58 protein-coding genes, 1 tRNA gene and 2 pseudogenes (1 of these 61 cut by a window edge) are annotated in these 55,936 nt (G+C 57.6%); 30 read left to right on the top strand and 31 right to left on the bottom strand.

Translation table 11 applies throughout. From position 1 onward, the window contains the following. The 6 genes from ACR0AO_RS19770 to ACR0AO_RS19745 form a co-directional block, all read left to right on the top strand. On the top strand, positions 1-378 hold the 3' portion of the coding sequence (locus ACR0AO_RS19770; RefSeq protein WP_480607466.1) for a thiamine phosphate synthase. 216 nt of this gene lie to the left of the window's left edge; only the last 378 of its 594 coding nucleotides appear in the window; the start codon falls outside the window, past its left edge; it ends in the stop codon at positions 376-378. Next, positions 375-1,343, top strand: coding sequence for a ThiF family adenylyltransferase (locus tag ACR0AO_RS19765; RefSeq protein WP_480607463.1), 969 nt, complete (start codon positions 375-377; stop codon positions 1,341-1,343). The genes ACR0AO_RS19770 and ACR0AO_RS19765 overlap by 4 nt, the downstream gene beginning before the upstream one ends. Then, complete coding sequence (gene thiD, locus ACR0AO_RS19760; protein ID WP_480607461.1) at positions 1,340-2,107, top strand: bifunctional hydroxymethylpyrimidine kinase/phosphomethylpyrimidine kinase; 768 nt, start codon at positions 1,340-1,342, stop codon at positions 2,105-2,107. Before ACR0AO_RS19765 ends, thiD begins: the two co-directional genes overlap by 4 nt. Positions 2,108-2,229: 122 nt before the next feature. Continuing rightward, positions 2,230-2,655: a hypothetical protein gene (locus tag ACR0AO_RS19755; RefSeq protein WP_480607458.1), complete on the top strand. Its 426-nt coding sequence runs from the start codon at positions 2,230-2,232 to the stop codon at positions 2,653-2,655. Between the two features lie 48 nt (positions 2,656-2,703). Then, positions 2,704-5,787 carry a response regulator gene (locus tag ACR0AO_RS19750; protein ID WP_480607455.1) on the top strand — a complete coding sequence of 1,028 codons (3,084 nt, stop codon included), beginning with the start codon at positions 2,704-2,706 and terminating at the stop codon, positions 5,785-5,787. Positions 5,788-5,790: 3 nt separating this feature from the next. Then, positions 5,791-7,404: an adenylate/guanylate cyclase domain-containing protein gene (locus ACR0AO_RS19745; RefSeq protein ID WP_480607451.1), complete on the top strand. Its 1,614-nt coding sequence runs from the start codon at positions 5,791-5,793 to the stop codon at positions 7,402-7,404. A gap of 11 nt (positions 7,405-7,415) precedes the next feature. Here ACR0AO_RS19745 and ACR0AO_RS19740 read toward each other — a convergent pair whose 3' ends face one another. The 5 genes from ACR0AO_RS19740 to ACR0AO_RS19720 form a co-directional block, all read right to left on the bottom strand. Continuing rightward, positions 7,416-7,751, bottom strand: coding sequence for a response regulator (locus ACR0AO_RS19740; protein WP_480607448.1), 336 nt, complete (start codon positions 7,749-7,751; stop codon positions 7,416-7,418). Between the two features lie 518 nt (positions 7,752-8,269). Next, positions 8,270-9,544 carry an adenylate/guanylate cyclase domain-containing protein gene (locus ACR0AO_RS19735; protein WP_480607446.1) on the bottom strand — a complete coding sequence of 425 codons (1,275 nt, stop codon included), beginning with the start codon at positions 9,542-9,544 and terminating at the stop codon, positions 8,270-8,272. Beyond that, entirely contained in the window at positions 9,541-10,356 is an 816-nt protein-coding gene (locus ACR0AO_RS19730) for an SDR family oxidoreductase (RefSeq protein ID WP_480607444.1), read from the bottom strand. Before ACR0AO_RS19730 ends, ACR0AO_RS19735 begins: the two co-directional genes overlap by 4 nt. A 240-nt stretch (positions 10,357-10,596) precedes the next feature. Next, positions 10,597-12,783 (bottom strand): xanthine dehydrogenase family protein molybdopterin-binding subunit, encoded by a 2,187-nt coding sequence (locus tag ACR0AO_RS19725; protein ID WP_480607441.1) that lies wholly within the window; start codon positions 12,781-12,783, stop codon positions 10,597-10,599. 3 nt (positions 12,784-12,786) lie between these two features. After that, positions 12,787-13,251: a (2Fe-2S)-binding protein gene (locus tag ACR0AO_RS19720; protein WP_480607438.1), complete on the bottom strand. Its 465-nt coding sequence runs from the start codon at positions 13,249-13,251 to the stop codon at positions 12,787-12,789. 127 nt (positions 13,252-13,378) lie between these two features. Here ACR0AO_RS19720 and ACR0AO_RS19715 point away from each other — a divergent pair, with 127 nt between their 5' ends. Together ACR0AO_RS19715 and ACR0AO_RS19710 are read left to right on the top strand one after the other, a co-directional pair. Then, positions 13,379-13,951 (top strand): TetR/AcrR family transcriptional regulator, encoded by a 573-nt coding sequence (locus ACR0AO_RS19715; protein WP_480607435.1) that lies wholly within the window; start codon positions 13,379-13,381, stop codon positions 13,949-13,951. A 662-nt stretch (positions 13,952-14,613) separates the two neighbouring features. After that, on the top strand, positions 14,614-14,745 hold the full coding sequence (locus ACR0AO_RS19710) for a peptide-methionine (R)-S-oxide reductase (RefSeq protein WP_480607432.1): 132 nt from the start codon (positions 14,614-14,616) through the stop codon (positions 14,743-14,745). Between the two features lie 4 nt (positions 14,746-14,749). Here the strand turns inward: ACR0AO_RS19710 and ACR0AO_RS19705 are convergent, their stop codons facing one another. The 4 genes and pseudogenes from ACR0AO_RS19705 to ACR0AO_RS19690 form a co-directional block, all read right to left on the bottom strand. Next, positions 14,750-14,950 (bottom strand): hypothetical protein, encoded by a 201-nt coding sequence (locus tag ACR0AO_RS19705; RefSeq protein WP_480607430.1) that lies wholly within the window; start codon positions 14,948-14,950, stop codon positions 14,750-14,752. A gap of 5 nt (positions 14,951-14,955) precedes the next feature. Further along, positions 14,956-15,225: a hypothetical protein gene (locus tag ACR0AO_RS19700; protein WP_480607427.1), complete on the bottom strand. Its 270-nt coding sequence runs from the start codon at positions 15,223-15,225 to the stop codon at positions 14,956-14,958. Between the two features lie 16 nt (positions 15,226-15,241). Continuing rightward, on the bottom strand, positions 15,242-15,874 hold the full coding sequence (locus ACR0AO_RS19695; RefSeq protein WP_480607425.1) for a M12 family metallopeptidase: 633 nt from the start codon (positions 15,872-15,874) through the stop codon (positions 15,242-15,244). A 493-nt stretch (positions 15,875-16,367) separates the two neighbouring features. Then, positions 16,368-17,212: pseudogene (locus ACR0AO_RS19690) on the bottom strand (IS110 family RNA-guided transposase). A gap of 340 nt (positions 17,213-17,552) precedes the next feature. Here ACR0AO_RS19690 and ACR0AO_RS19685 point away from each other — a divergent pair. From ACR0AO_RS19685 to ACR0AO_RS19670, 4 genes are all read left to right on the top strand, one after another. Next, on the top strand, positions 17,553-17,720 hold the full coding sequence (locus ACR0AO_RS19685; protein ID WP_480607422.1) for a hypothetical protein: 168 nt from the start codon (positions 17,553-17,555) through the stop codon (positions 17,718-17,720). A gap of 110 nt (positions 17,721-17,830) precedes the next feature. After that, entirely contained in the window at positions 17,831-17,956 is a 126-nt protein-coding gene (locus ACR0AO_RS19680; RefSeq protein ID WP_480607420.1) for a hypothetical protein, read from the top strand. 544 nt (positions 17,957-18,500) lie between these two features. Beyond that, on the top strand, positions 18,501-19,205 hold the full coding sequence (locus ACR0AO_RS19675; RefSeq protein ID WP_480607418.1) for a recombination protein NinG: 705 nt from the start codon (positions 18,501-18,503) through the stop codon (positions 19,203-19,205). 298 nt (positions 19,206-19,503) lie between these two features. Continuing rightward, entirely contained in the window at positions 19,504-21,489 is a 1,986-nt protein-coding gene (locus tag ACR0AO_RS19670) for a DUF262 domain-containing protein (protein ID WP_480607415.1), read from the top strand. A gap of 149 nt (positions 21,490-21,638) precedes the next feature. On the opposite strand, the gene ACR0AO_RS19665 is transcribed toward ACR0AO_RS19670, so the two are convergent. Both ACR0AO_RS19665 and ACR0AO_RS19660 read right to left on the bottom strand, forming a co-directional pair. Next, on the bottom strand, positions 21,639-21,857 hold the full coding sequence (locus ACR0AO_RS19665; protein WP_480607412.1) for a GDCCVxC domain-containing (seleno)protein: 219 nt from the start codon (positions 21,855-21,857) through the stop codon (positions 21,639-21,641). A 4-nt stretch (positions 21,858-21,861) separates the two neighbouring features. Next, positions 21,862-22,185 (bottom strand): hypothetical protein, encoded by a 324-nt coding sequence (locus ACR0AO_RS19660; RefSeq protein ID WP_480607410.1) that lies wholly within the window; start codon positions 22,183-22,185, stop codon positions 21,862-21,864. 96 nt (positions 22,186-22,281) lie between these two features. On the opposite strand from ACR0AO_RS19660, the gene ACR0AO_RS19655 reads away from it, so the two are divergent. Continuing rightward, positions 22,282-22,671, top strand: a complete 390-nt coding sequence (locus ACR0AO_RS19655) for a MerR family transcriptional regulator (RefSeq protein WP_480607407.1) — start codon at positions 22,282-22,284, stop codon at positions 22,669-22,671. 430 nt (positions 22,672-23,101) lie between these two features. On the opposite strand, the gene ACR0AO_RS19650 is transcribed toward ACR0AO_RS19655, so the two are convergent. Next, positions 23,102-23,884 carry a hypothetical protein gene (locus tag ACR0AO_RS19650; RefSeq protein ID WP_480607405.1) on the bottom strand — a complete coding sequence of 261 codons (783 nt, stop codon included), beginning with the start codon at positions 23,882-23,884 and terminating at the stop codon, positions 23,102-23,104. 486 nt (positions 23,885-24,370) lie between these two features. Between ACR0AO_RS19650 and ACR0AO_RS19645 the strand changes: the two genes are divergently transcribed. The 3 genes from ACR0AO_RS19645 to ACR0AO_RS19635 all read left to right on the top strand — a co-directional run bounded on the left by ACR0AO_RS19645 (position 24,371) and on the right by ACR0AO_RS19635 (position 26,731). Next, a complete protein-coding gene (locus ACR0AO_RS19645) occupies positions 24,371-24,964 on the top strand; it encodes a recombinase family protein (protein ID WP_480607403.1) in 594 nt (197 codons plus the stop codon). Positions 24,965-25,113: 149 nt separating this feature from the next. Next, a complete protein-coding gene (locus tag ACR0AO_RS19640) occupies positions 25,114-25,464 on the top strand; it encodes a helix-turn-helix domain-containing protein (RefSeq protein WP_480607401.1) in 351 nt (116 codons plus the stop codon). A gap of 199 nt (positions 25,465-25,663) precedes the next feature. Further along, positions 25,664-26,731, top strand: a complete 1,068-nt coding sequence (locus ACR0AO_RS19635; protein ID WP_480607398.1) for a tyrosine-type recombinase/integrase — start codon at positions 25,664-25,666, stop codon at positions 26,729-26,731. Between the two features lie 99 nt (positions 26,732-26,830). On the opposite strand, the gene ACR0AO_RS19630 is transcribed toward ACR0AO_RS19635, so the two are convergent. The 4 genes from ACR0AO_RS19630 to ACR0AO_RS19615 all read right to left on the bottom strand — a co-directional run bounded on the left by ACR0AO_RS19630 (position 26,831) and on the right by ACR0AO_RS19615 (position 30,526). Continuing rightward, a tRNA-Arg gene (locus ACR0AO_RS19630) sits at positions 26,831-26,907 on the bottom strand. Between the two features lie 64 nt (positions 26,908-26,971). Beyond that, complete coding sequence (locus ACR0AO_RS19625) at positions 26,972-28,357, bottom strand: sensor histidine kinase (RefSeq protein WP_480607396.1); 1,386 nt, start codon at positions 28,355-28,357, stop codon at positions 26,972-26,974. A gap of 15 nt (positions 28,358-28,372) precedes the next feature. Beyond that, positions 28,373-29,791: a dihydrolipoyl dehydrogenase family protein gene (locus ACR0AO_RS19620; RefSeq protein ID WP_480607393.1), complete on the bottom strand. Its 1,419-nt coding sequence runs from the start codon at positions 29,789-29,791 to the stop codon at positions 28,373-28,375. Between the two features lie 3 nt (positions 29,792-29,794). Continuing rightward, positions 29,795-30,526: a TVP38/TMEM64 family protein gene (locus ACR0AO_RS19615; RefSeq protein ID WP_480607390.1), complete on the bottom strand. Its 732-nt coding sequence runs from the start codon at positions 30,524-30,526 to the stop codon at positions 29,795-29,797. 293 nt (positions 30,527-30,819) lie between these two features. On the opposite strand from ACR0AO_RS19615, the gene rpmH reads away from it, so the two are divergent. Further along, positions 30,820-30,954, top strand: a complete 135-nt coding sequence (rpmH, locus tag ACR0AO_RS19610; RefSeq protein ID WP_005980833.1) for a 50S ribosomal protein L34 — start codon at positions 30,820-30,822, stop codon at positions 30,952-30,954. Between the two features lie 28 nt (positions 30,955-30,982). After that, on the top strand, positions 30,983-31,432 hold the full coding sequence (rnpA, locus tag ACR0AO_RS19605; protein WP_480607387.1) for a ribonuclease P protein component: 450 nt from the start codon (positions 30,983-30,985) through the stop codon (positions 31,430-31,432). Between the two features lie 90 nt (positions 31,433-31,522). Here the strand turns inward: rnpA and ACR0AO_RS19600 are convergent, their stop codons facing one another. The 12 genes from ACR0AO_RS19600 to ACR0AO_RS19545 all read right to left on the bottom strand — a co-directional run bounded on the left by ACR0AO_RS19600 (position 31,523) and on the right by ACR0AO_RS19545 (position 40,841). After that, positions 31,523-32,368, bottom strand: a complete 846-nt coding sequence (locus ACR0AO_RS19600) for an urea carboxylase-associated family protein (RefSeq protein WP_480607384.1) — start codon at positions 32,366-32,368, stop codon at positions 31,523-31,525. A 475-nt stretch (positions 32,369-32,843) separates the two neighbouring features. After that, positions 32,844-32,990, bottom strand: a complete 147-nt coding sequence (locus ACR0AO_RS19595) for a hypothetical protein (RefSeq protein WP_480607381.1) — start codon at positions 32,988-32,990, stop codon at positions 32,844-32,846. 116 nt (positions 32,991-33,106) lie between these two features. Beyond that, positions 33,107-33,838 carry a ZIP family metal transporter gene (locus ACR0AO_RS19590; RefSeq protein WP_480607378.1) on the bottom strand — a complete coding sequence of 244 codons (732 nt, stop codon included), beginning with the start codon at positions 33,836-33,838 and terminating at the stop codon, positions 33,107-33,109. Position 33,839: 1 nt separating this feature from the next. Then, on the bottom strand, positions 33,840-34,619 hold the full coding sequence (locus ACR0AO_RS19585) for a succinate dehydrogenase iron-sulfur subunit (RefSeq protein ID WP_480607375.1): 780 nt from the start codon (positions 34,617-34,619) through the stop codon (positions 33,840-33,842). A gap of 12 nt (positions 34,620-34,631) precedes the next feature. Beyond that, complete coding sequence (gene sdhA / locus ACR0AO_RS19580; protein WP_480607373.1) at positions 34,632-36,437, bottom strand: succinate dehydrogenase flavoprotein subunit; 1,806 nt, start codon at positions 36,435-36,437, stop codon at positions 34,632-34,634. A gap of 18 nt (positions 36,438-36,455) precedes the next feature. After that, the gene (gene sdhD, locus ACR0AO_RS19575) at positions 36,456-36,827 is read right to left on the bottom strand and encodes a succinate dehydrogenase, hydrophobic membrane anchor protein (RefSeq protein ID WP_480607370.1); all 372 of its coding nucleotides are present in this window, start codon (positions 36,825-36,827) and stop codon (positions 36,456-36,458) included. 12 nt (positions 36,828-36,839) lie between these two features. Beyond that, positions 36,840-37,226, bottom strand: coding sequence for a succinate dehydrogenase, cytochrome b556 subunit (sdhC, locus tag ACR0AO_RS19570; protein WP_480607368.1), 387 nt, complete (start codon positions 37,224-37,226; stop codon positions 36,840-36,842). A gap of 214 nt (positions 37,227-37,440) precedes the next feature. After that, complete coding sequence (locus tag ACR0AO_RS19565; protein ID WP_480607365.1) at positions 37,441-38,100, bottom strand: DUF1194 domain-containing protein; 660 nt, start codon at positions 38,098-38,100, stop codon at positions 37,441-37,443. Positions 38,101-38,177: 77 nt separating this feature from the next. Continuing rightward, positions 38,178-39,206 carry a MaoC family dehydratase gene (locus tag ACR0AO_RS19560; protein ID WP_480607362.1) on the bottom strand — a complete coding sequence of 343 codons (1,029 nt, stop codon included), beginning with the start codon at positions 39,204-39,206 and terminating at the stop codon, positions 38,178-38,180. Continuing rightward, complete coding sequence (locus ACR0AO_RS19555; RefSeq protein WP_480607359.1) at positions 39,206-39,412, bottom strand: DUF1737 domain-containing protein; 207 nt, start codon at positions 39,410-39,412, stop codon at positions 39,206-39,208. The genes ACR0AO_RS19560 and ACR0AO_RS19555 overlap by 1 nt, the downstream gene beginning before the upstream one ends. A 9-nt stretch (positions 39,413-39,421) precedes the next feature. Next, positions 39,422-39,976: an NnrU family protein gene (locus ACR0AO_RS19550; RefSeq protein ID WP_480607356.1), complete on the bottom strand. Its 555-nt coding sequence runs from the start codon at positions 39,974-39,976 to the stop codon at positions 39,422-39,424. 7 nt (positions 39,977-39,983) lie between these two features. After that, complete coding sequence (locus ACR0AO_RS19545) at positions 39,984-40,841, bottom strand: HpcH/HpaI aldolase/citrate lyase family protein (protein WP_480607354.1); 858 nt, start codon at positions 40,839-40,841, stop codon at positions 39,984-39,986. 176 nt (positions 40,842-41,017) lie between these two features. On the opposite strand from ACR0AO_RS19545, the gene ACR0AO_RS19540 reads away from it, so the two are divergent. Further along, positions 41,018-41,326, top strand: a complete 309-nt coding sequence (locus ACR0AO_RS19540) for a hypothetical protein (RefSeq protein ID WP_480607351.1) — start codon at positions 41,018-41,020, stop codon at positions 41,324-41,326. Here ACR0AO_RS19540 and ACR0AO_RS19535 read toward each other — a convergent pair. Then, the gene (locus ACR0AO_RS19535) at positions 41,323-42,078 is read right to left on the bottom strand and encodes a sulfite exporter TauE/SafE family protein (protein ID WP_480607348.1); all 756 of its coding nucleotides are present in this window, start codon (positions 42,076-42,078) and stop codon (positions 41,323-41,325) included. The genes ACR0AO_RS19540 and ACR0AO_RS19535 overlap by 4 nt on opposite strands. 160 nt (positions 42,079-42,238) lie before the next feature. Here ACR0AO_RS19535 and mdh point away from each other — a divergent pair, with 160 nt between their 5' ends. Then, positions 42,239-43,201, top strand: coding sequence for a malate dehydrogenase (gene mdh, locus ACR0AO_RS19530; RefSeq protein WP_480607346.1), 963 nt, complete (start codon positions 42,239-42,241; stop codon positions 43,199-43,201). Positions 43,202-43,300: 99 nt separating this feature from the next. Here mdh and ACR0AO_RS19525 read toward each other — a convergent pair whose 3' ends face one another. After that, positions 43,301-43,906, bottom strand: coding sequence for a sulfotransferase family 2 domain-containing protein (locus ACR0AO_RS19525; RefSeq protein ID WP_480607343.1), 606 nt, complete (start codon positions 43,904-43,906; stop codon positions 43,301-43,303). Positions 43,907-44,200: 294 nt separating this feature from the next. Between ACR0AO_RS19525 and sucC the strand changes: the two genes are divergently transcribed. The 10 genes and pseudogenes from sucC to ACR0AO_RS19475 all read left to right on the top strand — a co-directional run. After that, a complete protein-coding gene (gene sucC, locus ACR0AO_RS19520; RefSeq protein ID WP_480607340.1) occupies positions 44,201-45,394 on the top strand; it encodes an ADP-forming succinate--CoA ligase subunit beta in 1,194 nt (397 codons plus the stop codon). A gap of 10 nt (positions 45,395-45,404) precedes the next feature. Next, complete coding sequence (locus ACR0AO_RS19515) at positions 45,405-45,713, top strand: hypothetical protein (protein ID WP_480607338.1); 309 nt, start codon at positions 45,405-45,407, stop codon at positions 45,711-45,713. Between the two features lie 21 nt (positions 45,714-45,734). Continuing rightward, positions 45,735-46,616 carry a succinate--CoA ligase subunit alpha gene (gene sucD / locus ACR0AO_RS19510; protein ID WP_480607335.1) on the top strand — a complete coding sequence of 294 codons (882 nt, stop codon included), beginning with the start codon at positions 45,735-45,737 and terminating at the stop codon, positions 46,614-46,616. 48 nt (positions 46,617-46,664) lie between these two features. Next, the gene (locus tag ACR0AO_RS19505) at positions 46,665-47,306 is read left to right on the top strand and encodes a hypothetical protein (RefSeq protein WP_480607333.1); all 642 of its coding nucleotides are present in this window, start codon (positions 46,665-46,667) and stop codon (positions 47,304-47,306) included. Continuing rightward, positions 47,303-47,842, top strand: coding sequence for a DUF805 domain-containing protein (locus tag ACR0AO_RS19500; protein WP_480607330.1), 540 nt, complete (start codon positions 47,303-47,305; stop codon positions 47,840-47,842). Before ACR0AO_RS19505 ends, ACR0AO_RS19500 begins: the two co-directional genes overlap by 4 nt. Next, positions 47,839-50,796: a 2-oxoglutarate dehydrogenase E1 component gene (locus ACR0AO_RS19495; protein ID WP_480607329.1), complete on the top strand. Its 2,958-nt coding sequence runs from the start codon at positions 47,839-47,841 to the stop codon at positions 50,794-50,796. The genes ACR0AO_RS19500 and ACR0AO_RS19495 overlap by 4 nt, the downstream gene beginning before the upstream one ends. 3 nt (positions 50,797-50,799) lie before the next feature. Beyond that, entirely contained in the window at positions 50,800-52,314 is a 1,515-nt protein-coding gene (odhB, locus tag ACR0AO_RS19490; RefSeq protein WP_480607327.1) for a 2-oxoglutarate dehydrogenase complex dihydrolipoyllysine-residue succinyltransferase, read from the top strand. Positions 52,315-52,316: 2 nt separating this feature from the next. Then, positions 52,317-52,586 carry a hypothetical protein gene (locus ACR0AO_RS19485; protein WP_480607325.1) on the top strand — a complete coding sequence of 90 codons (270 nt, stop codon included), beginning with the start codon at positions 52,317-52,319 and terminating at the stop codon, positions 52,584-52,586. 64 nt (positions 52,587-52,650) lie between these two features. Beyond that, positions 52,651-54,039, top strand: a complete 1,389-nt coding sequence (gene lpdA / locus ACR0AO_RS19480; RefSeq protein WP_480607322.1) for a dihydrolipoyl dehydrogenase — start codon at positions 52,651-52,653, stop codon at positions 54,037-54,039. A gap of 97 nt (positions 54,040-54,136) precedes the next feature. After that, positions 54,137-54,641 (top strand): annotated as a pseudogene (locus ACR0AO_RS19475) (transposase family protein); the annotation flags it as partial. A 477-nt stretch (positions 54,642-55,118) separates the two neighbouring features. On the opposite strand, the gene ACR0AO_RS19470 reads toward ACR0AO_RS19475, so the two are convergent. Continuing rightward, the gene (locus ACR0AO_RS19470; RefSeq protein WP_480607319.1) at positions 55,119-55,484 is read right to left on the bottom strand and encodes a hypothetical protein; all 366 of its coding nucleotides are present in this window, start codon (positions 55,482-55,484) and stop codon (positions 55,119-55,121) included. Between the last annotated feature and the right edge of the window lie 452 nt (positions 55,485-55,936).

Raw genomic sequence — 55,936 nt, 5'->3', positions numbered from 1 at the left:
CATCTGGGACAGGAAGACATGGACAGCACCGATTTCAAGGCCCTTCGCCGCGCCGGAATTCGTTTTGGCTTGTCCACCCATGATGAGACCGAGCTGGACCGCGCCCTTTCTCATGACCCGGCCTATGTGGCGCTTGGGCCGGTTTACCCGACGCTTCTGAAGAAGATGAAATGGGGACCGCAGGGGCTGGACCGGGTCACGCGTTGGAAGCAAACCGCCGGACAGACGCCGCTGGTCGCGATCGGCGGGCTCACACCCGAGCGTCTGCCCGGCGTGTTCTCCGCCGGGGCCGACAGCGCGGCCGTGGTCACTGACATCCAGCAGGCGGAAGACCCCGAGGCCCGCACCCGCGAATGGCTGAAGGCCTGCGCGTCATGAGCCGCTACGCACGTCAAATGATCCTGCCTGACATCGGCGCCAGGGGGCAGTTGCACCTTGCGCAATCCCAAGTTCTGGTCGTCGGAGCGGGCGGGCTGGGTTGCCCGGTGCTGCAATATCTCGCCGGGGCCGGTGTCGGGCGGATCACCGTGGTCGATCCGGACCATGTCGAGGAAAGCAACCTGCATCGCCAGCCGCTTTTCCGCATGGGCGATCTGGGCCGGCCCAAGGCGCAGGCGGCAAAAAGGACCCTGCAGGAACTCAATCCTGATGTGACAGTCCGGGCTCTGGTCGAGGCGCTTGACCCCTCGAGCGCACCTGCGCTGGCGCGTCAGGCCGATCTGGTGATCGACGCCGCCGACAGCTTTGCCGTGTCCTACACGCTGTCGGATGTCTGCCGGGATGCCGGAATCCCGCTGATATCCGCAAGCGTCTTGGGACAATCCGGCTATGTCGGCGGTTTCTGCCAAGAGGCGCCATCGCTGCGGGCGGTCTTTCCGGATTTGCCGGAGGCCGGCGCCACCTGCGCGACCGCGGGCGTGCTTGGCCCCGTCGTTGGCACGGTCGGGGCAATGCAGGCGCAAATGGCGCTCCGGGTTCTGCTCGGGAGCAAACCCTCGCCACTCGGGCAGATGGTCACAATCGATCTGGTGAACCTGCGATTTGGCCTGTTCAGTTTCCAAGGCAGCCCCGAACCTGATCATGCGCTTCCATTCCTGTCAAAAACCATGCTCAGGGAAAACGACCGGATCATCGAGTTGCGCGGGGTGGATGAAGTCGAGCACCCCATCGTTCCCATGGCGGTCCGCATGACAATCGACGACTTGCATACGATGCCGCCGGCCCCCGATCGACGCACTGTTCTGTGCTGCACCACCGGGCTGCGCGCGTGGCGGGCCGCATCGATGCTTCGGGCCAGAGCTCATGACGACCTTGCCCTGCTCGCGGCCGGAGCCTGCGCATGAGAGACAACATGATCATGGTCATCGCCGGTACCGACAGCAGTGGCGGAGCCGGACTGACCCGCGACACGGCCGTGGCCAATGCGCTGGGTTTCGGGGTCTTTCCCGTGGTTACGTCGGTCACGGCCCAGACGCATTCCGGCATGACAGGCACCGCCCCCATGTCGGCGGATTTCGTCAGAAAGCAGATTGACGCCGCCTGTGCATCCGGCTCCTTCCGGGCCGTCAAGGTTGGCATGCTCGGCACCGCGGACATAGCTGAATGCGTGGCGGACTGGCTGTCACAACATCCGGTTTCCGCCATCATCGATCCGGTTCTGCGCGCCAGTTCAGGCGGAGATCTGATGGCAGGAGGTCTGCCGGCTAGCTTGCTGTCGCAGGCCGATCTTCTGACGCCCAACCTCGCGGAGGCCGCAGCACTTGCGGGGCGGCCAATCGCCCGGAACTTGGGCGAAATCGCCGCTCAGGCCGATGAAATCCTGTCGGGCGGCCCGGCGGCGGTGCTGATCAAGGGCGGCCACGGAACGGGTGCCGCGGCGGTCGATCACCTGTTCGAACCCGCAAGACACCAAACCTTCAGCGCACCGAGATTGGCAAAAGGCAAGCGCGGAACCGGCTGCACATTGGCCACCGCGATTGCCTGTCAGGTGGCCTCGGGACACGACCTCGCACATGCATGCCGCCGGGCCAAGAACTATGTCCAAGCCTGGCTCGGAGACTCACCTGCCGCAAATAACGATAATGACCCCTGTTTTACTCGTGCCTAACGTGCGCGCTCAGAATTGATTCAAGCACCGACCCTGCCTCACTGTGGTTTCATCCGTTTCCGTCTTTCAACAGTGACCCAAAATGCTACGCCGCAGATCACCAAACCGGACAGTCTCTGCGATTGCGCAGTATTAAACTCGATCGGTACCCACCAAGCGCAGCAAAGCTGGTCAATTCTCTCAAATTAGAAACCACTTGCGAAATCGGATGCCATTTTAACACGCAGGTCGATGCCATGCCTTCGCAATCCAGCGATGACAATGATGGGTTCGAGGTCCACAATTTCAGGTATCTCATAAAAAATTACACCTCTTGGGCAGGGGAACCCATTAAGGCGCCGGCGGGATTTGCCCGTCTGAGCGGCAGCGTTGCCATCGTTTCTCTAAAGCCGGATTCTGTGAATGTTTCGGGCGCCCCGGTGACGCCACACCTGCCGCCTCAGACCCACGGACACTTGGCGCAGGATGTGCCCCTGGCCGAAGCCCGTGAAACTACCTTGTTTTGGTCCCGCATTTCAATTCAACTGCCAAGAGGCCGGGAAAACTGAAAACAGTGTTTCACCGACTTTCCGGTCTCGCCAAATGGAGAGCGCAAAATGAACCGATCCGACGGTCACCATGTGTCGAAACCGGATGGAACGAAAGGGGCGCTGCTTGAGGAGATTGCGTCTCTGGCGGCTGAGACGCCAGATCCGGACCGGCTGCTTTTCGAAATTGTGAAAAGATTGAAAGTCGTACTGAATTTCGATGAATGCACGTTGGCTATGCTCGGAACCGATGGGACCTTCTATTGTGAAGGTTCTCTGCAAGACCCTCAAAACGATCGGGTTGTTTGGAACAGCGCAAGTGTCCCGGTGTCGCATGGCCGCATTGGCGATGTCCTGCAGAGCGGAGACCTGCGGCTGTTTCGCGACACGCAGATCGACGAAATCGAGGATGAAGCCTCAGCTCCGGTCGCCGAGATGGTGCTGCCAATAAAAGTCCTTGGGCGGGTTGTGGGTGCCATCACCTTCGGCACCAGTCACTCTGTTGGTTTTACTGAGGACGATATTGATTTAGCGCAACGCGCGGCGATCCATTGTGCTGTGGCTGTGCTTGACAAGAAGACGCAACATGCAGCGCCAGAACGGGCACTGAATCGGATCGTCGATGCCGTAAACGCAATCCCGGAAGGCTTTGCCCTGTACGATTCCAATGATCGTCTGGTGTTGGCCAACGAGATGTACCGAAAAATGCTGTATCCGGGGCATGAAGATCTTGTCAAACCGGGGATGACATTCGAACAGATCGTTCGGCAGGCGCTGTCGATCAAGGTGATTGAGGATGCCATCGGGCGCGAGGAGGATTGGCTGACGCAGCGGTTGAAGCGCCACCAAAATCCGCGAGATTCGCAGATGCAAAACCGGGCATCCGGTGACTGGATCAAGGTGAGTGAGCGCAGGACCAGCGACAATGGAATAGTCGCGATTTACAGCGATGTCACCGAATTGAAAAAGACCCAGGCGCGGAATGCGGAACTTGCCCAGATCCCGGAAGAAAACCCCAACCCGGTGATGTGCATTGACAGTGAGGGCCGGTTGACATTCGCGAACAAAGCCAGCGATCCGATGTTGGATGCATTGGGTCTCAAAGTCGGCGCCGTCGTCACCGAAGAATGGCTGGCGCGCGTCAATCAAGGTCTGCGGGAAAACAAGCGGCAGGACTTTGAGTGCCATGCCGGCGGTATGGTCTATGCGTTACTGCTCTGGCCGGTTCCAGATGCCAAACACGTCAATCTGTACGGGCGGGACGTCACGCAGTTGAAGCAGGCCGAGAAGCGAATGCGCGAATTGGCGCGAATTCCTGAAGAAAACCCCAACCCGGTCTTGCGCATCACTGATCGGGGCATCCTGATTTACGCCAATAAGGCAAGCGCCCCGCTCATCAAGGCGCTAAAGCTGAAGGTCGGCGACCGGGTAGGTACAGGTTGGCGCAAACGTGTCGCCAAAGGTTTGCGCGAGGATCAAAGGCAAGATTTTGAGTACGAGGCCGGTGGTCTGATCTATGCCCTTTTGTTGTGGCCGGTTCCCGAGGGCGGTTACGCGAATATCTACGGCCGGGATATTACCACCCAAAAGCAGGTTGAAAGCGAACTGCGCGTGGCGAAGGATATCGCTGAAACCGCCAACAAAACCAAGAGCACGTTCCTTGCCAATATGAGCCACGAGCTTCGCACGCCGCTGAATGCGATTATCGGGTATAGCGAGCTGATGCTCGAGGAAGCCATCGACCAGAATGACGAGGTAAACCTGAGCGATCTTCGGAAAATTCAATCTGCCGGGAAACACTTGCTTGCGTTGATCAACGACATTCTGGACCTGTCCAAAATCGAAGCCGGCAAGATGGAATTCAATCTGGAACCCTTCGACGTGCTCCAGATGATCGAAGATGTCGGAACTACGGTGCAACCGCTGGCCGAGAAGAACAACAATATCTTGGAAATCTTGTGCCCCAAGGACGTCGGGGAAATGGTCTGCGACCTGACCAAAGTGCGCCAGGCACTGCTCAACCTGCTGTCCAATGCATGCAAATTCACCGAAAACGCGAAGATCACACTGTCGGTTATTCGGTCGAATGAACCAGATCAACTGGAGTTTGCGGTGGCCGATCGGGGTATTGGCATGTCGCCCGAACAAGTCGACAAGGTCTTTGACGCATTCACTCAGGCGGATTCGTCCACTACCCGCAACTATGGCGGCACCGGCTTGGGGTTGTCGATCACCAAGGTCTTCTGCGAACAGCTGGGCGGCGACATTCACTGCACCAGTACGCTCGGTCAGGGATCGACCTTCACCATTCACCTGCCGGGAATTTGCCGCGACCCGTCAAACAACTTGCTGCAGGACACAGGGTATTCCGAGGATGACGCCCAAACCGATCCAAACGCTCCATTGGTTCTGCTGGTCGATGACGATCCGACAGTGCATGATCTTTTAGGACGACGGCTGCGCAGAGAAGGATACCGGGTTCTTTCCTCAACCAAGGGTGAAGACGCGTTGGATCTGGCGCGCGAAGCCAAACCTGACGCCATCACGCTGGATGTGTTCATGCCCGAGATCGATGGCTGGGCCGTGTTGTCCAAACTGAAAGACGATCCGGAACTGGCCGACATACCGGTCATCATGCTGACATTCGCAGAAGACCGCACCCGGGGATTGTCGCTGGGTGCCAGCGAGTATCTGGGCAAACCCATCGACACGGTCGAGCTTCTGAAAGCGCTGAAAGAGCTTTGTCCGGCCCTGCCGACCCCTCGGGCTCTGGTCGTTGAGGATGAGGCCGCAACGCGCGAAATGATCTGCCGCGTCCTTGTCAAGGAAGGTTGGCAGGTCGAGCAGGCAGCCAATGGGCTGGACGCCCTGCAACTACTTTCCAAATCCTCACCGGACGTCATTCTGCTGGATCTTATGATGCCCGAGATGGACGGGTTTGAATTTCTGACGGGGATGAGGAGGAACCCGGACTGGAAGGAAATACCTGTTATCGTTGTCACCGCGAAAACCCTGTCGAATGATGACCGCGCGCGATTGAACGGTTCGATAGAGACGCTGATCAGCAAGGACGGGGATGAAGTCGAAACCATCCTCAACCAATTGAACGAAATCCTGGCTGCTGCCCGGCCTGCATCTGCAGGAGAAACATAAGCTGTGAATGACGGCCCGGAAACCGAACCGCAACACACAAAAGCAATGTGGCTGGCAAATCTGCGCCAAAACCTGATCTCTCCGGTCAGCGCCATCGTCGATTTTTGCGAGTTGCTTCAAAGCGAGGCCAGACGTCTGACGCTGGATGAAGTTGTCTCGGATCTCGACCGAATTTCCCGCGCAACGACCGAGTTGAAGGCATTGGTCGACCAGCTTCTGAACCCCGACATGGCCCTGAAACTCACGGTCAACGGCGATGAGGGTGTGAAACGGCTGCGCCACGACCTGCGGACTCCGATGAATGCGATCAAAGGCTACAGCGAGATGTTACTGGAGGATCTGGATGGCCTGAACGCAGGGCATCTGGAGGCGGACTTGCTGGGGCTGCTGGAACAAGCCGACGCCCTTCTGCAACATATAGACAAGCTTGCGGCTTTGTCCGACGAGCTGTCAGGCGATGACCCCAAGGTTTCGGACGCTCCGCTGGAAGCCGCCGCCATGTTCGCAAATCTGGCTCAGAGTATGCAGCCTGTCGTCCCAATCGCCGACACCGCTGTGCCGACCGGTAACATCCTTGTCGTCGATGATATCGAAGCCAATCGCAGTTTGCTGGCCCGCCGGCTAAAGCGGGACGGGCATCAGGTCTGGACCGCCGACGGAGGATATTCAGCCCTTGAAATGATGTCCCGGCATCCGTTCGATCTGGTTCTGCTTGATCTCATGATGCCAGACATCAACGGGTTTGACGTGCTGACCAGAATGAAAGCAGACGGCGCCCTTCGCGGCATCTCCGTTATCATGATTTCAGCCCTGGATGAGATCGATAGCGTCGCGCGCTGCATCGAGGCCGGTGCCGAGGATTATCTGCCCAAACCCTTCGATCCCATTTTGTTGCAAGCCCGGATCAGCGCAGCGCTAGAGAAAAACCGCTGGCGGGAACGCGAACGCCATTTTCTTGAGCAGATGGAAGCGGAAAAGCAAAAGTACAAAGATCTTTTGCACAGCATTCTGCCGCATCAGATCGTGGCGCGGCTAAACGGCGGCGAAACCACAATCGCTGATCGCCACAACGACGTCACCATCCTTTTTTCCGATATCGTTGGCTTTACCGAAATGTCTGCCAAACTCCCCCCGGCACAGGTGGTTTTCTATCTCAACCGGATATTTTCAGGATTCGATGCAACCGCGACCGAGCTTGGCGTGGAAAAAATAAAGACAATCGGAGATGCCTACATGGTCGCCGCCGGAGTGCCGGATGACCGTGCCGATCATGCCGAAGTGATCGTCGAAATGGCCCTTCGGATGCTCGATCAGGTCGAAGCGCTGAACCTTGAAGCGGATCACCCGATGCACATCAGGATCGGCGTGCACAGCGGGCCGGTGGTTGCGGGAATAATCGGGTCGCACCGTTTCCTGTACGACGTCTGGGGAGACACGGTTAACGTGGCCAGCCGTCTTGAATCAACCGGCGCGCCGGGCCGGGTCCAGATATCCGAGGCCACCGCCAGACGGGTCGAACATCGTTTTGAAGTCTCGCAACCCATTGACACACGCATAAAGGGAAAAGGTCAGGTGAGAACCTACTATGTCACCCAGCGCAAACCAGCTTCGGATTGAATAGGTTTCTGTCAGCACGAGGGAAGCAGTTTTTCCATTTTCTCCAGCAAGCGGCCAAGTTCAACAGGCTTGGTGTCGAAATCATCGCACCCTGCGTTCAACGCCTTTTCCCGATCACTGGCCATCGCGTGCGCGGTCAGGGCAACCACCGGGATCGAAGCTGTCTCGGGCGCCGCCTTGATACGCCGTGTGGCCTCCCATCCATCGATCTCGGGCAGGCTCATATCCATCAAAATGATGTCCGGAGTTTCGCTGCCCGCCAAGGCAACGCCCTCCAACCCATCCTTCGCGGCAACGACAAGAAACCCTTTGCGCGCCAATCTGCGCGAAAGCATATCGCGGTTCATTTCGTTGTCTTCTACCAACAGAACTTTAGTCAAAATCCCCCCTTGCGCCGCCGCGCGATTTGACTGTCGAACGGTTCAGGCGGATCGAGACTTTTGTTCGAAGCGCCACCCTTGTCGCCGGGCCGTGCAAACCTTACTGGACGGTGCATTCTTTCATCAATTTGGTTTTACGCAAAGCAATTTTGATTGGATTAATTCGCCAAACGTGCACTTTGCCTGAGGTCGGGCCGGCCCAATTCGAACACTGGCCCGCATCTGCCATTCGCTGTGACCGGCAAGGGGGTTCTGCCAGGGAGCGGCGTATCACAAGCCAGGTCTCTGTGCAGACTGACCGGCCTTCGGATTTGCCTTCGACCATTGCTGTCAGTTCGCGCGCCGCCCTGTGGGATCTGTTGCAAACTTTGACCATTGACCTTCGAGAAGGCAAAGAGCGAATGACCGCTGGAGCGGCACAAAAACGCGACAGGTCCAATCCATAGCAGAACCTTTCGGCGCCTGCGCGAACTACGCCAGAAACACTACTCAAACCGGTATATGCAGGCACCGATACTGCTACTGGCAACGGCGACAATTCTCCGTTCCTCAAGGTCGAGAGTTTTGGTCAAACGTGACGCAAAGACCTCGGAAACCTGAACCGTACCGGGAACGCCGGAACTCTCCATTCTCGCTGCAATATTCACTGTTTCACCCCAAATATCATAAGCGAATTTTGCCTTTCCTATGACACCGGCTACGGCGGGGCCGGAATGCAACCCGATCCGGACGACAAGGGGGCTTCCTGTGTCAGGTCGCGCAAAGTGCTTTGCAGCGGCTAGTATGTCGCGAGCGAGTTTCATGGCCCCGTCTTCCGGGGAGGGATGAGATATCGGTGCTCCGACGGTGACCATTATGGCATCGCCAATGGTCTTGATCTTCTCGGCGTCGTGTCGTTCGATGAGATCATCAACCGCGACGAAGAATTTGTTCAGGAATTCGACGATCCTTGCCGGGGCCTGATTTCGGCTCATTTCGGTAAAGCCGACAATATCGACAAACATGACCGCAACACGCGGATGCTCGTCTGCAATCTGATCTTCTCCAGCCTTTAATCTGTCAGCCACAGTCACGGGCAGAATATTGTGCAAAAGGCGCTCACTTTCGCCATGCGCAATCTCAAGGTCTCTTTCTGCCTTTGACGCGGCTCGAATGAATGGCACCACCATCGCCAACATCAGAATGGGCCATGACACGACCCGCATCGCGAGATCTCCTGACGTGACCTGGAAATGGGGATAATGGGGCGCGTGGGTCAGCATGTATTCCTGTGTGATCACAGCTGCCGCCAGCGCGAGTACAGAAAGAACCAAGGATAAAATCAGCGGGTAAAAAGGCTGCACATAGAGCAGAATGAGAACCAGCAGTATTGCGTCCAGAGCTCCGAACTCGACGCCGACAGAAACCGTCGCGGTTATTGCGTGGGAAACAAGCTCGGCAAGTGCAAACCAATAGGCCGAACGGAACCACCCCCGGTACAAAAGCAGCATGCATGTTGTGAATACGATGACGCTGCCAATGTTGAACCAGGCCATGAGCCAAACTTCCCGGTCCAGGAAAAACAGTATCGACAGGCCGTGAGTGACGCCCGCAAGGAAGTAGAAGATGCGCCAGTAGACGAAATATCTGGCGACCTCCTTGGAAACCCAGGCTGGAGCCGTGGTTACTGCGCTAACCCCGCGCTGGATTCCGGAAGTGCCCCAATTGGCGAAGCCGGGGGCACTCCTTCCTGGCCGGTTCGGTTGACTATTTTCTTTCACAAACCCATCTGCTCTTTGATGCCACCGATGAAGGTCGCGTCGTCAGCAGCCTTCCGATTGGTCAGCAGGAAATCGGCATCCTGCCCTGCGCGATAGCGCAGAGTATTGGTGCCATCGGTTACTGCCGTCCAGATCACTTCTGCTACGACTTCAGGAGGGGACGGCGGGAACGCCTGATTTGCAAAAGAACCCATGACAGCGGATACCACACCCTGATACTCGTCAATCGCTGGCTCATTGGCAAAATCAAAACTGCGCCCGGAGAAGTCCGTTGCAATCATGCCCGGTTCCACGATCTTCACTTTTACTCCGATGGCCTCCAGTTCGTAATGCAGAGCCTCAGAGATGCCTTCGACGGCAAACTTGGTGCCGTGATAGAGAGTGCCAAGCGGGAAAGTCATCTGCCCGCCGATGGAGCTGATATTGACGATGGTGCCGGAGTTCCGGGCGCGCATCTGAGGCAGAACCGCTTTGGTCACCTCCAGCAAGCCGATCACATTGGTGTCGAACTGGCGGCGGATGCGGTCCATGTCAAAGTTCTCCAGCGGCCCGTATGCGCCGTAGCCAGCGTTGTTCAGGAGAACGTCGATGGGGCCGACAGCCTCTTGCGCGGCTTCAACGGCGCTTTGAATGGAGGCCGGATCGGTCACGTCGAGGCGCGTCACCAGAACATTGCACAGAGCGGCCAGTTCCGCGCCGTCTTCGGGTTTCCGCATGGTGGCGACAACATTCCAGCCCTGAGCCTGGAAGTGTTTTGCCGTCGCCTTGCCAATACCGGTCGAAGCCCCTGTAATAATAATTGTCTGTGTCATTTTCATTTCCGTTTGTTCACGTGAGTGATGGTTTGCGTGGGTGGTGGTGCTTGGATTGGGCGGGGAAGTGGGCGTTTGCCGCCGCGGCACCGGACGTAAAAGTGCGACGTTGCGAAATTGTGATTTCACTTTCGCTGGACATGACTTTCTCCTTCAGGCGTGAAGCCCGTTGTTTGATTGCTGTGTTTTCAGGGCGGCGGCTGGCGGACTACAGAAGCCCGCTAGCTGAGGGCAATAAAATCAGACGAAGGATACTCCATTGGCTGACATGGGAAGGTGCGTTACGCGCGTTCCCGAAGCCGCGGCAATCGCATTGGCGAGCGCAGGTGCAGATGGTGGGGTGCCGGGTTCGCCGACGCCCGTGGGGGCTTCGGCGGATGGAACGATATGCACCTCGATTGCTCCGATATCGCTGATACGAAGCGGCTCGTAATCCGGGAAGTTGGACTGATCCACCGCGCCACCCGTCAGGGTGATCTGGTCGCGCATAACGTGTCCGATCCCGTAGCCGGCGCCGCCCTGAACCTGAGCTTTGACGACATCCGGGTTTACCGCAATGCCGCAGTCTACGGCACAGGTGACCTTTTCGATCTTGATGCCACTGTCTGCATCGCCAGACACTTCGACTACCTCAGCTACGTACGAGCCAAAGGACTTGTGTACCGCGATACCCTGAGCGCGACCGGCGGGCGCATTGCCCCAGTTGGCCTTTTCCATCGCCAGTTTCAGAACGCCCGCTTTACGCTTTTGATCAGCGTTGCCGTCATCGGCCAGATGGGCCAGACGAAACTCGGCCGGATCGCGGCCAGCGGCCTTGGCGGCTTTGTCCATCATGGTTTCCATCACATAGGCCGTGTGGGTGTGACCCACCGAGCGCCACCACAGAACCGTGGTTGCCTTGGGCGTATCCGTCAGACCCAGCGCCATGCCGGGGATCGAATAGGGGCTGTCCGCGATACCTTCGACCGAGCTGTGATCGACGCCATCGTGTACGGCGAACGCTTCGAATGCGGTGCCCTTCATGATCGACTGACCGGCCACCTGATGCTGCCATCCCACGATGTTGCCCTGACCGTCCAGGCCGACCCGGACCTTGTGGCCAAAGGCCGGGCGGTAATAACCACTGCGGATATCGTCTTCGCGCGTCCACACCAGCTTTACGGGTCGGCTGCGATCAGTGATGACAAAGGCCTGCGCGGCTTCAACCTGATAGTCCGCTTCCGGAGTCGCGCGGCGACCAAATGAACCACCGGCCAGCAACGTGTTGATCCCGATCTGCTCGGCTGGCAGTTGGAAGACCTGTTGCAGGGCGTAATGAACGCCAGTCGGAATCTGGCAGGCATCGTGCATTACGATCTTGCCATCTGCCGTCTGCTCGATGGTGCAGTTCATCGGCTCCATCGGGGCATGGGCCAGCAGCGGGAAGTAGAAGCTCTCTTCCAAAATCGTGTCCGCACCGTCAATCGTCGCCGCGACCGCTGCTGCATCCGCTTTGTTCACATTGTACTGAGGCTCGGCGTCCAGAGCGGCGCGGATTTCAGCCTCGATCTGATCCGAGTCACGGGTCTCGGCCGCAGACAGATCCCATTCGACTTCCAGCGCTTCACGCGCCTGAATGGCTGCCCATGTGTTTTCGGCATAAACCGCCACACCGGCCTGGTTGGGCAGAGTGGCTGCGTTGATGAAGCCCTTGACCTCCTTCGAGGCGCTGCCGTCGAATCCTGCGACCACGCCGCCAAGCGATTCCGGACGTTTGATCATGACGACCATCTGGTTCGGCAGGTGCATGTCCATACCGTATTTCGCCTGACCATTGCCCTTGATCGAAGAATCCTTGCGGCGCACGGATTCGTTGCCGATCAGGCGGAACTCAGACGGGTCCTTCAGGCGCGGCTCGGCAGGGGCATCAAGTTGAGCAGCCGCCGCAATGAACTCGGCGATCGGAGCCGACTGTTCGCCTGCTTTGACGATCCCTTCCTCAATGGTGATACCCGACGCGCCCACACCCCAGGTCTGAGCTGCCGCGGCGATCAGCATCTCGCGCGCCGCAGCGCCAGCCTGACGGTATTGCCGCCACGAGTTTGCCATGGCGGTCGACCCGCCAGAGCCCTGAACCTGCCCGAAAAACAGGTTGTTATAGACCTGTGGGTTCGATGGGGCGAACTCATACTCGATCTGATCCATGTTTGCGCCGATTTCTTCGGCGACCAGAGTCGGCAGGCCGGTTGCGGGGCCCTGACCCATCTCAAAGTGCTTGACGATGACGGTCACGGTTCCGTCGGCATCGATCTTCACGAACGGGTTGAATTGAGCGCTTTCCGAAGACGCGACAGCGAGTGCGCCATCAGGGCGTGCGCCGACCAGAAGAACGGCACCAGCGGCGGCTGCGCCTTTCAGAAAACCACGGCGGGAGGTGTTGACGGTCATGGATCAGGCCTCCAGGATTTCAGATGCGCGCTGGATACCGGCGCGGATGCGTTGATAGGTGGCGCAGCGGCAGGCATTGCCCCACATATATTCGTCGATCTCTTCGGCGCTCGGCTTGGGGTTCTCCGACAACAGGCCAACAGCAGACATGATCTGCCCCGACTGGCAATAACCGCACTGAACCACGTCCAACTCAATCCAGGCCTGTTGAATGGCCGCGCCGATTTTGTCTTGGCTCATCGCCTCGATAGTGGTGATCTCGACACCTTCGACGTCTTCGATATAGGTCTGGCACGAGCGCACGGGCTGGCCATCCACGTGAACGGTGCACGCGCCGCACGACGCAACACCACACCCAAACTTGGTTCCGGTCAGTTTCAATTCGTCACGGATCACCCACAGAAGCGGGGTGCCCTCGGGCGCCTGGATGTCGCGCATTTGGCCATTGATCTTCAAGCTGGTCGGCATGTCCGCAATCTCCCTTTTGGATTCGCAATGCATCGGCATTTCTTGGCTGGAATGGACAAGTAGACTAAAATACTCATTTTGTCAACTTGCTCTTTACAAGTGGACGACTCGGGTCTAGATCGGTCGCATGGCAATGAACGACAAGAACCAGAAAATCGTAGAGACTGCGTTTGGTCTATTCGCCCACTACGGCGTTGCGAAAACGTCTATGACCGAGATCGCGGCCGCATCGAAAGTGTCGCGCCAAACGCTGTATAAAGCATATGAAAGCAAAGAAGATCTGATCTTCGCAGCCCTTCTTCAATACGCTGAAAAAGCCAAGGCTGACATCGAAAGCGCCTGCGCAACGGCAACCGATCTTGAGGACAGGCTCGAAATACTATTCAAGCATATGTGCGCCGCCCCTTTCGACGCCATGCAAAGGTTTCCGCACCTCGACGAGATACTCGAAATTGGCGACAACCTCTCACCCGAGCGTGTGAAGCAGATCAAGGGTAACTACCTTGGAGCCATCGGTGTCGTGTTGGCGCCCTTCGAAAAGGATTTGAACAGCGCGGGTATCGACCCGTTGCAGCTTCAGAACATGATCAAGAGCATGTTTACGCAGATCAAACGTGACGCAAGTGACGCAGAACAACTTAAAGACCTGTTTGATCCATTGCGAGCAATGGTGGTGTTCTGTGTTCGGGGCAAGGCTTAACGGCGCATTGTGAGTTCGATCATCTGCAGATTTCGCGCGCGCGGCGAATGGCCGGTAATGGGATGGTACCGGCTGTTTCACCCGGCAGGTTAGGCTTTGCCCATTTCTGCAATTCGGAGAAGTAGCATGGCGAAGAAAGACTTTGATGAGCTGATGTCGATAGGCATCGATATCGGCAAGGACACCTTCCACATTGTAGGTTTCGATCTGTCGGAACAAGGCCGCCGTCGCGCTTGCCAATAAACTGGCGCGCATGGCCCGGAGCATACTGAGACACAAAACTGCGTTTGGTGCGCCAACAGACGAGGTTGCTATCGGCGTCTGAGCCGAAGCGACCCAAAGGAGTTCGCGACAGACCGAAAGCATGGGACGGAAATACTACGCCCCCAGAATCTGACGGCCCAAATAGTCGACAGTGACTTGTCCGGTAATGAGATCACGGTGCGAGCGTAACCCCAACAAGGTCATCCGGAGGCACGGAACTGAGTGCACGGTCATCCACGAGGATTTTCCGCCGGCCCCGACAACTTTACTTGCGTCTGCTGCGGGGCAGCGTTGCTCGACAACGAGCACAAGTTCAACTCGGGCACCGGCTTGGCCTTCGCTCCATCAGGCCAAGGATGCCGAGATGGCTGGGCGAGCAGCCCGACGATTCCTAGTTAATGCGCCGGGCGGTGGCGCACTGCAACCGTTGCGAGGCGCACCAGGGTCATGCCTTTCCCGACAAGTCGCAGCCCACCGGCCTGCTCTATTTCATCAACGGCTTGGAGCTGGATTTCAAAAAGAGAACCTGAAGCGTCAGGTCCGCGGCGGGTCGTCGTCTCCACCAGTCGCTCCGCCTGACTGGATATCTTGTTCGCGCGGCGGGTCCTCGTCCTCGCGCGCCATGATCTCGGCGCGCGTCACCCCGTCAGTGCCCGAGCTTCCAGGCAACGGATCGACGGGTTCGACAGGCGGGTTTTCGATATAATCGGATTTCTTGCGTCCAGAACGGGCCATTTCAGTCACCAATCCAGAACCATATAGGCGACCTCGGCGTGTTCGCTGGGGTCGGCGTCCTCCGAGGCGCGGATTTGCAGCCGGTGCCTGCCGGATGCTGCCAGGAGCGCCAGAGAATAGATCGAATCGTAATTCTCATGGTCCCGCCGCAACAGGAAATAGCCGTTCTTCGGCAGCGGCTCGCCCGTGGGCGTGACATTTTCCAGACGCACAAAAAGCCCCGGGCGCGTGACGTAAAGCCTTTCGACTTCACCGAAAAATCGGAATGCAGCCATTTTCGATACTCCCTTGTCAATGCATGTGGAGATTGCTCAACAGCCAGTGATCGCCGCCGCCGATCTCGTATCGGCGCTCGATGGCGTAAATATCGAGATAGCTCAGCCGGTCGCGCTGCCCCACCGGGATACGTCCTGGAACGGACAGTTCTGCGCGCCTGCCGTAATGCATGATCGATAGATAATCATACGGCGTCAGCTCGACGACCTGAGAGGCGCGTTTCTTGCCATAGTTCACGTCGTCATCGCTGTTGACGGTCACGTAATTGTCGCGGTCGGGGCGCTGGTGTTCGTGAAACAGCCCGACCGCATGACCCATTTCGTGTACGATGCTGCCACGGCGGAACCCGCCTGGCCCCAACTGACAGCGGATCGCCTGTGGCGGCGGGTCTCCGAATGGGTTGAAAAATCGCTGCCGCCCAACCGCGCTGCTGCAGGCCGTGTCGTGGCTGCGGAACTGCACCCAGTTTTCGCGAGAGCCGCGCCGGTGCGGCACGAATTTCACCCGGCAGCGGCTGTTCCAGTGATCAATCGCCCAATCAACCTTTTCGCGCGCCTCGCTGCCAGTGGGAAAATCCCCGTTTCGGATTTCATAGGGAACCCGGTCGTTCGGCCACAGAACACCATTTCCTCGTCGCACGTTAGCCATGAGAAATCACCTCAATGAAAAACCAACTATACCACCTTTTAAGGCGAAATCCGAATCTCGGATCAAACCTGCGATAGATCGGCGGATTCGCCTTCCGCTTTCGCTTCTTTTTGATTCTGCTGGTTCTGATCTTTTGCAAACGAAGGCGGGTTTCACCGTGTTTGGGTCAGGACTTCGGTAACGGGGCCGTCCCGGTCAAGCTGCTTTGCGCAGAATGATCGATCCGCCAAGGCGGTGTAACTTTTCCTTGTTCTAGTCCGCCGTGCTTTCTGTCACGGCCTACGGGTGAGATCCTTCGGATACATGCTTCGGTTCGTGGTCAGCGCGGTGGCTGCCAACATGATGCTGGTTCGATGCAATTCCGATGTGCCCATCTCATTGGCGTGCTTGATTGAAGTCAGCGACTGTCCTGACCTCGGCATCATCGGAACCACGTCCCTGCGGGACCTCCAAGGCCTGCGATCAGACAGGCAACGGGTGGATTAACAGGCGATCAGGCCATGTTCGGTGCAGCGTCGAGCTGGAATACGGTGCCATCGACCCAAATTCGATGGAGAATGACTGCGATGCGACGCGCGAGGGCGACCATTGCTATTTTCTTGCCTCGGCGTTGGGCGAGCTGGGCTCCCCAAGTTCGAAGCCATGTCGACTGGTCACGGTTCATCATGACGGTTGCAGCTTGGCATAGTGCTCGCCTCAGATTGACATCCCCGGCCTTGGTAATGCCGCCAGATACATCTCGTTCACCGGATTGGTTGCGCGAAGGCGTCATACCAACCCAGGGACCGACCCTCTTCGAAGATCGGAAGCGCGACGGGTCATCGACGGCTGCCCGGATGGTCAATGCCACAACCGCGCCGATTCCGGACATCGTCATCAAGCGACGACAAACCGGATCGTCCTGGGCAAGCTGGCGTACCTGCTTCTCAAGGATTGCAAGTTCCTGTCGCAGGGCGGCTCTGGCTCGCAGCATCGGTTCAGTCGCGGTCTCCAGCATGAGGTTGCCTTCCGCCAACTCCCAGATACGGGCCTCGAACCTACCGCGAGAGATCGCACCAACCTTGAGCTCAAAGTTCCGCAGCAAGCCTCTCAGTGACATCTCCAAAGCGATCATGTTCTGCTGAATGGCTTTTCGAGTGCCAGGTACAGCACGAGTTTCCTGAGCAGAGACGGATTTACAGTGAACCGGGCGGAACCAGCCAAGATGAAGCAGACGCGCAATCCCTTCGGCATCCCGCCTAACCAACGGGCCAATACCTCCGGATCGCTTGCAGCCTCGGCCTCCTTGATGATCTCTCCGTGCTCGCTGATCACGCAAATTGCGGTCTTCGCAAGCAGGAGACCTCTGCGAGCAAAACACGAGCACCCGAAATGTCTGCTCAGTGATCATTTTGCTGCGGCGGAATGTAGATCCACTTATCGTTTATTGGGTGTTTTGTCTGATGGTCGCTTTGGACCGGAAGCAGACAAATGTGTTTGCAGCAGTTGCCTTCTTCACCATCTGCCGCAAAACACGAACCCCAATTTCGACCGCCGCCTCCTGCTACACATGCCATATGGGATTTGCCTCTGGGGCAGAGCGAAACAGCGCAGGACTGTCACCACAGGCGGGCGTGCTAGAAGAATCGCGCATTTTCAGGTATGCACTCAGCATTGATTTCTTCTTTGAGGTATTGCCATGACCATTGTCCGCACCCCGACCGAATACCGTGCTGCGCTCCGGGAAATCGAATACCTCTGGGGATCTGATCCAGATACAGACGAGGGTCAGAAACTGGACGAATACTTGGCCGCGGTAGACCAATACGAAGAATCCAACACACCGCTGCCTGCTGCACAGCGGTAACGTTTCGTTATCCCGCTCAAAGGTAATGCGCGGCCAGCAGGTCACGGCTTAGCGTGACTCTATCGCGGCATGTCACCATCGGTACTGCTCGCAATTCTGGAGGAATGGATATGAACAGAAACTATGTCCTTATCGCTGCTGTAGTCGTTTTGGTTGCCCTGGCCTTCTCCATGATGCGGTCGGGCGTTGAAGACGCCGGGGGTGAAGAGACCGCGCCAACCGCAGCGACGGAATAAGCACGATATATTTGGTCATGGACACAACAATAGAGGTCTCGTGGATCGGAGCTGCCTGAATCGCCTCATGTTCCGGGTGGGAGTATCTGGTGATGCTGTGAGATCGCAGATCAAGCATCATCCGCGTTCGCCACGTGGCAGACCAGCAGGAACAGGCGCCTTCGGCGTCTGATCTGCAAATCAGCCCTGATTTTCCTAAAAAGAAGTCAAGATCAATGAAATCGGTTTGGATGCTGGATCAAGTGAAGTGAGGCGAAACGGAAAGGTTCTGTCGCTGGTGGCAGAATTATGTGTCGCCTTACGAGGAAACCAGTGGCGGACCGAGGAGGATTCGAACCCCCGACCCCTTGATTCGTAGTTCAATGAATATCGTATGTTCTGCCTATACTTGTGATTCCATACTTAAATTTTTCAATACTTTACGGGAATACCCGGAAGACGAAGAGTGGAAGCACACAACATGTAGCAGGCACATTTTCAGGCACACTCTTCTTCGCAGCCTACCGAACGACAATCAACAAAAACGACCAGTCCGCAAAACAACATGACCAAACCCAAAACCCGGAACTGCCCAAATTGCGGCCAAGACTTCCAGCCCCGACGCCGCAATCAAAAGTACTGCCAACCCAACTGCCGCAAAGATGCTTATCAGCGGAAAGACCGGAAGAAGACCCCGGTGAATGCCAAGGCTCGCCCCACCAAACGCAGAGCGAACACAGAACTGTTCGACTTCGCCAAGCGACTGGCCGAAGACATGTACTCTATTAAGCCATCCGAGAGGTTGGGTTTTGTGAAGGACCTCGTTGATCAAGCCAGAAGTGGCAATCAGAAAATCAAAGATGTCTTGACCAACCAGTTGCTTTTGTACGCTACAGTTGAGGAGTGTCCGTGGCCGTTCCACCGACGCTCAAGATCATTCCGGAACATCACTCAAGCAGCAAATGCCTATTGCAGAAAATTTTGGGGGACAGGTGTGCTGGAAGTCATTCGAGACCACATACAGGAACCGGAGACCGGCGAGGTACCAATCGACACACATGAAGCCTCAGTTAAGCCTACCAACCATCAGGATCGCCAAAACGTCGTCACCATATATTATAATAGCAATCCTAAGCCCGGAGTGATCGAGACCAAGGAGGCACCGCTGGTGCGTATTCCAATGACGCTCGGAGAACTGAAGCGACAACTCAGAAACTTCCCAGAGTACAGGCAAGTGCTGAATGAATTTTCGGCTTCGTTGGCGGCTTAGGCAAAGCGGCACAGAGAACTCCACCTTCTGAGTCCTTTAAGATTGAGGCCGAAAGGCCACTGAACTGTTGTTAGCTGCGAGTGCGGCAATAGAAACTTCTAAAGGTAGCTTTGCAGTCAGGGACCGGAGATGCGTCGTTGACGTCTATATCGCACTAGTCATCGGGACTGAATCTAACCTTTAGGAAATTTGTGCCTGATGATGGTTACATTTTTGTCGCCGATGGTTTGCGACAGCGCTTGCTCTGGCCTCACGTAGCCGGTAGCAAAAGCCAATATGTATATTCGGAGCCAGAACCTTGGAATCGCAGCTTTTTACACTATCAAAAATCTTTACTGAAAGACTGTTCCGAATTCCAGATTATCAACGAGGTTATGCTTGGACCGAACGCCAACTTAAGGACTTTTGGAATGACATCGGCCAAATAGAAGCTGGCAGGAATCACTACACAGGCGTGCTGACTCTGGAAGAGGTGCCTCAAGAGGTTCGAGAATCTTGGGTGGACGATAATTGGATAATCGACGCTAAAGGTTATGAACCACTGTATGTGGTCGACGGCCAACAGAGGCTTACAACTTCGATAATCCTTATTCAGTGCATCCTTGAGGTGATACCTGAAGGTAAGCTTCTCAATTACACTTCAACGGATCAAATCCAAAAGAAGTTTATCTTTGACACCAAAGGAGAGGTAATTTCTCGATCCTACATATTTGGCTATGAAAAGGACAACCCAAGCTACGAATTTCTAAAAACTTCGATTTTTAGAGAATTCTCATCAACCAATATTTCGGAAGAAACAATTTACACGAACAACTTGGCAAACGCTAAATCCTTTTTTGCCGACAAACTATCGGAGATGTCTTTTGAGGAAATTGAAGGATTATACAGGAAAATTACCCAGAACCTTCTCTTCAATATTTTCACTATTTCAGACGAAGTAGATGTATGCGTTGCATTCGAAACAATGAACAACCGTGGAAAGCCGCTGTCTGACCTTGAGTTGTTGAAGAACCGATTGATTTACCTCTCACTAAAGCTAAACGTCGCCGATTATGAAAAGGAAAAACTGCGCCGGGCAATTAATGATTGCTGGAAAGCTATTTATCACAATCTTGGCCGGAACAAAGATCGCCCGCTGCAAGATGACGAGTTTCTGAACAGTCATTACCTGCTACATTTTGTTGACCCCATCGAAGAAACAGAGGGAGACGAGCAAAAGAACCGTATGATGCGTCAAAAGATGTTTCGTCAGGTAAGGTCTGGGTCCCCTTACGGCGATCTTTTAAAAACCAAATTCGTGACTAAGAGTATCAGTGGGAATGGCGACACACCTCCCGAAATTGGGCTTGCCGATATTTATCGTTACGTTAGCTCCCTTCAAGCGGCAGTCACATCGTGGTATCGAATTTTCAACCCAATGGACTGCAAAACAGAACAGGAGGTTGATTTTTGGCTGGACAAACTTGATCGTCTTGACAGGGGAGGCGAACCACTAATCCTGAGCATCTTGACCAATGTCGATGACGATGCAGCCAAAATCGACATCTTCCGAAAGCTTGAAAGACATCTGTTTATCCTTTCTCTGAGTGATCAGTACTATTTTCGGCGCGAAAATGGGAACCTTACTTTCCTGAATCAAGCCATTCTATTGCAACAGGGAAAAATCACTCCGAAGAGAATTGCAAAAGCCATTCAGGATAGTACAAACGCAGTTCTTTCGCGCCCTGGATTTATGGATGAGGTCCGGAAGGAATTCCAATCAAGAGGTTTCTACGGTTGGGGTGAAGTGCGGTACTTTCTTTTTGAACACAATTTGGATCTACAACTTCGCAGCAAAACTGAACGAACAAAATTAAACTGGTTGATGCTGAACGAGCGAGGGTACGACCATAAGTCAGTTGAACATATATATCCACAAAGGGCGCAAGCGAAATATTGGACAGATAGGTTTTCAGGTCTATCACAAAAGCAGCGCAACAGCCTGAAGAATGCGATTGGCAATCTGTTACCAATCTCGATTCCGAAAAACTCGAGTCTTTCTAATCGGCCTTTTCCGGAAAAAGTTTCCGGGAAAAAAGAAGAAGCCGTTGGGTATAGGTATGGATGTTATGCGGAAAACGAAGTTGCTAAGGAGAAAGAATGGACACAAGAAGCCATTTTGCGCCGCAGCTTGAAGATGCTCCAGTTTATGGAAAAACGATGGGGATTCAGCTTGGGAACCGAGCAGCAGAAAGTCAAAATGTTGGGGCTAGAGTTTGTGAAGCCACAGGAAACTGACGACTAGTTGAAATGCCGTGTAGAGATGGAACCTGTGCTTTCTTCATATGGCAGACGCAGTGGAAATGCTGTCACTGAGAACTTCGGGTTGCCTGAGCGTGCCTGACTCGTACGGCCATCGGAATGACCGGAAAGCGGACAAAGCCGACCTTCGCTTTACCCGCAACAGCTATCGCCCAATTGAATTGGTGGGCATGGAACAGTGGCATAGGAGCAGTAAACACAACAGTCGCCTTCCAACGGCTTCAAAACCGTTTTGCACGAATTGCACTCGTAGAACCATTGGCAAGCATCCGTTGGCATTACTTCGGTTTCGCTATGCCCACACTTTGGGCAAGTCAGTGTGCTTTCAAGCGCTACAGTTTGGTCCGTCATTGTCTCACATCTGCATAATCAGAAAATCGTTGATCCGAGCCTCATAGAACACGACGACCCAAGCCAAACCGGTCATCGCGGTCGTTCCCAAAAGCCACCATTTCAATTTTGGCAATGAATCGCGTTGATAAGACACCAGCCAAGATACCGCGACAAGCGCGCTTGAAACTGCCAGTACGTAGTAGCTTGCCGCTGCTATTTGCCCAAAGATTGCAATCCAACTGCCGCCCAGTCCCAACAACATCATCGTCATAGGCAATACACAGCAAGTCGCGACGCCAAGTGCTGACAACGACCCGATGTAACTAAGGCTAAGGTACTTCTGCATTTTCGTTTCTAACGACCCTTTTGTGCGGAGCTATCCAAGCGACACCATCTCGTATAACTTCTGTAGCCACTACAGGATCAAGGCAGGAATACTCACATGTTTGCGATTGGGGAAGCATCCCGGCAAAGCGGTGTCGGAATTGAAGCCATCCGATACTACGAACGCGAAGGGATCGTGCCAAAACCAGAACGGGCATCGAATAATCGGCGGATGTACTCCGCACACGATATTGGAAGGCTTCGTTTCCTAAAGAAATGCCGCGACTTGGGCTTTCCGCTCGCGGACGCAAAGGCGCTACTCAACCTGTCCGAAGGCGACGTTGAGGATTGCCAATCCGTCAAGCAACTGGCCGAACTCCATGTCTTCAATGTGCGTGCAAAGGTAGAAGAACTTAAGCGCTTGGAAGCGGCGTTGGTCGAACTTACAGCCAACTGCGACAGCGGGAATGTCTCATGCCCGATGCTCTCTAAGCTGCGCACAGAATAGTGGAACTTTGGACTTAATGCGGTCATCGGCCATTGCCGTCAGTCTTCCATCTGATGGGTTGTGAGTTGGCCGACTTCCAAACAACAACAATAACAACACTTATAACCCCCGCTTTTTGAAGTCGCTTTCCGAAACCCCCGCCCCCTCTTCATTCTGAAATGAATTCTCGCTGGCCAACGGCCCAGCGCAATAAGCCCTCTCCGCCTCTGCCGATAAACCTTGCCCATATGGCAGACGCAGTAGAAATGCTGTCACTGAGAACTTCGGGTTGCCTGAGCGTGTCTGAGTCGTGCGGCCATCGGAAGGACGGCAAAGCGGACAAAATGAGCTTTCACTGCGCTTGTCCAAATGGCCGCTGTTTTTGGGTCGCGTTGAGCCCGGTGCTCTCGTCCGCTAGGGGCTCGCATCTAGCGTCGCAGCACTATCTGTGCTACTGATGTCGGGTTATAGCAGCTTCAATTCTTTGTACTTCTTTCAGTTCTAATTCTTTATTGATCTCAGCATCCTCGCCAAAGATAGGATAAAAGACAACGTATTTATTATACAGAAATAAGTTCGCAAAAGCATGGGCAATTAAGTCGTAAATTAACTTTGCAACAATGAGCATTCCACCAAAAAGTATTGCAAAATCAACAACATCAGTTTCTATACCCCCGCCGCTCGATAGAAAGGCCGGAATATCGGGAAAGCTGTATAAAAGGGACTCAATGATTGATTTAGCATCATCGCCAACCAAGTAAAATTTTGAAAGTTCAAGAATCGAGAATGCAAATAGAAAAAACACCCAAAGCGGTTGTTGCTGCCTGTTCTCCAATTCCTCTTCGCCCATTTTAAATTGCTCAAGTTTGCCTTCATAGTAAATTTGTTTAGCCATTTCGCGCATTTTTGGCATTCTATATTTGCACCTACGTATGTTTTTGTTTCCAAGCTCACTAAGCAGTAGGATAGCAGCGCGAACAGCAATATTAGAGAGTGCCAATAATAACATAGTCGAAAGCCAAGAAAGGCTAATTACTAATATGGACAGAAGGGCGAACACCGCGCACAAGCCGAAGAAATTATTTGAAATGTACTCAAAAGAATTCACAGTGAAAATATTCTTGTCATTCATTTGTGAATGAACATCACCTACTGTCATCACTGTTGCTAGTATCAATAGCTTGACCCAAATACTCGCGGTTTGAACGCCGGTAAGTTCTAATAGCTTGTCCATGGAGCACTCCTTGCTCAGAGATGGTACCAGCTCCTGCCTTTCGAAAAAGTGCTAAAAGCTCGGCGACGCCAACGATTCTTCGCGGGAAACCTAGCTAAGATTGCGGAATCCCGCTGAAAGCTGACTTTGGCTCGTTGCGCAACATTTGTCGGTGTGGGCTCAATGCGGTCGTCCGACCATTGCCGTCAGCTTTCCATCCGATGTGTTGTGAGGTGGCCGACTTCCAAACAATAACAATAATAACACTTATAACCCCCGTTTTTTGAAGTCGCATTCCGAAACCCCCACCCCCTCTTCATTCTGAATTGAATTCTCTCTGGCCAACTACCCAGCGCAAAAGGGGTTACCAACCGCTGCCGATAGACCGTGCCCATGTGTCAGTCTCGGAGCGTGGCGCAAATGTCTGTCTATGGAGTCGGTTTCGACTTTTGGCAGACACCCTGCCGCAACTTCCTAAACATCATTGGCAGACAAGGAGACCATCACATGATGATCGGATATGCTCGCACCTCGACACTGGAACAGAAAGCATCCCTAGAGGCTCAGAGAGAGTCGCTGAGGGGCGTTGGATGCGAGAAGGTGTACGAGGAACAGATAAGTTCTATAGCCCCTAGAGAGTCTCTCAGCGCCGCTATGGAGTTCTGCCGGGAGGGGGACGTTCTAGTGGTGACCAAACTGGACAGACTGGCCCGGTCTGTGAAGCATCTCGGGGAAATTGTGGACGACCTAGAAGCAAGGAATGTCGACCTTCGGGTGTTGAACCTAGGCTTGGATACGTCAAATGCTACCGGGAAACTGATGCTTAATGTTCTGGGTTCCGTTGCTCAATTCGAACGGGAGATAATGCTGGAACGTCAACGGGAAGGCATCGCTAAGGCCAAGGCGCAGGGCAAATACAAAGGCAGGAAGCCAACGGCCCGTATGAAAAAGGATGCGGTGCTGGATCACTTGGCCCTAGGTCACAGCAAAAGGGAAACCGCAGCACTACTAGGGCTTTCCGAGCGGTCCGTTTATCGAATCCTCGCTGAATACCAAACTCCGGCCTTGTGTACGGAGAATACCGGCCAATCAGCAATTTAAAGGAGGTTAGCTTGTTAGACGCACAACCCTTACCTATTGCCTCACCCATGGCGTATTCAGGCTACAATCGATCAGGATATGTTAGATACATACTAGGACTTACAAAACTTCTCTGCGATAACACCACGAGAACAGATGGAAGAATTGAGATGCTTTCGGAAAAGCGAAAAGAGAAAAACAAAAACAATCTGGGAAAGCGCCTTAAGGAGGCAAGAACCGCCGCAGGGTTCACCCAGAAAGCAATGGCTGACGAACTTGGCATCGAATATTATACGATGGTCAGTCAAATGGAGTTGGGCTACATCAGCATCCCTGCGGCGCTTTGGGGGCCGATTGCTGACGTTCTGAAGATGGACAAGTCAGAGTGGGTTTTGCTCTGCCTGATCGAGTACCAACCAGAACTCTATCGTGCGTTGTTCCAAAATCGCAGTCGCCGTGAAGTCACCAAGTTCCTGACATTGCTGCGGAAAGGCCAACTGGACGATTACCTGTCCGACTAACAACATACGTGGCCGAAAAAATCGGCTTGACCACAATATATGGAGTTACTAAACACAATACCCGAAACTAGCAGAGAGGATGAACGCCACCAGAAGCGAGCAAGATACAAGAGTTATGGCGAACAGAAAGTATGGAGTTACTAAATACTACTCCTGAAATTATCAGCAGGCATCACCCCACAAAAAGAAAGATCATCCGATGCAAATCTACAAAAGGCCCAACTCATCCTTTTATTACTACAGGTTCATAGTGAACCATCGCGAGTATAGAGGCTCAACCAAACGCCGGGACAAAGCCGGGGCCAATCGCGTCATGATGGCCGAATACCATCGCCTCATGGACATACGTCAGCATGGAGAAAAGCCCGAGGTCACGCTTCGTGACGCGTTTCAACTTTGCGTAGACAGTGTGAAGGACAAGGCTAAGGCAACCCATGACAGTTACCAGAATAGCATGAACAAGCTGCTGGGACTACGTGAGCGCTTCGAAGGTCTCTGGACCTTGGATCAAGGCAGGTTCATGTCGGACCTTTCTGACGACGATCTGGAAGATCACCTTCAAGCCAGATTGGACGAAGGCTTTAGCCAGAACAGCATCAACATCGAAGTTCGGTTCATGAAGAGAGCATGGAACCTGTGCCGGAAGAAGCACAAGGTCAACCACGACCTAACCTTCGTGTTGCCCAAAGGCTTCGTCAAATGTCGCTCGCTGTCAGAAGCTGAAGAACGAACGGTCATTGACTACTGCATTGCCAAACAGGCCGAATACCCCGATGCCTCAGCATGGTCGAAGGCCCACGACCTATTCATCTACCTGATAGACACGGGGGTTCGCCTTCGAGAGGCAACTCGGGCTGATTGGGGGGCCATCGACATGCGGGAGCGCTATATCGACAACTACAACTTCAAAACAAAGAAAGAGGTTTTTGTTCCCATTTCTGACCGCCTGTTTGAAGTGTTGTCCTCGTTGCAAAACCAGCCCCAGCCTTTCGTCAGTATGGACAGGGCCATCAAGAACTTAAGGCGAGCCATCACCGAATGCTGCCCTTCTAGCCCCCGTGTTTTGGCCACACAAGGCAAGGCAACGATCCACTCCTGCCGGGACACCTACGCTACGCGCATGTTGAACAACGGCATGAGGCTGGAAGAAGTCTCTCACCTTCTGGGTCATGCAACCATTGTCCAGACTCAGAAGTACGCCAAGTTCGCCAAGAAGGAAGTAGCTGATAAAGCACGGCAAATGCTCAACGCACGTAAAGTCGCCTGATCAAAAAGACATGGCACACTATCGGGAACAGTATGGAGTTACTATACAAACAATGGCACTCAAAGCACCACATAAGTCACTGATTTTGTTGGATACCAATGGCGGACCGAGGAGGATTCGAACCCCCGACCCCTTGATTCGTAGTCAAGTACTCTATCCAGCTGAGCTATCGGTCCGCGTTGGTGAGGCGCTGTTTAGACCCAGCACCGGGAGGGTGCAAGCCGATTCTTAAAAAAACTTTCAAAAACTCCGATCCCCCTGGGGAAGCCTTATTTCAAAGGTGGTTCCCTCCGGTCCGGTCTGTTTCAGCACCAGTTCCCCGCCATGCCCACGCACGATTTCCGACGAAATCGCCAGACCAAGGCCAGTGCCGCCCTTGCGCACACCGCCCTGAAACGGGGTAAACAGGTTCTCCCGCGCCTTGGGCGGCAGGCCGGGGCCGGTGTCGCGCACCTCGATGCACCAGTCCGTTTCATGCTCGCAGGCGGCGATGGTGATGGTCCCGGGTTTCTTTGACGCCTCCAGCGCCTGACGCGCGTTACGCACAAGGTTCATGATCACGCGGAACATCTGCTCGGGATCGGCGCGGACCATCAGATCGGCGGGCATTTCGTTGACGATCTCGATACATCCCTCCTCAACCGCCAGCTTTTCGCTGGCGGCGACATCCTCGGCCACGTCGCGAATGCGGACCATCGTCAGAGTCGGAGCCGGTTCCTCGGCCCGGCCAAAGGCCAGCGTACCCTCGCACAACGACACCGCGCGGGTGATCGAGTTCACCAGCTTCGGCGCCATGCGCCGCACCAGCGGGTCCTCGCTGGTCTCGATCCGGTCTGTGAACAGCTGCGCCGAGGTCAGAATATTGCGCAGATCATGGCTGACCTTGGCCACCGCCCCGCCAAGCTGCGCCAGCCGCTCGCGCTGCTTGAGCGCATGGGTGATCTCGGTCTGCAGCATCTGCAGCGCCTCTTCGGCCTCACGCAGCTCGGTCACGCCGGCATGGGGCTGGATGATGCCGCGCACATCCTCGGGCGCGCTGGCATAGCGCTGCATATACCCGACAACCCCCTTGATCGGGCGCACGATAAAGGCGCGCACGGCGAGGAACAGGAAAAACGCGGTAATCACCGAAATCACCAGCGACAGCCAGAAAATGCGCACGCCATAATCGATCATCGCCATGCGCAACGGCTCGGTCTCCATCGTCACTTCGATCAGCAGACCGGCGTCGCGTACCGGCTCGCCAATGACGCGGATGATCTCATTGTCGGGGTTGGCCAGACGCGCCAGAGCATCGCGGATCAGAACCCAGGGCGAGGCGATCCGCAAATCATGGGTTTCGGCGACCCGGCTCGGGATCGGCGACGACAGCATCAGCTGCCGCATCTCGTCGCGCCTGAGCACCACGTTGAACACGCCGGCATTTTCCAGCAGCTCGGCCTCAAGCTCGTCGGCCAGCATGTCATCGGCCAGCAGCGCCAATGAGGCGATCTGCGCCCGCTCCAGCCGGTTAAGCAGAAAATCCTCACGAAACCGCGCGATCGACGGGACAAAGATCAGAACCTCGGCCAACATCACGAAGACCGTGGTCAGGATCAGAAATCGGCCCGACAGCGAGTTCAGCATACACTCCTTTTCCGGTCAGGGTATCCAGCGCTGGACCAACCCGACCAACCGTTTAACCATTTGATTCTCAAACAGCCTCGGCGAGAAATAAGCACCCGCCACCCGTTTGTTAAGCTCTCCGATCGTTGGATAGGGCGAAACCATCGCGGCGATCCGGCTCATCTTCAGATTATTGGCCACGGCCAGCGACCACAAGTTGATCAATTCACCGGCCTGATACCCCACGATTGTGACACCGACAGGTCGGCCCTTGACCACCATCACCTTGATGAAACCCGCGGTCCTGCGCTCGGCCGTGGCGCGATCATTGTGGCAATAGTCGAACCGGGCGATCTCCACCCGGCTACCATGCGTCTGGCGCGCCTGCGCCTCGGTCAGGCCGACCTGCGCCAGTTCCGGGTCGGTATAGGTGGCCCAGGGGATATGGGCGGTTTTCGCCTTGGACGGCAGGCCGAACAGCGCCGAACGGACGATCACGCCCGCATGATACCCGGCCACATGGGTGAATTGCAGCCCCCCCGCGACATCGCCGATGGCATAGACCCGGCGGTTGGTCGTGCGCAGTCCGGCATCCACCCTGATCCCCGCACCTTCGGCTTCGATCCCGGCGGCATCCAGGTTCAGCCGCCCGGTATTGGCCCTGCGTCCGACCGCCAGCAACAGATGCGTGCCGCGATGTATGGCGCCGTCCTGCGTGACGACCTCGATCGCGCCCGCCTCGCCCCGAACCTGCGCCACCATCGCCTGCTCGACAATCCCGACCCCTTCGCCGCGCAGCGCGTCCAGCACCACGGCGGCGGCCTCGGGGTCGTCTTTGCCCAGTGCCGTCAGCCCCTCGATCACCGTGACTTTGCAGCCCAGCCGCACATGCGCCTGCGCCATCTCCATGCCGACAGGACCGCCGCCGATGATCAGCAGGTGTTCCGGCCTCTCTCGCAGGTCGAATATGGTCTCGTTGGTCTCGTAAGGAACCCGGTCCAGCCCCGGAATCGGCGGCACCAGCGGCGACGAGCCGGTCGCGATCACCACCCGCCGCGCCGTTATCACATAGCTTCCCGCCCGCACCTCGGTTGGCGAAATGAAACTCCCGTATTCCCGGATCACCCGAACGCCGAACCCTTCGAACCGCTCCTGGCTGTCCATCGGCTCGATCCGGGCGATCACCTCGTGCACGTGATCCTTGGCGGCGGCATAGTCCGCCTGCGGCTCCACATCCGCCACCCCAAAGGCCGAGGCGTGCGCCTGCGCATGGGCCGCCTTGCCGCTGGCCAGCAGTGCCTTGGACGGCACACAGCCGAAATTCAGGCAATCGCCACCCATCCGGTGCCCTTCCAGCAGCACCACATCCGCGCCCATCTGCGCCGCCCCCGCCGCCACGGACAATCCGCCGGAACCCGCACCGATCACCAACAGGTCGGCCCTGATCCTCTCCATATCTTAGACGTCCTTCCGGCCACGCACGGCCCTGATCCCGATGGGCAGCGCCGCCAGCACGCACAGCCCCAGAATCGGGCCGATCACGAACGGTTCCCACAACAGGGAAATATCCGGCGTCCCGCCCCGGTCGAACACAGCACCCAGCCCGACGCCAATCCAGGTATAGACGATGCCGCCCGGAATGATGCCCAGCGCCGTCGTCAGCAGGAAATTGCGGAACTTCACCCCGACCAGCGCCGGCACGAGATTGGCGACGAAGAACGGCACCACAGGCACCAGCCGCAACAGGAACAGCACGGGGATCTCGTTTTCCCGCAACCCGTCCTTGAGCTTTCTGATGGTGCCCTCCGACGCTTCCAGCCGCACCGTCAGCGCCTGCCCCAACCCCCACCGGGCCGCCAGAAATATGGCCGACGCACCGATCGTCGCGGCCACGACGTTGTAGACCGTCCCGGCAAACAGTCCGAACAAAAACCCGCCGGTCATCGACGCCACCGCCGCTCCCGGCAGCGAAAACGCCACGATCAGGACATAGGCTCCGACAAACGTCGCCGCCAACGCCCAGTAATTGGCATCCCGCCAGGCCAGCAGCGCCTCGCGATTGTCGCGCAGCGTCTCAAAGCTCAGGAAATCGCCCAGCGCGAAAAAGCCGACGGCCGCAACGGCGAGAATCACCATCAGCGGCACATGTCGGACCAGCCTGTGCCGGGGTATCCGGGTTGCTTCATTCATCTGATTGCTTTTGCCTTTTTCCATTCATATCCAACATGCGCCGGGGAAATCAAAAGCAACAGGGGCTTCACGCCGCCTTGAACTTTGCGGCCGCAAATGTGAGTGTTTCCCGCCTCAGCCGCGGTTTTTGAAACCTTCCGCCCCGGCAGGTGCTGATTTTGTTGCAAAAGAGAGCGAAAACACCGCCCAGGGGGTTTGACTTACCCCGCGCTTGCCAGTAGAGGACGGGCTTCGAACACCCGGGCAGGCGAATCCGCGCCGTACCCCGACCGCCAAAGATTGGAGACGGAGCGATGAAACGCACCTATCAGCCTTCGAACCTGGTTCGCAAACGCCGCCACGGTTTCCGCGCACGCATGGCCACCAAGGCAGGCCGCAAAATTCTGAACGCGCGCCGCGCACGTGGCCGCAAGTCGCTGAGCGCGTAAGCCCTCACCGACCGACGTTCTGACGCACATGACGCCGCCGGAGGCCCCTGAGGATGGCATCGACCAGCCCGGGGAAACGCCCCCGGCGGCGTCCGTTTGCGCGCCTGTCACCCTGACCGTGCTGCGCAAAAGATCCGATTTCCTGAAAGCCGCCCGCGCCCGCAGGCAGGGCACATCGACGATGATGGTGCAGGCCCGCAAACGCGGCCCCGACGAAGGCTGCGATGGCATCCGTGTCGGCTTCACCTGTTCCAAAAAGGTCGGCAATGCCGTGGCCCGCAACCGCGCCAAACGCCGCCTGCGCGAAGTGGCCCGCCAGATCCTGCCCGAAATGGGGCGTCAGGGCTGGGACTATGTTCTGATCGGTCGCGCCGAAGCAACCGGCAACCAGCCCTTCGGCACCTTGCTGAACGATCTGCGATACGCCTTGCGAAAACTGCACGGCCCCGCGAAACAAAGCACTTTGCGAAAACCTTGAAACACCGGTCGTCACGCAACGCGGTGAAGTCTTTGATTTCAGGCAGCGTTGAGTGATTCAGGTATTTTGCAAAGTGCTACAGCCCCCCACCTATCGCCCGTGGCTGCGGTCGTATCCGTTCGCGCCCGGGCTCTGCCATCCCGCCAACGCGCCGTCGGCCGGGGCAAAGACCTCGACCAGCAGCGGATAACAGGCGGCGGTGTCCGATGAATGCTCCGCCGAACAGTCCCCGCCGGGGCAGGCGCTCAGATTGCCCAGCAGGTCGATTTCGGCAAAAAACTCCAGATAGTCGCCGGGACGCACGGGCGAGGCTTTCATGAAATACTGCCCGGTGTCGCGCGTGAACCCGGTGCACATGAAGACGTTCAGCACATCATGAACATGCATCTCGGCCTCGGCCAGAGGCAAACCCAGATGATCGGCCAACGCCCGAGTCAGATTGGAATGGCAGCAATGATGATAATTCGTGCCGGCCAGCAGGTTGCCGGTATAGGGGTCGCAGCGGGTGCCGATCACGTCATGCACCGACCCGCCGAAATCGTCGATGCCGTACCAGCCCAACGTATCCTCGACAATGGTGGCCATCGGGCGCATGTTTGGCAGGCTCGACCACAGCCGCTCTCCAGTGGTGACATGGGTGCCATGCAGCGCGCGGGTTTTGCCCGAAAAGAACCGCTCGGACAGGTCCTGCAAATTCCACAGGTTCAAATCCCCCACCTGCGGGCCCTCGACCGAGGTGATGCGAAAGAAGTGACCGGCAGGCACCTCGAAACAGGCGGCCTCGCGCGGCGGCACAACGACCTCGCCCGTCTTGGAGGCAGTGACCCGCGCGGCCCGGTAGAGGCTCAGATCGGGCGCAGGCAAAGTGTCCGGCGGATAGCAGATCACCGGCGTCACGGCACGGCGCGCATCGGCGTCGGAAGGGGCATGGGTCATGGGGCACCTGTCATGAATTTCCGGCCCCATAAAGCCCCACTCGGAACCCCGAGGCAAGCCGTGTTCCGGAGTTCGCCCGCACCCGCCCGGCCCCTGCCATTTGGCGGCCATTCCGGACAGGGATGCCCGAATGGCGTTAATCTTCTGTCAGGTTTTTTTCCGGCTGCATGACCGAAAGGGCATGTACAATTCGCCACATTCCCCCTCCGAAGCCTGTACAAATCGCACAGTTCGTCCGTCAGCCCCGCAACCGCAGACACGCCTTGGGTTCCGCGTCCCCCGCGACCCGCGCGCCGCAAAACGCGCAGGTCCAGCACCCTTCTGAACGATGCTGCCGCCACCGGCAGTCCCGCGTCAGAGTGCTCGTCCGCGCACGCCAGACGAAATAGGCAAACACCCCGAGGGCAAGGAGCAAAATCAGAACCGGCATGGCCCGGACATCTGCCCGGAGCCTATGCCGGGTGCAAGGTTTTTGTTAGGCGGCGTTGGCGTATTCGAACAGATCGGGCTCGCGCGCCACGGGTGGAATTTCCCGTTCCGGGGTATAATATGCCCACGCCTGCTCCAACAGTTTCAGGGCCTCGGCTGCGGGAATTTTCCCTTTTACTTCAACGGTCTTCATGGGTGTCGTCCTTCTCAGGGTCAACCAACCCTCCCCGTCGCCAAACTAGGTTGGCGGAGTATGAACATCACCATATTTCTTTGCATTCTGGGCATGCGCGCACCGCAAGGCTGGCCTCAGTTGATCAGCATGTCCCCTGCCAGGCCCAGCGCAAATCCCATCACACCGCCAAGCGCAGGGGACCAGCTGCCCTGGCTTTTCGCTTCGGGCGCGATGTCCTGGAACAGCAGGTAAAGGATGCCACCGGCGGCAAATATCATGATCCCGCCCAGTGTTTCCGGATCGTCCGACAGAAAATGAAACCCAACTGCCGCACATATCGGCCCCAACGCAGCAAGCCCCAGAAATATAAAGATAATCTGCCAACCCGAAACATGGCTGTTTTTCCAGATATCGCGGAACGCAGAAAACCCTTCGGGCAGATTCTGAAGAAAGATCATCGCTGCCAGCAGCTTGGCCGTGGCGGCCTCGACCGTCAGCAATGCGCCCAACGCCATCGCCTCGGGCAGGAAATCAAGCAGCATGGCCAGCAGCAATGCGCCGGTTCCGCCTTGCCGTTCCAGGTGCTTGTCGATCGCATAAAATGTCAGCCCGCCCGCCAGCAGCAAGGGAACGGCGACAAAGGCCGGCAAGGTCCCCGCACCTTTCGGCACCAGCACCAACGCCACCGCCGACAGCAACGCTCCGCCGCCAAAGGCGGTGATGCCATGCAGAACCCGGTCTTTCAGTTGCAGGTCGCGGATATGCTCATACCGCGCCAAAGCTCCGCCCAAAGGCATCGCAAGACCTGCAAAAAGCGACAGAAAAAGAGCATATGCCAGCGGCGTCATACCGCTGACACTAGGCATCTCAGACGGTGCGTTCCACCATCATTTTCTTGATCTCTGCAATCGCCTTGGCCGGATTCAGCCCCTTGGGACACGTCTTTGCGCAATTCATGATCGTGTGACAACGATACAGTTTGAACGGGTCCTCCAGCTCGTCCAGACGCTCGCCCGTGGCCTCGTCCCGGCTGTCGATGATCCAGCGATAGGCATGCAGCAGCGCAGCCGGCCCAAGATAGCGGTCGCCGTTCCACCAATAGCTCGGGCACGATGTCGAGCAGCTGGCGCACATCACGCATTCGTAAAGACCGTCCAGCTTCTTGCGATCCTCGATCGACTGCTTCCACTCCTTCGCCGGGCGGTTGGTCTTGGTTTCCAGCCATGGCATGATCGAGGCATGCTGGGCATAGAAATGGGTCAGGTCCGGGATCAGGTCTTTGACTACCGGCATATGCGGCAGCGGATAGATCTTCACGTCACCCTTGATCTCATCCATCCCATAGATGCAGGCCAGAGTGTTGATCCCGTCGATATTCATCGCGCACGAGCCGCAGATGCCTTCCCGGCACGAGCGGCGGAAGGTCAGGGTCGGGTCGATCTCGTTCTTGATCTTGATCAGCGCGTCCAGAATCATCGGGCCGCACTCATCCATGTCGACAAAATAGGTATCGACGCGCGGGTTTTGCCCGTCATCCGGGTTCCAGCGGTAGATCTGGAACTTGCGCACATTGGTCGCGCCCTCGGGCTTGGGCCAGGTCTTGCCTGTAGTGATCCGCGAATTCTTCGGGAGGGTCAGTTGTACCATTGGTTCCTCTCCTTAGAAGGTCCGCGCTTTGGGCGCGATTTTCTTGAGGCTGATACCACCCTGTTCTTCGGTGGTCAGCGGATCGACGATAACGGGGCGATAGCTGAGATCGACCGTGTTGCCATCCACTCGTGACACGGTGTGCACGCGCCAGTTCTCGTCGTCCCGCTCACTGAAATCCTCATGCGCATGAGCGCCGCGGGATTCCTTGCGCGCTTCGGCACCGACGATGGTGGCCAGCGCGTTGGGCATCAGGTTGGTCAGTTCCAGCGTTTCCATCAGGTCGCTGTTCCAGACCAGCGAGCGATCGGTGACTTTCAGATCGTCCATCTTGGCCGCAATCGCCGTCATCTTCTCGACCCCTTCGCCCATGGTCTTGGCGGTGCGGAACACTGCCGCGTCGGCCTGCATGGTTTTCTGCATCTCCAACCGCAGCTCGGCGGTGCCGACAGAACCGTTGGCGTTGCGCAACGCGTCGAACCGGTCGAACGCCCTGTCCACGGACGCCTGGTTCAGCACCGGGTTCGCGGCTTCGGCATCGACAACCTTGCCCGCCCGGATCGCCGCCGCGCGGCCAAAGACCACCAAGTCGATGAGCGAGTTAGATCCCAGGCGGTTCGCACCATGAACCGAGGCACAGCCCGCCTCGCCCACGGCCATGAGCCCCGGCACGACGGCTGTCGGATTGTCCGCTGTGGGGTTCAGCACCTCACCCCAATAGTTCGTCGGGACACCGCCCATGTTGTAGTGCACGGTCGGCAGAACCGGGATCGGCTCTTTCGTGACATCGACGCCTGCAAAAATCTTGGCGCTTTCGGAGATGCCCGGCAGCCGTTCGGCCAGCGCCTCGGCGGGCAGATGGGAAAGGTTCAGATGGATATGATCGCCATCCTTGCCCACACCCCGCCCTTCGCGGATTTCCATGGTCATCGAACGTGAAACATAATCACGCGGCGCAAGATCCTTGTACTGAGGCGCATAGCGCTCCATGAACCGTTCGCCTTCCGAATTGGTCAGATAACCGCCCTCGCCCCGCGCACCTTCGGTGATCAGACAGCCCGAGCCATAGATGCCGGTGGGGTGGAACTGGACGAACTCCATATCCTGCAGGGCCAGCCCGGCTCGGGCCACCATGCCGCCACCGTCGCCGGTACAGGTGTGGGCCGAAGTGGCGCTGAAATAAGCCCGGCCATAACCGCCGGTCGCCAGCACCACCATCTTGGCGTTGAAGACATGCATGGTGCCATCGTCCAGCTTCCAGCAGACGACACCCTGGCATTGCCCGTCCTCGGACATGATCAGGTCGATGGCGAAATACTCGATGTAGAACTCGGCATTGTTCTTGAGGCTTTGACCGTACAGCGTGTGCAGGATCGCGTGGCCGGTCCGGTCGGCGGCGGCGCAGGTGCGCTGCACGGCCGGACCTTCACCGAACTCGGTGGTGTGCCCGCCAAAGGGGCGCTGATAGATCTTGCCTTCTTCGGTGCGGGAAAACGGCACGCCGTAATGTTCCAGCTCGTAAACCGCCTTGGGGGCTTCGCGCGCCAGATATTCCATCGCGTCGGTGTCGCCCAGCCAGTCCGAGCCCTTGACGGTGTCATACATGTGCCACTGCCAGTTGTCCGGGCCCATGTTCGACAGGGATGCGGCGATGCCGCCCTGCGCAGCGACCGTGTGCGAGCGCGTCGGGAACACCTTGGTCACGCAGGCGGTGCGCAGACCTTGTTCCGCCATGCCCAGCGTCGCCCGCAGACCGGCGCCGCCGGCGCCGACAACGACCACGTCATATTCGTGTGTTTCGTATTCGTATGCAGCCATCTCTATCAGCTCCGGTCGTTAAAGGGCGATGCGCGCGATGGCGAAAACGCCCGTCGCGGCAGCAGCGTAGGACAGGCAGATCACGCCGATGATCAGAATTTTCTGCATCAGGCCATGCACATAATCTTCGATCAGAACCTGCGCGCCGTCGGCAAAATGCTTGAAGCCGACAACCAGCGTCAGCGCGGCGACGATGGCCGGGAACGGACGCGAGAAATAGTCCAGCACCGCTTCATGCGGCTGGCCCAGCATCGGGCCAAAGGTAAAGACGAAAAGCGGCACGAGGATCAGCAAAGCCACCGAGCTGACTTTCATGGCCCAGAAATGAGCGGTCCCGGTTTTCGCGGCCCCCATGCCAACGGCGCGCTTGCGGTCGGTAAGATAACGCATCTCAGGACTCCGTTATGCGATGATCAGCAAGGTGAGGATGGTCAGGACAAACGAGCCGATCACCACGGCCCAGCCCAGCTTGTAGGCGGTCGGGATATCGAGGCCCATCGCATTGTCCCAGATCAGATGCCGGACACCGGCAAGCGTGTGATACCACAGCCCCCAAAGCGAAAGCGCCATCACCAGATCGCCCAGCAGTGACGTGATCACGGCATTGGCGAATGCATAATGTTCGGGCGAGGTCGCAGCAGCAAGGAACCACCAGACGATCAGCAGCGCGGCGACAATCAGCGCGTTTCCGGTGATCCGCGTCAGAATGGACGTGACCGACGTCAACTGCGGTCGATAGATGCTCAGGTGCGGTGAAAGCGGGCGATTGCCTCGATTGACATCGGCCATTTTGGTTCCTTTCCGGTTGGCTGAGAAGTTTTTACCCGATTTTCCGAATCTGTCACGCGCTGCAGGTGCAAAAAGGTCAGAAAAAACGATCAATCCGCCGGATAATGTTACTTTGTGATCACGGCGACATTCTGTGTGATCACATTACTCCGCAACCAACGGGAATGTGAGCGATATCAAGCGGCGGGCATTGTGATCACGAATCTTATTTTTGTCACCGGGATGCCGTTTGCTGGGTCACTTCGCGCAGCAACTTCTTTCGAATTCGTTCAGGATAATCGCGGAAACCGGCGGCGGATACGACAAAAGCCCCCTCTCCGACGATGACATTCTCATAGAAATAGGCCGTCAGATCCGGTTCGCTTTCTTCGATGGCGATTGCGTTAACGGTTATGCCCAGCGCTCGCAGATTATCATGTGTGCGCGATGGCTCGATCCCTTCGTTGGACATACCGTCCCCGGACAGGTCGATCAAAAGCCGCGAACAGTCCTGAACCTCGGCAAATGTCGTCATGGTCGCCTCCAACGCCTCACCGATCGCAGTGGAAAAGTTGCGCCAGATCCTGAGATCGCCCTCGACGGATCGGGCAAAGGCGTCAAGCGCGTCGAAACTGTCGATCCTGGTCCAGGGGATCGTGACCGACTGCCGGGTCGCGCCGGTCCATTGGATCAGCATCAGCCGGGCCTCGGCGCGCACCAACGCCTCGGACACGATCGGATCGCGCAGTCCTTCCGCCAGGCCTTTCATCTGCAGATTGAATTCAAAGGAATCGACCGAACCCGAGACATCGACCGCAAGTGCCAAGGCCAGATCGCAGGCGATGGCAGGCGGTGCCAGACATGTACAGAAAATGGCAGAGCGAATGAGGTTCATGGCGGCAGACTAGCACGTAAAAACGCGTTGACGATCAAATGAATGTCAACGCGCCCACACCTGCAATGGAACCTAAATCACTTGGGCACAAGCGCCCAATAGTCGAGATCCAAGAGGACCTCGGGGCGGTATTTGCCGTCTTCTGTCCTGAGCGCGAATGGCGCGCCACCCTTGGTTGCAACCAACCGCAGCCTGAGCGCGCCAACGCCCGGTGCACCGGTATCGGCCTTGTCCAGAACTTCGGTCCAGGCCTTGACGGTATCTCCGGCGAAACACGGGTTGGCATGCGCGCCGCCGTTCAGCCCAACGATCATCTGGGCATTGGCCAATCCGTTGAAGGACAGGGCGCGCGCCATCGAAATGACATGACCGCCATAGATCAGCCGCCCTTCGGGGCGGAAGGTCAGATCGAAATGCACCTTGGCCGTGTTCTGCCACAGCCGGGTGGCGATCATATGCTCGGCCTCCTCGATGGTCACGCCATCGACATGGTCGATCTTTTCGCCGACCTCGTAATCACCCCAGCGATGCGGCTCGCCCGCCAGCGCAAAGTCGTAGGTCGAGAAATTCAACCCCTCGGGGATCACAAGCCGGTCGGCGGGCACGACCTTGGCCAGTTCCGGCACAACGGCTTCGGGTGCGGGGGCGCCGGGGTTCGATTTGCGCACCATGACCCAGCGGACATATTCCAGAACCGCCTCGTCGCGCTGGTTCAAGCCACGGGTACGCACCCAGACCACGCCGGTCTTGCCATTGGAATTCTGCTTGAGCCCGATCACCTCGGACACCGAGCGCAACGTGTCGCCGGGCCAGACCGGTTTCAGCCAGCGCCCCTCGGCATAGCCAAGATTGGCGACCGCGTTCAGCGAAACATCCGGGACCGTCTTGCCGAAAACAACATGAAAGGCCGCCAGATCGTCGATCGGGCTTTGCGGCAGCCCGCAGGATTGTGCGAACGCATCCGATGAATAGAGCGCATGACGCGCCGGATAGAGTGCGTGATAGAGCGCCCGCTCTCCACCCGACACCGTGCGCGGAACCGCATGGGTCAGGACCTGCCCGACGGAATAGTCTTCGAAAAAGCGGCCCGGATTGATCTTTGCCATCATTGCTGTCCCAGTTTCATGTCCGGCGTGTAGTCGACCTCGACCACTTTGGTCACCGCCTGCGCGCAGCGCATGACGTTGTTTGCGGGGTCAAACGCATAAGACGGGGACCCATGCAGCTCCCAGCCTTTGGCCAGTGCGTCCGAGACCTTGTGGCAGAAGGCCGAGGTGTCCTCCTCGGTCAGGAGGCGATAGAGTTTCGACATGCCGTTTCCTTATGACGGGAAGGGTGAGGGGCCAACCAGCCCGTGAATATAGCCAATGACGCCAAACAGAACGATGGAGGCGGCAAAGAACATCGCGTCCTTGCCCAATGTTCCCGGTTTGCCCGGTGTCCAGTCCGGTTCAGACCGGTTGATGGCCGCCACTTCGACGATACTCCACAGAAACAGGCCACCGAACAGAATGATCGACGCCAGATCGCCGTTGACCAGCAAGTGTGCCACGGCCCAGGCCCGGAAACCGCCCAGCATCGGGTGACGCATCTTGTTGAGAAGCAGGCCTTTGGTGCCGGCGGGGCTCATCATCCAGATGGCGATCAGCACCAGCAGGTTGTTTACATGCACCATGAAGGACGGCGGCGACCAGACGTGGATGAAATCGGTCATGCGATAGCCGATCACCATCAAAACGATGGACAGCAGCAGCGCCGCCGCGACCGCACCCTTGCCCGCACCGCCCATCGCTGCGCGCCGCTCCGGCATCACGCGTTTGAACAGATGGGCGGCCCACCATAGCGCCACACCGAGGATCAGAAGAACGAAGCCCATTGCCGGCCTACCCCGCTTGCAAAGTCAAAATCGCCTCTGCTTTTGCCAGAATTTCGCGGGCGGTGGCAACGTGAAGATTTTCAACGATCTTGCCGTCGACCACGGCGACGCCCTGCCCCTGCGCCGTGATCTCCTCGAAGGCGGCGATCTGGCGGCGGGCCAGATCGACCTCGCTATCCGACGGGGCGAAGGCGGCGTTGGCAATCTCTACCTGCGCCGGATGGATCAGGGTCTTGCCGTCAAACCCCATGTCCCGGCCCTGTTCGCATTCGGCGGCCAGACCAGCGGCATCTTTGAATGCGTTATAGACACCGTCAATGACAATCAGCCCCTCGGCCTTGGCGGCCAGCAGGCACAGGCCCAGCGAGGCCATCAGGGGCGCGCGATCGGGGCGGAAACGGGTCTGCAGCTCCTTGGCAAGGTCGTTCGTGCCCATGACGAATCCCGCCATCAGAGGATGCGCCGCGATTTCGGCGGCGTTCAGCATGCCGCGCGGAGTTTCCATCATCGCCCAGATCGGCAGGTCGCCGGTAATCGCGGCCAATGCGTCCACGTCCGCCGCGCTGTTCACCTTGGGCAGCAGAACGACGTCTGCCGCCATCTCGCGCACGGCTTCGGCATCGGCACGCCCCCATGGCGTGTCGAGACCGTTGATTCGCACGATCCGGATTCGCTCGCCAAAGCCACCCACCGCCAGCGCCGTCTTGAGCGTGGTGCGCGCGTTGTCCTTTTCATTCGCCGCAACTGCATCCTCGAGATCAAAGATGATGGCATCAACAGGCAGGGTCTTGGCCTTTTCCAGGGCCCGCTCGCGGGAGCCCGGAATGTAAAGAACAGAGCGATAGGGTCGCAGGCGCTGGTCCATGGTTTTCCCTCAAGAAATAATGTTGCGTGAAACTGCTCACTTTTTTCCGGAAAGTTCAAGGGCAAAATCGCCGCAATGCAGCATTTCCGCCGCGTCGCAATGCAACGCGCGCCCGTTTCATCACTCTTCAGCCTCCACCGGCGCAGCCTTGCCCCATCAGATACAGAGGTGAAACGATGAACAAGACAGCACTGGCGATGGGGTTCGGAATATTGGCGCTGGCGGCACAACAATTGCAGGCGCAAGGACAGAACTGCGCCCCGCGCGCGGTGGTTCTGGACAGGCTTTCGGAGAGTTATGGCGAAACCCGCCGCGGGATCGGACTGGCTCAGCAGGGAGCGGTGATGGAACTGTTTGCCTCGGACGAAACCGGTTCATGGACGATCACCGCCACGCTTCCCGATGGCGTGACCTGTCTGGTCGCCTCGGGTCAGTCCTATGAAACACTGACCGAGGCTTTGCCCGCACGCGGAAAGGACACCTAAGTCAGGGCATCCCAGATCAATTTGCAACCTGTGACCATCAACAGCACATAGGCGATGCCGAAAAACGCCCGCTCGGACACCATCCAATGCGCCCGGACGCCAAGCCATGCCCCAAGCAGGGCAAAAGGGGCAAGCAGCAGATCCGCAAGGGCGGTTTGCAAGGTGAACATCCCCAGAAAGGCATAAGGGATGAACTTGGCGATGTTGATGGCCCAGAACACCAGCACCGTCGTCGCCTGAAACCGGGTTTTCGAAAGCCGCTGCGACAACAGATAAACGGCGGCAGGCGGGCCACCAGCATGGCTGACAAAGCTGGTGAAACCTGCCACCGCTCCGGCCAACAGGCCCGCCGGTGCGGGCAACCGGTTCGAAAAGCCGCGCACCCAGCCCCGCGACTGGCTCAGATGCCAGATCACGAAGGCCACGGATATTCCGCCGATCAGCAGCCGCAGCAAGTCGGCATCGGTCGCCTGAAACAGCCACGCGCCCAACGCCACCCCGGGCACGCCTCCCAGGATCAATAGTCTGGCGTCCGGCAGACTCCACCGTTTCCAGTAGGGGCGCAGCGTTGCCAGGTCGATGACCATCAACAGCGGCAGCATCAGCGCAAGCGCCTGGCCCGGTTCCAGTATCAGCGCCAGAATCGAGGCCGAAGCAAAGGCGACACCCGATCCGAACCCGCCCTTGGAGATGCCCGCAAATATGACGGCGGGGATCGCAACCATAAAAAACGTAATGTTGAATTCGAGCAAGAACAGCCCCCCGAAACCCCTGTTCCTCAAGTCCTTTAGCGCAATCACAAGGCGGGGCACAATCTGTATGCGGTCGCATGCCGCGTCGCGGAACACTTGCGCGATGCCGTTTTAACGACTAGCAAAACCGCGATTTCAATACCGACCGGAGATATTCCAAATGGCCAGACCCAAGATTGCGCTGATCGGCGCGGGGAACATCGGCGGCACGCTCGCGCATCTCGCAGCTGTCAAGGAACTGGGTGACGTTGTCCTGTTTGACATCGCTGACGGGCTGCCGCAGGGCAAGGCGCTCGACATTGCCGAGTCCGGCCCGTCCGAAGGCTTTGACGCCGCCATGTCCGGCACCAGCGACTATGCCGATATCGCCGGCGCGGATGTCTGCATCGTCACCGCAGGCGTGGCCCGCAAGCCGGGGATGAGCCGCGATGACCTGCTGGGCATCAACCTGAAGGTCATGAAGTCGGTCGGCGAAGGCATCGCCGCGCACGCACCCGACGCCTTCGTGATCTGCATCACCAACCCACTGGACGCGATGGTCTGGGCATTGCGCGAGTTTTCGGGCCTGCCGCACAACAAGGTCTGCGGCATGGCGGGCGTTCTGGACTCGGCGCGTTTCGCGCATTTCCTGTCGGAAGAGTTCAACGTCTCGATGCGCGACGTCACCGCCTTCGTTCTGGGCGGTCACGGCGACACCATGGTGCCGTCGGTCCGTTATTCGACCGTCGCCGGTATCCCGCTGCCCGATCTGGTCGAGATGGGCTGGACCACGCAGGAGAAACTGGACGCCATCGTGCAGCGCACCCGTGACGGCGGTGCCGAAATCGTCGGCCTGCTGAAAACCGGCTCGGCCTATTACGCGCCCGCCACCAGCGCCATCGAAATGGCCGAGGCCTATCTGAAAGACCAGAAGCGCGTTCTGCCTTGCGCGGCCTATTGCAACGGTGAGTTCGGCGTCGACGGGATGTATGTTGGTGTGCCGACCGTAATCGGTGCCGGTGGCATCGAGCGGATCGTCGACATCAAGCTGAACGCAGACGAGCAGGCCGGTTTCGACAATTCGGTCAACGCCGTCAAAGGTCTGATCGAAGCCTGCAAAGGCATCGACGGCTCGCTGGCCTGATAACCGCAAACCAAAACCGAGGTCGGCCCTTTCCGGGCCGATCCCCAGCACGCGTGTTTGCACACGCGCCGAAAGGCCCGAAAGCCGCAACTCCCACCCTCAGCTGTCCCGGTTCCGCGCCTTTTTCCACTTTTCGATCATTCGATAGTCGGAAACATAAAAGTTCTCGATTTCGCGCCTGATCGCGGCGGACACCGCAACCTCCATTTTTTCCGATCTGTTTTCCCAGATACCGTGGTCAGCTGGGTTCGTTTGCGTTGTTTTGTCGATCCAGTCATAGACTTGGGACAACCCGTCCTCGAAGCTGAACAGTTTTGTATCAGGCAGTACATAACTAGCCTGCGGTTTGATATGGTTGTCGAACGTGTATTCATCCCGCCCGTAACGATCAAAGGCCGCTTTCACCCAATCGTCGAACGGCTTTGGATTTTGCCTGTTTCCGATCCGATACCGGTATTCGCTGGCAATCCGGGACACCGGATCGCGGAAAACGGCAAAGGATCGGTCATAGAATTCGCGTGGCACCAGTTTGGAATGAATTCTCGAATCCATATGTTGGGCGACCGTGGCCGACCATCCCATCCTGCGGCCATGGCGCAAGGCGAGCGGGCCCTTCAGCGCCAGATATCTTTCAATGCTGGTACCTCCCGTTTTGGGGATGTGCACAAAAAACAGTATGGTCTGGGAAATCCGTGCAAGAGGCATGTCACACCAGTTTTGAGTTTCTGAACTCGAACCCGGACCGGGTCCGGCCTGCCTCTGACATGGCACAGGTTCAAGGCCCTCTCAACACCGCCGAATACAATACCCGCCGGATCGAGTCGGCCCAATCACACCTACGTTCACAAAGGCAGCCGCGTTGTGATCACACTCTGAAACCGTGTGATCACAAATACTGAAAATCTTCGTGAAAATCTGCCCTTGCTTCAAAAAACCCTTTAAACTTGACCGCCAGCCCCCCCTATATCGGTTCAATCGCAGTCACACGGGACAGTTTCGATGAATATTCACGAATACCAAGCCAAGGCCCTTCTTCGCAGTTACGGCGCGCCGGTTTCCGACGGTCGCGTCGTTCTGCGCGCGGAAGAGGCGAAAACCGCCGCCGGTGCGCTGGACGGCCCGCTGTGGGTCGTCAAGGCGCAGATTCATGCAGGCGGGCGCGGCAAGGGCCATTTCAAGGAAACCGATGCCGGTGAAAAGGGCGGCGTGCGTCTGACCAAATCGGTCGAGGAAGCCGCCGAAGAAGCCAAAAAGATGCTGGGCCGCACGCTGATCACGCATCAGACGGGCCCGGTCGGCAAGCAGGTCAACCGCATCTATATCGAGGACGGTTCGGGCATTCAGACCGAAATGTACCTGGCGCTGCTGGTGGATCGTCAGACCAGCCGTATCTCGTTCGTCTGCTCGACCGAGGGCGGCATGGATATCGAGGAAGTGGCAGCCGAGACACCGGAAAAGATCCTGTCCTTTTCGGTCGACCCGGCAACCGGCTATCAACCCTATCACGGCCGCCGCATCGCCTTCATGCTGGGCCTCGATGGCAAGCAGATCAAGCAATGCGTCGCGCTGATGGGCACGCTCTACAAGATGTTCGTCGAAAAAGACATGGAGATGCTGGAAATCAACCCGCTGATCGTGACCGACGCGGGTGATCTGAAATGTCTCGACGCCAAGATGGGCTTTGACGGCAACGCGGTTTATCGCCACCCCGACATCGCCGAACTGCGCGACACCACCGAGGAAGACCCCAAGGAACTGGAAGCCAGCAAATATGACCTGAACTACATCGCGCTGGATGGTGAGATCGGCTGTATGGTGAACGGCGCCGGTCTGGCGATGGCGACGATGGACATCATCAAGCTCTATGGGGCCGAGCCTGCCAACTTCCTCGACGTGGGCGGCGGTGCGACCAAAGAGAAAGTGACCGAAGCGTTCAAGATTATCACCTCCGACCCGCAGGTCAAAGGCATTCTCGTAAACATCTTCGGCGGCATCATGCGCTGTGATGTGATTGCCGAGGGCGTTGTGGCCGCGGTGAAAGAGGTCGGCCTGCAGGTTCCGCTGGTCGTGCGTCTGGAAGGCACGAATGTCGAGAAAGGCAAAGAGATCATCAACACCTCTGGCCTGGACGTGATCGCGGCGGACAACCTGAAAGACGGTGCCGAGAAGATCGTGAAGGCGGTTAAGGGTTAAACTTGTTCCAATGTCGCTGCTGGAAAGCATTATTGGTTGGGCTACGGAAGGGGAGTTTCTCCCTTTCCTTTGGATTACCATCGTCGGCCTTTGGGTCTGGTTGATGTTAGTGCTCGGCCACTATGCCGCCGATATCGGCGCCGACAAAGACGGTAACGTGCCGTTGACAGTCATTGTTCCAAGCATTGGAAAAGGAAAGACCTTTCCAACCAACAAACTCCGATTGCAATCATTCTACAGACCATTCCGCTATGTGGCCTTTTGTGTCTTTTTGGGTGGCTGCATTGGTATGGCAATTGCCGCATATAACGCGGGATAAACAAACAGGAGACTCCTAAAAATGGCAGTCCTCATCGACGAAAATACCAAAGTGATCTGTCAGGGCTTTACCGGCTCGCAGGGCACATTCCACTCTGAACAGGCCATCGCCTATGGCACCAAGATGGTCGGCGGCGTGACCCCCGGTAAAGGCGGGATGGAGCATCTGGGCCTGCCCGTGTTCAACTCGGTCCACGAGGCCAAGCATGTGACCGAAGCCAACGCCAGTGTGATCTATGTGCCGCCGCCCTTTGCAGCGGACTCGATCTTGGAGGCGATTGATGCCGAGATGGAAGTGATCGTCTGCATCACCGAAGGCATTCCGGTTCTGGACATGATGAAGGTGAAGCGCGCGCTGGAAGGCAGCAAATCGCGCCTGATCGGCCCGAACTGCCCCGGTGTCATCACGCCCGACGCCTGCAAGATCGGCATCATGCCCGGCCACATCCACAAGCGCGGCTCGGTCGGCGTTGTGTCGCGTTCCGGCACCCTGACCTATGAGGCCGTCAAGCAGACCACCGATGTGGGTCTGGGCCAATCCACCTGCGTCGGCATCGGCGGCGATCCGATCAAAGGGACCGAGCATATCGATGTGCTGGAATGGTTCCTGGCCGATGACGAGACCCACTCGATCATCATGATCGGTGAGATCGGTGGCTCGGCCGAGGAAGAAGCCGCGCAGTTCCTGGCGGATGAGGCCAAGAAGGGCCGCAGCAAACCGACCGCCGGTTTCATCGCTGGCCGCACCGCCCCTCCGGGCCGCCGCATGGGCCACGCGGGCGCCATTGTCGCCGGCGGCAAGGGCGGTGCCGAGGACAAGATCGAAGCCATGCGCTCGGCTGGTATCGTGGTGGCCGAAAGCCCGGCGCAGCTGGGTGAGGCTGTGCTGGAAGCGATTGGGTAAGCTGTGAATTGGGGCGGTAAACTCAAGTCTAGCTTTGTGGTCGCCGTTTTGGTGACCACAACCGCCCCTGCCGTTGCGAAGGATACAGACTTCGCGGCAAAGACAGTTGCAGCATGTCAGTCGACCACTGATCTCGAAAAATTGTCCAATGTCCTCAGCCAAATCGGGTGGTTCGCCAGCGCCGCCAAAGATCTCGACGATCGTGCGGTGGGGTCGTACGCAGCTGCGTTCTTGTATAACCACCTCGGCTTCGGGGATGTCCCGGACCCAAGGATTTTAAGAACTTGGGAACAGTCACTCAAGAATGCTGCGGGCGTACGCAATCGGAAGCCGGTCAAAGGAGGGCATGGGCAAGATCGTTGGTTTGTTCGCAAGCAAACAGGTAGCGTTTTGCGTGTCACTAGTTCAGACTTTGAAACCTACGGTCAAATTTCCTGTGTGTTCGCGCTCAAAGAAGAAGACGCGCCAATTACGTTTGCACAACTGCTTGGGGAATCTGGGCGGGACCCGCAAACACTTCCACCACTTTACCATTTCCGCCCTCAGCTATCCGAAACAGAAGACCTCAGGCGGAGCTTGAATGGAGCCGTCCTGAATATGGATCGTATTTCGGCTGTGTCAGAATCCGAAATCGATGTGTCGTCTGTTTACTCAACGACGGTCTCGACACGAGCGGAGAACTCAGAATGACCTTCTCCGACGCCATCCGCACCTGTTTCTCCAAGTTCTTCACCTTCTCGGGCCGTGCCTCGCGGCCCGAATACTGGTTCTTTTTCCTGTTCATCGTGATCTGGAGCTTTATCGCCGGGATCATCGACTGGCAGTTCTTCACGACGGTCGTGGAAACCGAACAGAATGGCGTCAAAGCCGTGGCTGCCACATCCGCGCAGCCGGTACAAAGCATTGTCGGCCTCATCGTGTTCTTTCCCCATCTCGCCGTTGCCTTCCGCCGGATGCACGACACAGGCCGCAGCGGGTTTTATGCCCTGTTGCCGGTTCTGCTGATCCTCGGCGCGCTGGGGGTTCTGATCTTTGGCATTGGCCTTGCCAGCCAGTTTCACGGCGGTACGCTGGATATCCTGTTCACGCGGGCAACGCTGCTCATCGTTCTTCCGACACTGCTGGTTCTGGTGGTGTCGCCCCTCCTGGTGCTGTGGTGGCTGTCCCGCCCCAGCCAGCCAGGCACCAATCAATACGGTCCCAACCCATATGAGGTAGCCCCATGACCGAACATTCGCCCAACGACCAATTCCATGCCTCCAGCTTCATGCAGGGGCACAATGCCGAGTATCTGGAGCAGCTTTATGCCCAATACGCCAACAACCCCGACGCGGTGGACGCGGCCTGGGGCGAATTCTTCAGGGCCATGGGCGACGCCGAACTGGACGTAAAGAAAGAGGCCGAGGGCCCCTCCTGGGCGCGCACCGACTGGCCGCCGATGCCCACCGACGACCTGACCGGCGCACTGACCGGCGAATGGGCCGAGATCGATGCCAAGGCCGCCGGGGACAAGATCAAGGACAAGGCCGCCGCCAAGGGTGTCGAGGTCAGCGAAGACCAGATCAAGCGCGCGGTGTTGGATTCGATCCGGGCATTGATGCTGATCCGGGCTTATCGCATCCGGGGTCACCTGGTGGCCGATCTGGACCCGCTGGGCATGCGGGAAAACACCCCGCACCCCGAGCTTGATCCCAAGACCTATGGGTTCGCCGATGCCGACATGGATCGGCCGATATTCATCGACAACGTGCTGGGCCTGCAGATGGCCTCGATGCGGCAGATCGTCGAGATCGTGAAGCGAACCTATTGCGGCACCTTTGCGATGCAGTACATGCATATTTCCGACCCCGCGCAGGCCGCTTGGCTGAAAGAACGGATCGAAGGATACGGCAAGGAAATCTCGTTCACCCGCGAGGGGCGCAAGGCCATCCTTAACAAGATGGTCGAGGCCGAAGGGTTCGAAAAGTTCCTGCATGTCAAATACATGGGCACCAAGCGGTTCGGTCTCGACGGCGGCGAAAGCCTGATCCCGGCGATGGAGCAGATCATCAAGCGCGGCGGCGCCTTGGGTCTCAGCGACATCGTGATCGGTATGCCGCACCGGGGCCGTCTGAACATTCTGGCAAACGTGATGGGCAAGCCCTATCGTGCGATCTTCAACGAGTTTCAGGGCGGCAGCTTCAAGCCCGAGGACGTGGACGGCTCGGGCGATGTGAAATATCACCTCGGCGCCTCCAGTGACCGCGAGTTCGACGGTAACAGCGTGCACCTGTCGCTGACCGCCAACCCGTCGCACCTTGAGGCGGTGAACCCGGTGGTGCTGGGCAAAGTGCGCGCCAAACAGGATCAGATGGGCGATACCGACCGCACCAAGGTGATGGGTATCCTTCTGCATGGTGACGCGGCCTTTGCCGGTCAGGGCGTCGTGGCCGAAGGTTTCGGCCTGTCGGGGCTCAAGGGGCACCGGACCGGCGGCACCATGCATATCGTAGTGAACAACCAGATCGGATTCACCACCGCGCCGCATTTCTCGCGCTCCAGCCCCTATCCGACAGACATCGCGCTGATGGTCGAGGCGCCGATCTTCCACGTCAACGGTGATGATCCTGAAGCTGTGACACATGCCGCCAAGGTGGCGACCGAGTTCCGGCAAATGTTCCACAAGGACGTGGTCATCGACATCTTCTGCTACCGCCGGTTCGGTCACAACGAGGGCGACGAGCCCATGTTCACCAACCCGATCATGTACAAGCGGATCAAGACCCACAAGACCACGCTTTCCCTGTATACCGAGCGGCTGGTCAAGGACGGGCTGATCCCCGAAGGCGAGATCGAGGATATGAAAGCCGCCTTCCAGGCGCACCTGAATGACGAGTTCGAATCCGGAAAGGACTATAAGCCCAACAAGGCCGACTGGCTTGACGGGCGCTGGTCGCATCTGGACAAAAACAAAGAGGAATATGTGCGCGGCGAAACCGCCATCGCGCCCGAAACACTGGCCGAGGTCGGCGCGGCGCTGACCCGCGCACCCGAAGGCTATGCCCTGCACAGGACGGTTGGCCGCCTGCTGGAGCACAAAAAACAGATGTTCGACTCCGGAAAAGGCTTTGACTGGGCCACGGGCGAGGCGCTGGCCTTTGGTTCGCTGCTGACCGAAGGCTATCCGGTGCGGCTGGCCGGGCAGGACGCAACGCGCGGCACCTTCAGCCAGCGTCACTCCGGGTTCGTGCATCAGGAAACCGAGGAACGCTATTACCCGCTGAACAATATCCGCACCGGGCAGGCGCAATACGATGTGATCGACTCGATGCTCAGCGAATACGCGGTGCTGGGTTTCGAATACGGTTATTCGCTGGCCGAGCCCAACGCACTGGTGCTGTGGGAGGCGCAGTTCGGTGATTTCGCCAATGGTGCGCAGATCATGTTCGATCAGTTCATCAGCTCGGGCGAAAGCAAATGGCTGCGTATGTCCGGCCTGGTCTGCCTGCTGCCGCACGGCTTCGAAGGGCAAGGGCCGGAACACTCGTCCGCACGGCTTGAGCGGTATCTGCAGATGTGCGGCCAGGACAACTGGATCGTGGCCAACTGTACGACGCCCGCAAACTATTTCCACATCCTGCGCCGTCAGCTGCACCGCACCTTCCGCAAACCGCTGATCCTGGTGACGCCAAAATCGCTGTTGCGGCACAAGCTGGCGGTCAGCACAACCGAGGATTTCACCACCGGTTCCAGTTTCCACCGGGTGCTGTGGGACGATGCGCAAAAGGGTAATTCGGACACCAAGCTGGTGGCGGACGACAAGATCAAGCGGGTCGTGATGTGTTCGGGTAAGGTCTATTTCGACCTGCTGGAGGAACGCGACGCACGCGGCATTGACGACATCTATCTGATGCGGATCGAACAGTTCTATCCCTTCCCGGCGCATTCGCTGATCAACGAGCTTGAGCGCTTCAAGGGGGCCGAGATGGTCTGGTGTCAGGAAGAACCCAAGAACCAGGGTGCCTGGTCCTTTATCGAACCCAATATCGAATGGGTTCTGACCCGGATCGGCGCGAAACACACGCGCCCGGTCTATGCCGGTCGCGCAACTTCGGCCTCGCCCGCGACGGGTCTGGCCAGCCAACACAAAGCCCAACAAGAGGCGCTCGTGAACGAAGCGCTGAGCATCGAAGGAAAGTAAGCGATGACGATTGAAGTTCGTGTTCCCACGCTTGGCGAATCGGTCACCGAAGCCACGGTTGCCACATGGTTCAAGAAACCCGGTGACGCCGTGGCCGTCGATGAGATGCTGTGTGAGCTGGAAACAGACAAGGTGACCGTCGAAGTGCCCTCGCCCGCCGCCGGCGTGATGGGCGAGATCGTGGCCGCCGAGGGTGAGACCGTGGGTGTCAACGCCCTGCTGGCCACCATTGCCGCTGGCGAAGGCGCGGCCCCTGCGCCTGCCCCTGCGACTAAAGCCGAAGAGGCTCCGGCGGCATCTGGCGGAAGCGTGGACGTTATGGTGCCGACGCTGGGTGAATCGGTGTCCGAAGCGACGGTTTCGACCTGGTTCAAGCACGTCGGCGACGCAGTGGCTCAGGACGAGATGCTGTGCGAACTGGAAACCGACAAGGTTTCGGTCGAGGTACCGGCACCTGCCGCGGGCGTGCTGGCCGAGATCGTGGCGCCCGAAGGCACCACCGTCAACGCCTCGGCCAAACTGGCGGTGATTTCGGGTTCGGCCACGGGCGCGTCGCCTGCCCCCGCCGCCCCGGCTGCGGCGGTCACGCCGGCGGTGGCGACCAGCGGCTCCAGAGACGTGGCCAATGCACCCTCGGCCGAGAAAGCCATGGCCGAGGCGGGGCTGAGCGCCGATCAGGTCACTGGAACCGGGCGCAATGGCCGCGTGATGAAAGAGGATGTGGCCCGTGCGGTTGCGGCAGCCAGTACAGCGCCTGCGACGGCTGCGCCCGCCCCGGCGGCCCAGGCCGCGCGGGCGCCGGTCGCCGCGGAGGACGCGGTGCGCGAAGAGCGGGTTCGCATGACCCGTCTGCGTCAGACCATCGCCAAGCGCCTGAAAGACGCACAGAACACCGCTGCGATCCTGACCACCTATAACGAGGTGGACATGACCGAGGTGATGGCCCTGCGCAACCAGTACAAGGACCAGTTCGAAAAGAAACACGGCGTGCGTCTGGGTTTCATGTCCTTCTTCACGAAGGCCTGCTGTCACGCATTGAAGGAGGTGCCCGAGGTCAATGCCGAGATCGACGGCAACGACATCGTTTACAAGAACTTCGTCCATATGGGCGTGGCCGCAGGCACTCCGCAGGGTCTGGTGGTTCCGGTTATCCGCGATGCCGACAGCATGTCGTTTGCTGCGATTGAGAAAGCGATCGCCGAGAAGGGCAAGCGCGCCCGCGACGGCAAGCTGTCCATGGCCGAAATGCAGGGCGGCACCTTCACCATCTCGAACGGCGGTGTCTATGGCTCGCTGATGTCCTCGCCGATCCTGAACCCCCCGCAGTCGGGCATTCTGGGCATGCACAAGATCCAGGACCGTCCGATGGTCATCAACGGCGAAATCAAGATCCGCCCGATGATGTATCTGGCGCTGTCCTATGATCACCGGATCGTTGATGGCAAAGGCGCCGTGACGTTCCTTGTTCGCGTGAAAGAGGCGCTGGAAGATCCGCGCCGTTTGCTGATGGATCTGTAATCATGGCAACACATGTACTTTGGCAGGCCGATGTGGCCGATTTCGATGTCTGGCTGAAAGTGTTCCGCGAGGACAAGCCGATGCGCAAGGCCGCCGGTATCCGCGACCTGCATGTCTGGCGTGACCCCGACCAGCGCGATCATGCCATCGCCATGTTCGAAGTCATGGACCTTGAAAAGGCCCGTGCTTTTTTCGGGTCCGAGGAACTGGCGATGCACCACGAACGCGGCGGCATTGCACATATCACGATCAAGCTTTTGGAGCCGGTCTAGAATCGCACTCTGCGACCCGTCGCATTCGGGTCGCGCAGGCGTCCGGACGATTTAGGAGATAATAATGGCAAACTATGACGTCATCGTAATCGGCGCCGGGCCCGGCGGCTATGTCTGCGCCATCCGCTGCGCCCAGCTGGGGCTGAAAACCGCCGTGGTCGAAGGACGTGAAACTCTCGGCGGCACTTGCCTGAACGTGGGCTGCATCCCGTCCAAGGCGCTTTTGCATGCCAGTCACAGCCTGCACGAGGCGCAGCACAACTTTGCCAAGATGGGGCTGAAGGGCAAAGCCCCCTCAGTCGACTGGAAACAGATGCTCGCCTACAAGGACGAGGTCATCGAGGGCAACACCAAGGGCATCGAATTCCTGTTCAAAAAGAACAAGATAGACTGGCTCAAGGGTTGGGGCTCGATCCCCGAGGCCGGCAAGGTCAAGGTGGGTGACGAGGTGCACGAAGCCAGGAACATCATCATCGCATCAGGGTCCGAGCCGTCCTCGCTGCCCGGGGTCGAGGTGGATGAAAAAGTCGTCGTGACCTCGACCGGCGCGCTGGAACTGGGCAAGATTCCGAAAAAGATGGTGGTGATCGGCGCCGGTGTGATCGGGCTGGAACTGGGTTCGGTCTATCAGCGTCTGGGCGCAGAAGTCACCGTCATCGAATTCCTCGACGTGATCACGCCGGGCATGGACCCCGAGGTGCAGAAAACTTTTCAGCGTATCCTCAAGAAGCAGGGCCTGAAATTCATCATGGGCGCTGCGGTGCAAAAGACCGAGGCGACCAAGACCAAGGCCAAGGTCACCTACACGTTGCGCAAGGATGACAGCGAGCATGTGCTGGATGCCGACGTGGTGCTGGTCGCCACGGGCCGCCGCCCCTATACCGAAGGCTTGGGGCTGGACGCGCTGGGGATCGAAACCACAAAGGGCGGGCAGATCAAGGTCGGCAAGGACTGGCAAACCAACGTGCCGGGCATTTATGCCATCGGCGATGCCATCGAGGGGCCGATGCTGGCGCACAAGGCCGAGGATGAAGGCATGGCCGCCGCCGAACAGGTCGCGGGCAAGCATGGCCATGTGAACTACGGCGTCATTCCGGGCGTGATCTACACCTGGCCCGAAGTGGCGAATGTCGGCGAGACCGAACAAACGCTCAAGGATCAGGGCCGCGCCTACAAGGTGGGCAAGTTCATGTTCATGGGCAATGGCCGGGCCAAGGCCAATTTCGCCGGCGACGGCTTTGTCAAGATTCTGGCCGACAAGGACACCGACCGCATTCTGGGCGCACATATCATCGGCCCGGCGGCGGGCGAACTGATCCACGAGGTCTGCGTGGCGATGGAGTTCGGCGCGGCGGCCGAAGATCTGGCGCTTACCTGCCATGCTCATCCGACTTATTCCGAAGCGGTGCGCGAGGCGGCTCTGGCCTGCGGCGACGGGCCAATCCACAGCTGAACACGCCTCGAATTTGGGCAGATTCCGACGTAGTTCTGGATTGCAATGCCCCCTCTGGATAGGTCCGACGTTATGTTTGGAAAACGGAGGGCAGAGAATTGGGGGCAAGCGACACAAGCCCGAGGAAATAGTTCAGAATTGCGGCAGGCAGATGTGCTTGTCGGCCAGGGGATGCAGCATTTGGATGCGAACCGAGAGGTTCGCATACCAGAGCAGACTTTTCACCGCTGGCGCAAGCAACGAGCCTTTGTCGGCCATTGGTCCGAGGACAAAGGCGAGTGCGGGATGGGAACCGACCAGCTGAGGGAACACAAACGCCTTCACAAGAAGATCGAGCGTCTGGGAAAGGCTGTTTCTGACCTGACGCTCGACAAGCTCATCCTGAAGGAAGCCGCACGGGGAAACTTCTGAGCCCCGCCCGTCGGCGTGCCTGCATCGACCTGATCCGAATTGAAATGAAGGTATCGGAGCGCCGGATCTGTCGGGTGCTGGGGCAGCATCGCTCGTTGCAAAGGTATCAGCCTCGAAGCCGGGACGACGAAGACCGTCTTGTAGCGGACATGATCGAGCTGGCTCTTCAATATCGCGGCTACGGATATCGCCCACCGGCTCCGGAAACAGTCGCCCCGATGGACCAGAGGCCCGTCATGCACCAACAATCAGATTGGACCAATCGGATTGCTTCCACAGTGTTTCCAGTTGCGTTGGCACAAATAGAAACGCCGCCCGAAGGCGGCGCGTAAGCATCTGGTGTTGTATGGTATTTTTGGTTGCAGGAGCAGGATTTGGACACTGTTTCATTCAAGCCCAAAACTTGTGGCTACGTTGCCGGCCGTCATCGTTGCAAGCACTGCTTGGGTATCTTCTTACATCAGCTTTGCGCAGAAGCGCCCTTTGCAAACTCGGCCGTTTGGCGCAACCAGACTAGGTTTCGTGCTGCGGCGCAGTCTGCGGTTTCTGCCGTTCGCTCCGACTGCAAGGTTCTGGCGCCGGTGAACTCACACAAAGCGGACAAAGTGTGAATTCCCTGCGGTTAAGCCAATGGCCGCTTTTGTTGGCAAGTTGGATGGCAAACGGGGTTAGAGTGCACCTCCACACTGCCCTTTTGAAACTGCGAATGTTTCCAGCACATATCGTCCAAAAACACCTCCAGAAACGATGCGTACCGCGATGAAATCCGGATTTTCGATACCTGTCTGTTGCTGGATGAATGGAATGACGGACGGCGCGTAGTGATTGCAAAGCGCCAACAGAAGATCATCCAAATTATCATTACCAAACAAGCCGTTGGGAACCGGGTTGGGCTGAATGCGCATCTCAATGCCCTTGCCGTGAGATGAGTGGGTCGAGACACCGGTATCAACCAACTGCCATTGTGTTTCTTGTGCTGAGACAGGCAAGGCAATTGAAACAAAAATACTGGCAAGTGCTTTGGCAAGTTTCACGGAAAGACCTCTTTGGTGCAAATTAACGTGAGTGCTTTACTGGTCTCAACGCAGTCATTGCAGCAAGGTGCGGCATTGGTCAAGTTGGGCTCACTGCCGCCATACGGCGGCACAGCACCGAGCAACCAGCACCAGTCTGCCCCAAGCCAGTTGTGATCGGCTCAAGCCAGCCCGCACCGGACATCCGTCCTGCCTCTCGGCCGTGGCGGGTGCTCATGCAGGTCGGGCGGTAAGCGGCCATTGCAAGGCTCGTCAGGTAAAGACGGCTGAGCGGGACAAACCAGCCATTTGTGACTATGATTGGCGTGTCCGTTTTGCTGCTTATTCGACCTTGAAGTTGGGAGATTTCCCGCAACCGAGGTGAGCAGCCTCATCTGACTGGTCCAAATTGATTGTTAGTGCATCGTCGGCCTGTAATCCATCGGGATGATGGTTTCGGGCGCTGGCGGGCG

Source organism: Ruegeria sp. AF8 (genome assembly GCF_056541825.1).
The sequence above is the reverse complement of the archived record's forward strand: the minus strand, read 5'-3'. Positions and strand labels throughout refer to the sequence as shown.

Bases quoted from the DNA above. Each gene is read 5' to 3' on its own strand.
- ACR0AO_RS19765 (WP_480607463.1), top strand. From the start codon at position 375: ATGAGCCGCTACGCACGTCAAATGATCCTGCCTGACATCGGCGCCAGG.
- thiD (WP_480607461.1), top strand. From the start codon at position 1,340: ATGAGAGACAACATGATCATGGTCATCGCCGGTACCGACAGCAGTGGC.
- ACR0AO_RS19750 (WP_480607455.1), top strand. From the start codon at position 2,704: ATGAACCGATCCGACGGTCACCATGTGTCGAAACCGGATGGAACGAAA.
- ACR0AO_RS19740 (WP_480607448.1), bottom strand. From the start codon at position 7,751: ATGAACCGCGATATGCTTTCGCGCAGATTGGCGCGCAAAGGGTTTCTT.
- ACR0AO_RS19730 (WP_480607444.1), bottom strand. From the start codon at position 10,356: ATGACACAGACAATTATTATTACAGGGGCTTCGACCGGTATTGGCAAG.
- ACR0AO_RS19725 (WP_480607441.1), bottom strand. From the start codon at position 12,783: ATGACCGTCAACACCTCCCGCCGTGGTTTTCTGAAAGGCGCAGCCGCC.
- ACR0AO_RS19720 (WP_480607438.1), bottom strand. From the start codon at position 13,251: ATGCCGACCAGCTTGAAGATCAATGGCCAAATGCGCGACATCCAGGCG.
- ACR0AO_RS19715 (WP_480607435.1), top strand. From the start codon at position 13,379: ATGGCAATGAACGACAAGAACCAGAAAATCGTAGAGACTGCGTTTGGT.
- ACR0AO_RS19710 (WP_480607432.1), top strand. From the start codon at position 14,614: ATGCGCCGGGCGGTGGCGCACTGCAACCGTTGCGAGGCGCACCAGGGT.
- ACR0AO_RS19705 (WP_480607430.1), bottom strand. From the start codon at position 14,950: ATGGCCCGTTCTGGACGCAAGAAATCCGATTATATCGAAAACCCGCCT.
- ACR0AO_RS19700 (WP_480607427.1), bottom strand. From the start codon at position 15,225: ATGGCTGCATTCCGATTTTTCGGTGAAGTCGAAAGGCTTTACGTCACG.
- ACR0AO_RS19695 (WP_480607425.1), bottom strand. From the start codon at position 15,874: ATGGCTAACGTGCGACGAGGAAATGGTGTTCTGTGGCCGAACGACCGG.
- ACR0AO_RS19685 (WP_480607422.1), top strand. From the start codon at position 17,553: ATGACCATTGTCCGCACCCCGACCGAATACCGTGCTGCGCTCCGGGAA.
- ACR0AO_RS19680 (WP_480607420.1), top strand. From the start codon at position 17,831: ATGAACAGAAACTATGTCCTTATCGCTGCTGTAGTCGTTTTGGTTGCC.
- ACR0AO_RS19675 (WP_480607418.1), top strand. From the start codon at position 18,501: ATGACCAAACCCAAAACCCGGAACTGCCCAAATTGCGGCCAAGACTTC.
- ACR0AO_RS19665 (WP_480607412.1), bottom strand. From the start codon at position 21,857: ATGACGGACCAAACTGTAGCGCTTGAAAGCACACTGACTTGCCCAAAG.
- ACR0AO_RS19660 (WP_480607410.1), bottom strand. From the start codon at position 22,185: ATGCAGAAGTACCTTAGCCTTAGTTACATCGGGTCGTTGTCAGCACTT.
- ACR0AO_RS19655 (WP_480607407.1), top strand. From the start codon at position 22,282: ATGTTTGCGATTGGGGAAGCATCCCGGCAAAGCGGTGTCGGAATTGAA.
- ACR0AO_RS19650 (WP_480607405.1), bottom strand. From the start codon at position 23,884: ATGGACAAGCTATTAGAACTTACCGGCGTTCAAACCGCGAGTATTTGG.
- ACR0AO_RS19645 (WP_480607403.1), top strand. From the start codon at position 24,371: ATGATGATCGGATATGCTCGCACCTCGACACTGGAACAGAAAGCATCC.
- ACR0AO_RS19640 (WP_480607401.1), top strand. From the start codon at position 25,114: ATGCTTTCGGAAAAGCGAAAAGAGAAAAACAAAAACAATCTGGGAAAG.
- ACR0AO_RS19635 (WP_480607398.1), top strand. From the start codon at position 25,664: ATGCAAATCTACAAAAGGCCCAACTCATCCTTTTATTACTACAGGTTC.
- ACR0AO_RS19625 (WP_480607396.1), bottom strand. From the start codon at position 28,357: ATGCTGAACTCGCTGTCGGGCCGATTTCTGATCCTGACCACGGTCTTC.
- ACR0AO_RS19620 (WP_480607393.1), bottom strand. From the start codon at position 29,791: ATGGAGAGGATCAGGGCCGACCTGTTGGTGATCGGTGCGGGTTCCGGC.
- ACR0AO_RS19615 (WP_480607390.1), bottom strand. From the start codon at position 30,526: ATGAATGAAGCAACCCGGATACCCCGGCACAGGCTGGTCCGACATGTG.
- rpmH (WP_005980833.1), top strand. From the start codon at position 30,820: ATGAAACGCACCTATCAGCCTTCGAACCTGGTTCGCAAACGCCGCCAC.
- rnpA (WP_480607387.1), top strand. From the start codon at position 30,983: ATGACGCCGCCGGAGGCCCCTGAGGATGGCATCGACCAGCCCGGGGAA.
- ACR0AO_RS19600 (WP_480607384.1), bottom strand. From the start codon at position 32,368: ATGACCCATGCCCCTTCCGACGCCGATGCGCGCCGTGCCGTGACGCCG.
- ACR0AO_RS19595 (WP_480607381.1), bottom strand. From the start codon at position 32,990: ATGAAGACCGTTGAAGTAAAAGGGAAAATTCCCGCAGCCGAGGCCCTG.
- ACR0AO_RS19590 (WP_480607378.1), bottom strand. From the start codon at position 33,838: ATGCCTAGTGTCAGCGGTATGACGCCGCTGGCATATGCTCTTTTTCTG.
- ACR0AO_RS19585 (WP_480607375.1), bottom strand. From the start codon at position 34,619: ATGGTACAACTGACCCTCCCGAAGAATTCGCGGATCACTACAGGCAAG.
- sdhA (WP_480607373.1), bottom strand. From the start codon at position 36,437: ATGGCTGCATACGAATACGAAACACACGAATATGACGTGGTCGTTGTC.
- sdhD (WP_480607370.1), bottom strand. From the start codon at position 36,827: ATGCGTTATCTTACCGACCGCAAGCGCGCCGTTGGCATGGGGGCCGCG.
- sdhC (WP_480607368.1), bottom strand. From the start codon at position 37,226: ATGGCCGATGTCAATCGAGGCAATCGCCCGCTTTCACCGCACCTGAGC.
- ACR0AO_RS19565 (WP_480607365.1), bottom strand. From the start codon at position 38,100: ATGAACCTCATTCGCTCTGCCATTTTCTGTACATGTCTGGCACCGCCT.
- ACR0AO_RS19560 (WP_480607362.1), bottom strand. From the start codon at position 39,206: ATGGCAAAGATCAATCCGGGCCGCTTTTTCGAAGACTATTCCGTCGGG.
- ACR0AO_RS19555 (WP_480607359.1), bottom strand. From the start codon at position 39,412: ATGTCGAAACTCTATCGCCTCCTGACCGAGGAGGACACCTCGGCCTTC.
- ACR0AO_RS19550 (WP_480607356.1), bottom strand. From the start codon at position 39,976: ATGGGCTTCGTTCTTCTGATCCTCGGTGTGGCGCTATGGTGGGCCGCC.
- ACR0AO_RS19545 (WP_480607354.1), bottom strand. From the start codon at position 40,841: ATGGACCAGCGCCTGCGACCCTATCGCTCTGTTCTTTACATTCCGGGC.
- ACR0AO_RS19540 (WP_480607351.1), top strand. From the start codon at position 41,018: ATGAACAAGACAGCACTGGCGATGGGGTTCGGAATATTGGCGCTGGCG.
- mdh (WP_480607346.1), top strand. From the start codon at position 42,239: ATGGCCAGACCCAAGATTGCGCTGATCGGCGCGGGGAACATCGGCGGC.
- ACR0AO_RS19525 (WP_480607343.1), bottom strand. From the start codon at position 43,906: ATGCCTCTTGCACGGATTTCCCAGACCATACTGTTTTTTGTGCACATC.
- sucC (WP_480607340.1), top strand. From the start codon at position 44,201: ATGAATATTCACGAATACCAAGCCAAGGCCCTTCTTCGCAGTTACGGC.
- ACR0AO_RS19515 (WP_480607338.1), top strand. From the start codon at position 45,405: ATGTCGCTGCTGGAAAGCATTATTGGTTGGGCTACGGAAGGGGAGTTT.
- sucD (WP_480607335.1), top strand. From the start codon at position 45,735: ATGGCAGTCCTCATCGACGAAAATACCAAAGTGATCTGTCAGGGCTTT.
- ACR0AO_RS19500 (WP_480607330.1), top strand. From the start codon at position 47,303: ATGACCTTCTCCGACGCCATCCGCACCTGTTTCTCCAAGTTCTTCACC.
- ACR0AO_RS19495 (WP_480607329.1), top strand. From the start codon at position 47,839: ATGACCGAACATTCGCCCAACGACCAATTCCATGCCTCCAGCTTCATG.
- odhB (WP_480607327.1), top strand. From the start codon at position 50,800: ATGACGATTGAAGTTCGTGTTCCCACGCTTGGCGAATCGGTCACCGAA.
- ACR0AO_RS19485 (WP_480607325.1), top strand. From the start codon at position 52,317: ATGGCAACACATGTACTTTGGCAGGCCGATGTGGCCGATTTCGATGTC.
- lpdA (WP_480607322.1), top strand. From the start codon at position 52,651: ATGGCAAACTATGACGTCATCGTAATCGGCGCCGGGCCCGGCGGCTAT.